The sequence below is a fragment of the Modestobacter muralis genome (assembly GCF_010682105.1).
GTDB classification, from domain to species: Bacteria; Actinomycetota; Actinomycetes; order Mycobacteriales; family Geodermatophilaceae; genus Modestobacter; species Modestobacter muralis.
In genome coordinates this window covers 1-57,671 of record NZ_JAAGWH010000002.1, presented here as the reverse complement: position 1 = coordinate 57,671, position 57,671 = coordinate 1, and the positions used below count along the sequence as shown (strand labels likewise).

The 57,671-nt window shown below is 75.1% G+C and carries 49 protein-coding genes and 1 pseudogene (1 of these 50 running past the window's edge); 18 read left to right on the top strand and 32 right to left on the bottom strand.

All coding sequences use genetic code 11. The features are described 5' to 3' along the window. The 6 genes from GCU67_RS00500 to GCU67_RS00475 all read right to left on the bottom strand — a co-directional run. Positions 1-1,337, bottom strand: partial view of a SpoIIE family protein phosphatase gene (locus GCU67_RS00500; RefSeq protein WP_338104685.1) — the 5' portion only. Its footprint begins 982 nt before the window's first position; 1,337 of the gene's 2,319 nt are visible here — the first part of the coding sequence; the start codon lies at positions 1,335-1,337; the stop codon falls past the left edge of the window. Then, positions 1,334-2,125, bottom strand: coding sequence for an alpha/beta fold hydrolase (locus tag GCU67_RS00495; RefSeq protein WP_338104684.1), 792 nt, complete (start codon positions 2,123-2,125; stop codon positions 1,334-1,336). The genes GCU67_RS00500 and GCU67_RS00495 overlap by 4 nt, the downstream gene beginning before the upstream one ends. 67 nt (positions 2,126-2,192) lie before the next feature. After that, on the bottom strand, positions 2,193-3,440 hold the full coding sequence (locus GCU67_RS00490; RefSeq protein WP_163608973.1) for a cytochrome P450: 1,248 nt from the start codon (positions 3,438-3,440) through the stop codon (positions 2,193-2,195). Between the two features lie 33 nt (positions 3,441-3,473). Beyond that, the gene (locus GCU67_RS00485) at positions 3,474-5,036 is read right to left on the bottom strand and encodes an SIR2 family protein (protein WP_163608970.1); all 1,563 of its coding nucleotides are present in this window, start codon (positions 5,034-5,036) and stop codon (positions 3,474-3,476) included. After that, positions 5,033-5,689, bottom strand: coding sequence for a phosphodiesterase (locus GCU67_RS00480; RefSeq protein ID WP_163608969.1), 657 nt, complete (start codon positions 5,687-5,689; stop codon positions 5,033-5,035). The genes GCU67_RS00485 and GCU67_RS00480 overlap by 4 nt, the downstream gene beginning before the upstream one ends. 322 nt (positions 5,690-6,011) lie before the next feature. After that, positions 6,012-6,650 carry a hypothetical protein gene (locus GCU67_RS00475; RefSeq protein ID WP_163608968.1) on the bottom strand — a complete coding sequence of 213 codons (639 nt, stop codon included), beginning with the start codon at positions 6,648-6,650 and terminating at the stop codon, positions 6,012-6,014. 172 nt (positions 6,651-6,822) lie between these two features. Between GCU67_RS00475 and GCU67_RS00470 the strand changes: the two genes are divergently transcribed. Then, positions 6,823-7,653: a DUF1206 domain-containing protein gene (locus GCU67_RS00470; protein ID WP_163608966.1), complete on the top strand. Its 831-nt coding sequence runs from the start codon at positions 6,823-6,825 to the stop codon at positions 7,651-7,653. A gap of 5 nt (positions 7,654-7,658) precedes the next feature. After that, complete coding sequence (locus GCU67_RS00465) at positions 7,659-8,522, top strand: DUF1206 domain-containing protein (protein ID WP_163608964.1); 864 nt, start codon at positions 7,659-7,661, stop codon at positions 8,520-8,522. Positions 8,523-8,540: 18 nt separating this feature from the next. Here GCU67_RS00465 and GCU67_RS00460 read toward each other — a convergent pair whose 3' ends face one another. After that, positions 8,541-8,936 (bottom strand): GNAT family N-acetyltransferase, encoded by a 396-nt coding sequence (locus GCU67_RS00460; RefSeq protein ID WP_163608963.1) that lies wholly within the window; start codon positions 8,934-8,936, stop codon positions 8,541-8,543. A gap of 56 nt (positions 8,937-8,992) precedes the next feature. Beyond that, positions 8,993-9,340 carry an STAS domain-containing protein gene (locus tag GCU67_RS00455; protein ID WP_163608962.1) on the bottom strand — a complete coding sequence of 116 codons (348 nt, stop codon included), beginning with the start codon at positions 9,338-9,340 and terminating at the stop codon, positions 8,993-8,995. 256 nt (positions 9,341-9,596) lie between these two features. Here GCU67_RS00455 and GCU67_RS00450 point away from each other — a divergent pair, with 256 nt between their 5' ends. After that, positions 9,597-9,902: a hypothetical protein gene (locus tag GCU67_RS00450; RefSeq protein WP_163608961.1), complete on the top strand. Its 306-nt coding sequence runs from the start codon at positions 9,597-9,599 to the stop codon at positions 9,900-9,902. A 203-nt stretch (positions 9,903-10,105) separates the two neighbouring features. Further along, complete coding sequence (locus GCU67_RS00445) at positions 10,106-10,471, top strand: hypothetical protein (protein WP_163608960.1); 366 nt, start codon at positions 10,106-10,108, stop codon at positions 10,469-10,471. A gap of 119 nt (positions 10,472-10,590) precedes the next feature. Here GCU67_RS00445 and GCU67_RS00440 read toward each other — a convergent pair whose 3' ends face one another. Together GCU67_RS00440 and GCU67_RS00435 are read right to left on the bottom strand one after the other, a co-directional pair. Then, complete coding sequence (locus GCU67_RS00440) at positions 10,591-13,539, bottom strand: sacsin N-terminal ATP-binding-like domain-containing protein (protein WP_338104682.1); 2,949 nt, start codon at positions 13,537-13,539, stop codon at positions 10,591-10,593. A 32-nt stretch (positions 13,540-13,571) separates the two neighbouring features. Further along, positions 13,572-15,941, bottom strand: coding sequence for a SpoIIE family protein phosphatase (locus GCU67_RS00435; RefSeq protein ID WP_211660516.1), 2,370 nt, complete (start codon positions 15,939-15,941; stop codon positions 13,572-13,574). Positions 15,942-16,237: 296 nt separating this feature from the next. Here GCU67_RS00435 and GCU67_RS00430 point away from each other — a divergent pair, with 296 nt between their 5' ends. Both GCU67_RS00430 and GCU67_RS00425 read left to right on the top strand, forming a co-directional pair. Continuing rightward, complete coding sequence (locus tag GCU67_RS00430; protein WP_163608958.1) at positions 16,238-17,776, top strand: aldehyde dehydrogenase family protein; 1,539 nt, start codon at positions 16,238-16,240, stop codon at positions 17,774-17,776. Further along, positions 17,773-19,407: a GMC family oxidoreductase gene (locus GCU67_RS00425; protein ID WP_163608957.1), complete on the top strand. Its 1,635-nt coding sequence runs from the start codon at positions 17,773-17,775 to the stop codon at positions 19,405-19,407. Before GCU67_RS00430 ends, GCU67_RS00425 begins: the two co-directional genes overlap by 4 nt. Before the next feature lie 51 nt (positions 19,408-19,458). Here GCU67_RS00425 and GCU67_RS00420 read toward each other — a convergent pair whose 3' ends face one another. Then, on the bottom strand, positions 19,459-20,775 hold the full coding sequence (locus GCU67_RS00420; RefSeq protein WP_163608956.1) for an MFS transporter: 1,317 nt from the start codon (positions 20,773-20,775) through the stop codon (positions 19,459-19,461). Between the two features lie 71 nt (positions 20,776-20,846). Between GCU67_RS00420 and GCU67_RS00415 the strand changes: the two genes are divergently transcribed. From GCU67_RS00415 to GCU67_RS00405, 3 genes are all read left to right on the top strand, one after another. Continuing rightward, positions 20,847-21,851, top strand: coding sequence for a GlxA family transcriptional regulator (locus tag GCU67_RS00415; RefSeq protein WP_163608955.1), 1,005 nt, complete (start codon positions 20,847-20,849; stop codon positions 21,849-21,851). Between the two features lie 226 nt (positions 21,852-22,077). Further along, positions 22,078-23,790, top strand: a complete 1,713-nt coding sequence (locus GCU67_RS00410; RefSeq protein ID WP_163608954.1) for a DEAD/DEAH box helicase — start codon at positions 22,078-22,080, stop codon at positions 23,788-23,790. Between the two features lie 220 nt (positions 23,791-24,010). Continuing rightward, positions 24,011-24,475 (top strand): hypothetical protein, encoded by a 465-nt coding sequence (locus tag GCU67_RS00405; protein ID WP_163608953.1) that lies wholly within the window; start codon positions 24,011-24,013, stop codon positions 24,473-24,475. A 48-nt stretch (positions 24,476-24,523) separates the two neighbouring features. Here the strand turns inward: GCU67_RS00405 and GCU67_RS00400 are convergent, their stop codons facing one another. Beyond that, on the bottom strand, positions 24,524-25,186 hold the full coding sequence (locus tag GCU67_RS00400) for an alpha/beta fold hydrolase (RefSeq protein WP_163608952.1): 663 nt from the start codon (positions 25,184-25,186) through the stop codon (positions 24,524-24,526). Positions 25,187-25,294: 108 nt separating this feature from the next. Between GCU67_RS00400 and GCU67_RS00395 the strand changes: the two genes are divergently transcribed. Beyond that, entirely contained in the window at positions 25,295-26,698 is a 1,404-nt protein-coding gene (locus GCU67_RS00395; protein WP_338104680.1) for an NAD(P)/FAD-dependent oxidoreductase, read from the top strand. A gap of 60 nt (positions 26,699-26,758) precedes the next feature. On the opposite strand, the gene GCU67_RS00390 is transcribed toward GCU67_RS00395, so the two are convergent. The 10 genes from GCU67_RS00390 to GCU67_RS00340 all read right to left on the bottom strand — a co-directional run bounded on the left by GCU67_RS00390 (position 26,759) and on the right by GCU67_RS00340 (position 38,914). Then, on the bottom strand, positions 26,759-27,445 hold the full coding sequence (locus GCU67_RS00390; protein WP_163608950.1) for a hypothetical protein: 687 nt from the start codon (positions 27,443-27,445) through the stop codon (positions 26,759-26,761). Positions 27,446-27,907: 462 nt separating this feature from the next. Next, on the bottom strand, positions 27,908-28,705 hold the full coding sequence (locus GCU67_RS00380; RefSeq protein ID WP_163608949.1) for a PrsW family glutamic-type intramembrane protease: 798 nt from the start codon (positions 28,703-28,705) through the stop codon (positions 27,908-27,910). 159 nt (positions 28,706-28,864) lie between these two features. Next, the gene (locus GCU67_RS00375) at positions 28,865-30,349 is read right to left on the bottom strand and encodes a rhamnulokinase (protein ID WP_163608948.1); all 1,485 of its coding nucleotides are present in this window, start codon (positions 30,347-30,349) and stop codon (positions 28,865-28,867) included. A 19-nt stretch (positions 30,350-30,368) separates the two neighbouring features. After that, complete coding sequence (locus GCU67_RS00370) at positions 30,369-32,405, bottom strand: bifunctional aldolase/short-chain dehydrogenase (RefSeq protein ID WP_163608947.1); 2,037 nt, start codon at positions 32,403-32,405, stop codon at positions 30,369-30,371. A gap of 92 nt (positions 32,406-32,497) precedes the next feature. Then, a complete protein-coding gene (gene rhaI, locus GCU67_RS00365; RefSeq protein WP_163608946.1) occupies positions 32,498-33,667 on the bottom strand; it encodes an L-rhamnose isomerase in 1,170 nt (389 codons plus the stop codon). Further along, entirely contained in the window at positions 33,664-34,035 is a 372-nt protein-coding gene (locus tag GCU67_RS00360; RefSeq protein WP_163608945.1) for an L-rhamnose mutarotase, read from the bottom strand. The genes rhaI and GCU67_RS00360 overlap by 4 nt, the downstream gene beginning before the upstream one ends. 71 nt (positions 34,036-34,106) lie before the next feature. Next, positions 34,107-35,201, bottom strand: a complete 1,095-nt coding sequence (gene rhaS / locus GCU67_RS00355) for a rhamnose ABC transporter substrate-binding protein (protein ID WP_163608944.1) — start codon at positions 35,199-35,201, stop codon at positions 34,107-34,109. A gap of 86 nt (positions 35,202-35,287) precedes the next feature. Continuing rightward, on the bottom strand, positions 35,288-36,310 hold the full coding sequence (locus GCU67_RS00350) for an ABC transporter permease subunit (protein ID WP_163608943.1): 1,023 nt from the start codon (positions 36,308-36,310) through the stop codon (positions 35,288-35,290). Next, positions 36,300-37,376 (bottom strand): ABC transporter permease, encoded by a 1,077-nt coding sequence (locus tag GCU67_RS00345; RefSeq protein ID WP_163608942.1) that lies wholly within the window; start codon positions 37,374-37,376, stop codon positions 36,300-36,302. The genes GCU67_RS00350 and GCU67_RS00345 overlap by 11 nt, the downstream gene beginning before the upstream one ends. After that, on the bottom strand, positions 37,373-38,914 hold the full coding sequence (locus tag GCU67_RS00340; RefSeq protein ID WP_211660515.1) for a sugar ABC transporter ATP-binding protein: 1,542 nt from the start codon (positions 38,912-38,914) through the stop codon (positions 37,373-37,375). The genes GCU67_RS00345 and GCU67_RS00340 overlap by 4 nt, the downstream gene beginning before the upstream one ends. Positions 38,915-39,088: 174 nt before the next feature. On the opposite strand from GCU67_RS00340, the gene GCU67_RS00335 reads away from it, so the two are divergent. The 5 genes from GCU67_RS00335 to GCU67_RS00315 all read left to right on the top strand — a co-directional run bounded on the left by GCU67_RS00335 (position 39,089) and on the right by GCU67_RS00315 (position 44,168). Further along, a complete protein-coding gene (locus GCU67_RS00335; RefSeq protein ID WP_338104679.1) occupies positions 39,089-40,162 on the top strand; it encodes a LacI family DNA-binding transcriptional regulator in 1,074 nt (357 codons plus the stop codon). 8 nt (positions 40,163-40,170) lie between these two features. Next, a complete protein-coding gene (locus GCU67_RS00330; RefSeq protein ID WP_163608941.1) occupies positions 40,171-40,971 on the top strand; it encodes a (Fe-S)-binding protein in 801 nt (266 codons plus the stop codon). Beyond that, on the top strand, positions 40,968-42,437 hold the full coding sequence (locus GCU67_RS00325; RefSeq protein WP_163608940.1) for a LutB/LldF family L-lactate oxidation iron-sulfur protein: 1,470 nt from the start codon (positions 40,968-40,970) through the stop codon (positions 42,435-42,437). Before GCU67_RS00330 ends, GCU67_RS00325 begins: the two co-directional genes overlap by 4 nt. Positions 42,438-42,510: 73 nt before the next feature. Next, positions 42,511-43,140, top strand: coding sequence for an LUD domain-containing protein (locus GCU67_RS00320; protein WP_163608939.1), 630 nt, complete (start codon positions 42,511-42,513; stop codon positions 43,138-43,140). A gap of 137 nt (positions 43,141-43,277) precedes the next feature. Further along, positions 43,278-44,168 carry a metallophosphoesterase gene (locus GCU67_RS00315; protein ID WP_211660514.1) on the top strand — a complete coding sequence of 297 codons (891 nt, stop codon included), beginning with the start codon at positions 43,278-43,280 and terminating at the stop codon, positions 44,166-44,168. 203 nt (positions 44,169-44,371) lie between these two features. On the opposite strand, the gene GCU67_RS00310 is transcribed toward GCU67_RS00315, so the two are convergent. From GCU67_RS00310 to GCU67_RS21225, 3 genes are all read right to left on the bottom strand, one after another. After that, positions 44,372-47,281 (bottom strand): vitamin B12-dependent ribonucleotide reductase, encoded by a 2,910-nt coding sequence (locus GCU67_RS00310; protein ID WP_163608938.1) that lies wholly within the window; start codon positions 47,279-47,281, stop codon positions 44,372-44,374. Positions 47,282-47,425: 144 nt separating this feature from the next. Further along, on the bottom strand, positions 47,426-47,926 hold the full coding sequence (nrdR, locus tag GCU67_RS00305; protein ID WP_163608937.1) for a transcriptional regulator NrdR: 501 nt from the start codon (positions 47,924-47,926) through the stop codon (positions 47,426-47,428). Between the two features lie 266 nt (positions 47,927-48,192). Beyond that, positions 48,193-48,780, bottom strand: a complete 588-nt coding sequence (locus tag GCU67_RS21225; RefSeq protein ID WP_211660513.1) for a LysM peptidoglycan-binding domain-containing protein — start codon at positions 48,778-48,780, stop codon at positions 48,193-48,195. Between the two features lie 269 nt (positions 48,781-49,049). Here GCU67_RS21225 and lexA point away from each other — a divergent pair, with 269 nt between their 5' ends. Next, complete coding sequence (gene lexA / locus GCU67_RS00295) at positions 49,050-49,910, top strand: transcriptional repressor LexA (RefSeq protein WP_338104678.1); 861 nt, start codon at positions 49,050-49,052, stop codon at positions 49,908-49,910. An 89-nt stretch (positions 49,911-49,999) separates the two neighbouring features. On the opposite strand, the gene GCU67_RS00290 is transcribed toward lexA, so the two are convergent. The 4 genes from GCU67_RS00290 to GCU67_RS00275 all read right to left on the bottom strand — a co-directional run bounded on the left by GCU67_RS00290 (position 50,000) and on the right by GCU67_RS00275 (position 53,957). Next, positions 50,000-51,073 carry a flagellar basal-body rod protein FlgG gene (locus GCU67_RS00290; RefSeq protein WP_338104677.1) on the bottom strand — a complete coding sequence of 358 codons (1,074 nt, stop codon included), beginning with the start codon at positions 51,071-51,073 and terminating at the stop codon, positions 50,000-50,002. After that, positions 51,045-51,773 carry a phosphatase PAP2 family protein gene (locus GCU67_RS00285; protein ID WP_338104676.1) on the bottom strand — a complete coding sequence of 243 codons (729 nt, stop codon included), beginning with the start codon at positions 51,771-51,773 and terminating at the stop codon, positions 51,045-51,047. The genes GCU67_RS00290 and GCU67_RS00285 overlap by 29 nt, the downstream gene beginning before the upstream one ends. Positions 51,774-51,878: 105 nt before the next feature. Continuing rightward, the gene (gene hflX / locus GCU67_RS00280) at positions 51,879-53,366 is read right to left on the bottom strand and encodes a GTPase HflX (RefSeq protein ID WP_163608936.1); all 1,488 of its coding nucleotides are present in this window, start codon (positions 53,364-53,366) and stop codon (positions 51,879-51,881) included. A gap of 69 nt (positions 53,367-53,435) precedes the next feature. Continuing rightward, positions 53,436-53,957, bottom strand: a complete 522-nt coding sequence (locus GCU67_RS00275) for a helix-turn-helix domain-containing protein (protein WP_163608935.1) — start codon at positions 53,955-53,957, stop codon at positions 53,436-53,438. 69 nt (positions 53,958-54,026) lie between these two features. On the opposite strand from GCU67_RS00275, the gene GCU67_RS00270 reads away from it, so the two are divergent. Together GCU67_RS00270 and GCU67_RS00265 are read left to right on the top strand one after the other, a co-directional pair. Then, entirely contained in the window at positions 54,027-55,301 is a 1,275-nt protein-coding gene (locus GCU67_RS00270; protein ID WP_163608934.1) for an MFS transporter, read from the top strand. Between the two features lie 36 nt (positions 55,302-55,337). Next, positions 55,338-55,526 carry a hypothetical protein gene (locus GCU67_RS00265; protein ID WP_163608933.1) on the top strand — a complete coding sequence of 63 codons (189 nt, stop codon included), beginning with the start codon at positions 55,338-55,340 and terminating at the stop codon, positions 55,524-55,526. Between the two features lie 63 nt (positions 55,527-55,589). Here the strand turns inward: GCU67_RS00265 and dapF are convergent, their stop codons facing one another. The 3 genes and pseudogenes from dapF to GCU67_RS00250 form a co-directional block, all read right to left on the bottom strand. After that, the gene (dapF, locus tag GCU67_RS00260) at positions 55,590-56,486 is read right to left on the bottom strand and encodes a diaminopimelate epimerase (protein WP_163608932.1); all 897 of its coding nucleotides are present in this window, start codon (positions 56,484-56,486) and stop codon (positions 55,590-55,592) included. After that, positions 56,483-57,430, bottom strand: a complete 948-nt coding sequence (miaA, locus tag GCU67_RS00255) for a tRNA (adenosine(37)-N6)-dimethylallyltransferase MiaA (RefSeq protein ID WP_338104675.1) — start codon at positions 57,428-57,430, stop codon at positions 56,483-56,485. Before miaA ends, dapF begins: the two co-directional genes overlap by 4 nt. Then, positions 57,427-57,671, bottom strand: a pseudogene (locus GCU67_RS00250) (hypothetical protein); the annotation flags it as partial. The gene miaA and the pseudogene GCU67_RS00250, both read right to left, overlap by 4 nt.

The window sequence follows — 57,671 nt, the reverse complement described above, 5'->3', positions numbered from 1 at the left end:
GTCCGGGCCGGTGCCGGCAGGTCCCGGTGCGGTGGCGCCCAGGCGCGCAGCGCGTCGACGAACTGCTGGCGCGCGGGGTCGCCGTGCCGGGCGACCACCCGCTCCATGCCGTGCTCACCGATCAGGTCCAGCACGCACAGGTCGGCCAGCCGCGGCACGACCATCTCCGCCAGCCGCTCGACGGTCTCGGTCACCCCCGCCGCCCGGGCCAGCATCCGCGCAGCGTCGAGCAGGAACCCCGAACGCTCCGCCTGCCGGGCGGTCTCCTCGTGCAACCGGGCCCGCTCCAGCGCCTGCCCGGCCTGCCGGCCCAGCGTGCACAGCAGGTCGACGTCCGCCGTCGGCAGGGACCGGTGGGCGGCAGGCTCGGCCAGGCTGATCAGGTCACCGTCGGCCTCGTCGCCGAGGGTGAGCAGCAGGGCGCCGAGGTGGGTGTCGTCGGCGGTGACGGGGACGACGACGAGGTCGGTGACGCCGGTCTCCGCCGCGGCGGCCGCCAGCGCCGGCCACGCCTCGCCGAGCCGCTCGGTCACCGGCACCGTGCGCACCCCCGCGCTGAGCACCAGGTCGACCCGGCCCGGCGCGGTCCCGTCCAACGCGTCCAGCAGGGCGGGCGACATGTTCTCGGAGGCAGTGAGCACCGCGACCGGCTCGGTGGTGTCCGGGCGGGCGGCGTCCACGGCCACCAGCCACAACGCGGCCCCGGTGGCCTGCACCGCCTGCCGGCTGCGGTGCACCACCACCTCCGCGGCGTCCTCGGTCGCCACCGCCGCAGCCAGGTCGGAGACGAACCGCTGCAGCGTGCGGGACCGCACCTCCGACGCCTCGGCCGCCCGCTGCGCCGCGAGGAGGTCCAGCTCGTAGCGGCGGCGCGCGCTCGCCTCGAACAGCGTGGCGCGGACGATCAGCGGCCGGTCGTGGGCGTCCCGCACCTCCACCGCGTTCACCAGGCACGGCAGCAACGAGCCGTCGGCCCGGACGATGTCGAGCGCGACCTCGCGCGCCGCGCCCTGCATGCGCAGCAGCGGCGTGAGGTGCGCGTCGTGGAAGACCTGGCCGCCGATGCTCAGCAGGTCGCGCAGCCGGGTGCGCAGCACCTGCTCGACCGGCATCCCCAGCCAGCTGCACAGGGTCTGGTTGACCTTCACGATCGTGCCGTCGGCGAGCATGGACAGGTACCCGCAGGGGGCGTTCTCGTAGAGGTCGGCGGGGTCGTCGTCCAGCAGTTGGTCCAGCGCCTCACGCACCCCGTCCACCAGCCGGCGTTCCCGGGCGACGGGAGGGGCTGCGGCCTCGCGGGCGCCGGGAGGAGCTGCGGCCTCGCGGGCGTCGGTCACAACCAGGCCCGGATGGCGGCGGAGGTCTCCTCAGGTGCGCTGAGGTGCGGGCAGTGCCCGGTGGCGGCCAGCTGGACGAACGTGGACCCGGCGACGTGCTCGTGGACGTAGCGGCCGGCGGTGACCGGGGCGATGACGTCCTCGGAGCACTGCAGGACGAGGGTCGGCACGTCGAGACCGGCCAGGTCGGCCCGGTTGTCGGACAGGAACGAGATCCGGGCGAAGCGCCGGGCCACGTCGGGGTCGGTGCGGCAGAAGGACGCCGTCAGCTCGGCAGCCAGCTCGGGGCGGTCGGGGTTCGCGATGATCTGCGGGGCCATCAGGGTCGACCAGGCCAGGTGGTTGGCGTCCAGGCTCTCCAGCAGCTCGCGGAGCTGGGCGCGGGTGAAGCCACCGACGTACTCGCCGTCGTCGACGTAGCGGGCGCTCGGGCCGACCATCACCATCGCGCCGATGCGCTCGGGCGCCATCGCGTGGGCGAGCACGCCGATCATGGCGCTGACGGAGTGGCCGACGAAGACGGCGTCGGTCAGGTCCAGCTCGGTGAGGACCTCGACGACGTCGGCGGCGTAGCCGCGCAGCGACCCGTGCCGCACCGGGTCGTGGGCGGACAGGTCGGAGTTGCCGAAGCCCACGTGGTCGAAGGTGACCACCTGGTGGTCGACCTCGAAGTCCGGCGCCACGTACCGCCACATGGCCTGGTCGCAGCCGTAGCCGTGCGCGAACACCATCGGCCGCGCCCCGGGCGCACCACTGACACGGACGTCGTTCCGCGCGCGGACGCTCACCTCGGTCACCGTACTCACCCGCCCTCCCCCGGCCCAGCCCCGCCGCGCCACCGGCGCCTGATCCGGCTCAGCCGGCCCGGACCCCGCTGAGCACCACACCGCTGGCCGGGCGGGCCGGGATGCGGGACAGCGAGATGCGGAGGTCCTGCGGCGGCAGCCGGTACTCCAGCCGGGCCAGCCGGACCGCGAGGGCCGACAGCAGCGACACCGTGACGTCCTCGCCCGGGCAGCGGTGTCCGGTGCGCGGGTCGCCGGCCCCCTGCGGCACGAGCTCCCAGGCGCCGATCTCCCGCACCTCGTCGCCGGCGAGGAACCGCTCGGGCCGGAAGGTCCAGGGCTCGGGGAACAGCTCGGGGTCGTGGTCGGTGCCCCACAGGTCCAGCAGCACCATCGACCCGGCCGGCACGCGCTCGCCGTCCCACTCGACCTCGCGCGGGGAGCGGCCGCCGATGAAGGGCGCGAACGGGTAGAAGCGGCGCACCTCGTGGGCGAAGGCCTCGGCGAACGCCGCGTCCCCGCTGCGCAGCCGCTCGCGGTGGGCGGGCCAGCGGTGCAGGGCGTGGGCGGCGAAGGCCACGAACCAGGAGACCGCGACGGTGGGCCGGACGACGTTGAGCACCTCGACCGCGGCCACCCGCGGCTCCAGCAGCTCGCCGTCGGAGTCCCGGTGCGCGGCGACCGTGGCCAGCACCGAGCCCGCCGGCACGGCCCGGGCGCCGGAGCGCACCTCCTCGACGATTCCGGCCAGCCAGGCCTCCCGCCGCTGCCGTACGCGGCGGGCCCGCCAGTGCCGGGGCGCGCCGGTGGCGAAGCCGTCGACGAGGGTCGTGAGGTCGCGGGCCAGCGCCGGCAGCTCGTCCTCGGTCAGCGGGACGGCGGCCCAGTCGCACACCCCGCGGGCGAGGACCCGGGCCACCTCGTCCATGAGCACGACCTGCTCCTGCTGCGCCCAGCGGTACGCGGCGTCGTCCCAGGCAGTGGTGACCCGGTCGACCAGCGCGGCGACCCCCTCGCCCATCAGCAGGTGCACGAACATCGCCTTGCGCACCCGGTGGGCCTCGCCGTCGAGGGTGTGCACGGCACCGTGGCCGAACAGCGTGCTGACCACCGGCTCGGGCAGCGCACCGCTGCGGCGCACGTGGTCCTCGTCGTAGACGAACCGCGCCCCGGCCGGGCCCTCGACGGCCAGCGCCTGCCGCAGCGCCACCCGGGTCCGCACGGTGTCGCGCCCGGCCGCGCGGCGCCGGTCGGGCAGCCAGGCGTACCCCTGGGCGAGCATCGCGATCGACTGGTCCAGCCGGGGCCTGCGGGTCATGGCGCTCCCCTGCCCAGCCCGCCCGCGCCGTAATCAGCCCTCCTGGTGACCCAGCTCCTCCAGCAGCCGGTGCACCTCCTGGCCGGCCCAGCTGCGCCCCGACCCCCCGGCCAGCGCGGTGGCGACCTCGCCGAGCGCGGCGGACAGGGTCCGCTCCCCGGCGTCGAGCAGCCCGCGGTAGGCCGGGTCGAGCAGGTAGCCGGTCGGCCGGCTGGACAGGCACCCGAGCAGGTCCAGCAGCACCTCCAGCCGGCGGGCCGCCTCCGGGCCCGGGACGTCGGCGCCGCCCATCGCCACCGTGTCGACGTCGCGCTCCCACAGCCGGGCGCGCACCGCGTCCTCCTGCAGCGCCAGCACGGTGCCGTTGCGCCGGCCGGTCGCCGTCCCCGGGGCGGCGAGCACGCTGCGCACCTGGTGGGCGATCCGGATGAGGTCGTCGTCGAGCATCGAGGTGCCCACGAAGAGCACGTGCCGGGTCAGCAGCAGGGTCTGCAGCACCCCGGCCAGCGCCGTCCGGTGGTCGCCGAACTCCAGGTACTGCTCGCGGGTGAGGACGACGCTGTCGGGGTGGGCGGCGTCGCCGTGCAGCTTCAGCAGCCACGGCTCGCCCGGTGCGGCCTCCTCGAACGGCAGCACCCGCAGCGGCCGGCCCACGTCGGCGGCGGCCAGCTCGACCAGCGGGTCGTAGTTGGTGGTCACGTACTCACGCACTGGCAGCCCGGCGACCAGGGCGTGCGCCAGCGCGTAGGGGCCGGGGCCGAAGCGCTGCTGCACGTAGGCGGTGAGCTCGTCCCGGCCGAGCTCGCGGGCCAGCAGCGCGGCGGCGTCCTGCGGCGGCAGCCCGGTCAACCCGGCGGTGAGCTCTGCGCCGAGGCCGGCCCGTTCGGCCAGCTCGTCGAGCAGCGCCTCCCAGGTCGGGCGGCCGGCGGCCGCGCTCACCCCGGCGCCCAGGAAGACGGCGAGCTCGCCGCCCCGGGCGCGGGCACCGAGGTCCTCGGCCACCGCGCGCAGCGACGCCGGCAGCGCCCAGCCACCGCCCTCGCCGCGGCGCACCCGCTGCGCCGCGGCCAGGTCGCTGGGCCGGCGCAGCACCAGGGCGACGTCGTAGCCGTGCTCGGTCGCGGCCTCTCGCAGCACCGGCAGCAGCTGCTGGAGCAGCGCCCCGCGCCGGCCCGCCGCACCGCCCCAGCCGGTGCCCAGCGCGGGCAGGCCGACCAGCCGGCGGGCGCGGCCGTGCGCGGGGCGCTCGACCGGACGCCGGGCGACCGCGGCCAGCGCCTCCCGCGCGCCCTCCAGCAGCCAGCTCAGCCCGCGCCCGTCGTCGTCCTCGTGCTCCACGGTGTCGACCAGCCAGGCGCGCCGGTCGCCGCAACCGGGCACCTCGCGCACCCGGGCACCGGCGTCCCAGGAGCCGGCGACGGTGGCGCCCTCGTCGTCGGCGCAGTCCAGGGCGTCGGCCGGCAGCAGCGGGACCCAGCTGGCGCCCACCCGCATCGCCCGGTCGGTGGGCACCAGCACGTCGTCGCAGGACAGCCGGGTCAGGTCCGCGCCGACCACGAAGACATGGCCGCCGACGACGGGGACGTGGCCGCTCACGGGTGCCCGGGCCGCACGGCGTCCAGCGGCTCACCCAGCGCCGCGCGGGCCGCCGCGTAGGCCGGTCGCCGGAACCGGGCCATCGGGCCGTCGGCGACCAGGCCGGGCGGGGCGTGCAGCACGGCGTCGAGGTGCAGCAGCGCCTCCGACGGCTCGGCCTCCGGCCCCAGGACCACCCGGGCGAAACGCTGCTCCGGCGCACGGCCCACGATCGCGGCGAGGGCGAACACCCCGGCGGACACCGGGGTCACCGACAGCAGCACCGGCCCTGCCGGGCTCCGGAAGCCCATGATCGACCCGTAGGTGATGGCCGGGTCCCGGCGCAGCACCGGCACCCGGCGGGTCCACCGGTGCCGGCCGGCCGAGGACAGCAACAGGTCCACCGGGGTCTCCCCCGGGGCGCGCAGCGCGAAGCCGAGCAGGTCGGGCAGGCGGGGCGGCAGCCCGGCTCCGCGGGACAGCCGGACCAGGACGTCGTCGGTGCCGGCTCCGTCCAGCCAGTCGGCGCCGCTGGGTCGCGGCAGCCCGGTGCGGACCAGCCGGGCGGTGAGCACCACGCCGCGCGCGTGCATCGGCCTGCCGCCGCGGGCCCGGGCCAGCAGCGCCAGCGGGACGGCGGCCACCCGGCCGGCGGCGTCGAGGAGGTCGGCCATGCCCCTGCCGTTCACCAGCGGGAGCCCGGCTCAACCCCTCGGCCGGGGTGTCGCGACCCTCAGTGGCGGGTGGTGCCGCAGTCGGTGCAGCGCTTGCGCGCGGTGTCGTTCGGGTGCCTGCAGTTCTCGCAGGTCCAGGTGGTCCGCTCGATGGTGTCGCTCATGGTCGTGCCTCCCAGCCCGCCGGCGGTGTGCCGGCGTAAACGTGGAGACGGGCCAGGGACACGTGACGGCCCGCCGCGGCCTCGAGGCTAGGCAGCCCGCGTGACGGGAGCGTGACGTGCGGGGAACGACTGGACGGCGGCGCGTGGCCGCCGCCGGGTCAGCGGAGGGCGGCTGCGCCGCACCCGCCGCCACCGGCACTGCACGCGCAGCCACCGCAGCCGGCCGCGGGGGCGGGGGCGGCGGCCTCGCGCGCCGTGCGCACCGCGGAGACGAGGTAGGCGACCCCGGCCAGGGCGATGACGGCCACCGCCACGACGCGGCCGGCGGTCAGCAGCCCGTCGACGCCGGACACGACCGCGACGACCACGGCAGCGACAACCAGGGCCGCAGCACCGGCTGCGGCGACGGACCGGCGGACGGCGGACAGCGCGGCGAGGGCGGGCAGCGCGAGCACCGCGGCGACGACGAAGACCCAGCCGGTGGCGGTGGCCGAGAGCAGGGCGAACGCGACGGCCACCGCGCCCAGCCAGGCGGCGCCGGCGCCGGCGACGGCGGTGGTGCGGTCGGCGGCGCCGGTGCGGGCCGCCCGGAGCACGGTGACCCCGTGGGCGACGGCGGCGACGCCGAGCAGGCCCAGCAGCAGGCGCGGACCGCCACCGGACCAGGTGGCCGCCAGGGCGGCGAGGGCGAGGAGCGCGACCCCAAGCGCGGCCGGGCGCAGCCAGGCGGGGCGGGCCCGGGCGGAGGTCGACGGGGAGGTCCCGGCCAGCCGGCCGGCGGTCACGGCGTTCGTCACGCTGCCAGTCTCCCCCATCCGGCGCCGACGGTGGCGAGCACGCCGGTCGATCGTCGTCCGGCGGACGGCGCGTCGCCGTGCGAGGCTGTCCGGCGCCACCGCGGGTGCTCGCCGAGCACCCGCGTGCGTGGCGGGACGATCGTCGAGCACGCGGCGGCGGGAGGAGACGGTCATGGACACCCCGGGGAACACGGCGGCACGCGCCGGCGACAGCCAGGCCCTCGAGCGGCTGGCCCGTGTCGGCCTGATCGCCTACGGCATCGTGCACCTGCTCATCGCCTGGCTGTCCCTGCAGCTGGCCTGGGGCGGGGGCGGCGGCTCCGCCGACCAGTCCGGGGCCATGTCCACCCTGGCCGAGAAGCCGCTGGGCAAGGCGCTGCTGTGGGTGCTCGTCGTCGGGCTGGCCGCGCTGGCCGTCTGGCAGCTGGCCGAGGTGCTGCGCCACCGGGCCGGGCTGCAGGCCTCCGGCGACGCCCGGAAGAAGGCGGCCGGGAAGGTCGTCAAGGCGGTCGCGAAGACGGTCGTCTACCTCTTCCTCGCGGTCACCGCGCTGCGGTTCGCCACCGGCGGCGGCCAGTCCAGCTCCGGCCAGCAGCAGTCGACGGTCGCCGGGGTGTTCGGCTGGCCGGGTGGCCGGTTCCTCGTCGGCATCGCTGCCCTCGTGGTCATCGGCGTCGGCGTCTACCACGTGCGCAAGGGCCTCACCGGGCACTTCATGAAGGAGATCGACACCGCGCAGGCCAGCACCGGGCAGCGCCGCGCGATCGAGCGGCTGGGCCAGGTCGGCTACCCGGCCAAGGGCGTGGCGCTGGCCCTGGTGGGCGGCCTGCTCGGCTGGGCGGCGGTCACCTTCGACCCGGAGAAGGCCAGTGGGCTCGACGGCGCCATGCGCACCCTGCTCGACGCCCCCTTCGGCAAGGTCCTGCTCACCCTGGTGGCCCTCGGCATCGCCGCCTTCGGCGCCTTCTGCTTCGCCCGGGCCCGCTTCCCCCAGCGCACCTGACCGTCGTGAACGCCGTCCTCCGGCGGGTGCACGACGCGGTCACCCGCACCCGCGGGGTGACCGACCACCCGGTGCTCACCCACCTGGCCCGGGTCGGGCTGACCGCCTACGGCGTCCTGCACCTGCTGATCGGCTGGCTGGCGTTCCGGATCGCCTGGTCCGCGCAGCCCGGCACCGAGGACGCCGACCAGACCGGCGCACTGCAGACCGTCGCCGGCTCCCCCGGTGGCCGGGTGCTGCTGTGGGTCATCGGGCTGGGCATGCTCGCGCTGTCGGTGTGGCAGGCCGGTGAGGTGCTGCGCTGGTGGACCGGGCTGCTGCGGCCCGGGCACCGGCGGCACGTGGCGGTCGTCTGCGCCAAGTGCGGGGCCAAGGCGGTGGTCTACGCGGTCCTCGGGGTCACCGCGCTGTTCTTCGCCGTCGGGGCGGAGTACGACGCCGCCGCACGCTTCCGGGAGCTGACCGACGACGCGCTGCACATCCCCGGGGGAGCCGCCCTCGTCGTCGCGGTGGGCGTCGGCGTCGTGGCGGTCGGGCTGTACACCCTGGTCCGCGGGTTCACCGGCGGGTTCATGAAGGACATCGACCTCGATGCCGCACCCGACCGGGTCGAGCCGTTCATCCAGCACGTCGGCGCGGTCGGCTACGTGGCCAAGGGGATCGCCTTCGCCGTCTCCGGTGGGCTGCTGGTCTACGCCGCAGCGACCTCCGACGTGTCGACGGCGACCGGGCTGGACGGCGCGATGAACGCCATCGGCGCCGTGCCGACCGGGCAGTGGCTGCTCACGGCGGTGGCGCTGGGCTTCGCCGGCTTCGGGGTGTACGCGCTGGCCCGGGCCCGCTACCCCGACCGGGACCCCTCCACCTGACCAGGCAGGCGGCGGCGGTCAGGCGAGCGCGATGAGCCCGGCGCCGGTGGGGGTGAAGCCGCAGCCGGTCTCGTAGAAGCCGCGCAGGTGGTCCTCGAAGTCGACGTGCAGCCACTCGCAGCCCGTGCCGCGGGCGCCGGCGACCGCAGCCTGCACGAGGGCGGTGCCGATCCCCTCCCGCCGTCGGTCGCCGCGGACCAGGGTGTCGAGCAGGAAGGCGTGCACCCCACCGTCCCAGGCGACGTTGACGAAGCCGACCAGCTCGCCGCCGTCGACGGCCGTCACCCAGCCGAGGCTGAACCGTTCGACCTGGGCGTTCCAGCCGTCGTCCAGGAGGCGGTGGCCGAAGCCCTCGGCGTGCAGGGCGTTGACGTCGGCGTCGGTGAACGCACCGCGCCAGCTGTACTGGACCATCCGGGCACCGTAGGTCGCGCGACGGGACGGCGCCTCCGAGTTGCCGGCGGCGCGGTTCAGCCGATGACGGTGAAGACGTCCCAGAGGCCGGTGATCTGCAGCGGGCGGACGACGGCGCGGGTGCCACCGACCCGCATCTGGAGCGTGCGGCCGCCGGCCTCGGCGGCGCGGTGGGCGGTGGCCAGGGCCGACAGCCCGGCCGAGTCCAGGAACGTGACGCCGGTCAGGTCGACCTCGACGGTCACGGTGCCGGGACGCTCGAGGACCTCGAGCAGGCAGCTGCGCAGCCCCGGGGCGGTGGTGGAGTCGATCTCGCCGTTGACCGAGATCGTGCAGCCGTCGGCCGAGGTGGCGGAGCGGACGTCGATGCGGGTCGGGTCGAGGTCGATGGGGAGTGCGGTCATGAGGACCTCCGGCTGGCCAGGGTCGGCGGGGAGACCGACCGGGTGCGCCGAGCAGACGAGCACTCGGTCGCGGCTGGTGGTTGAACCGCGAGGACGACGCTAGGCACCGGATCGGTCGTGCACAAGGGGTCTCCGGCGTGGCGGACGCCGCCACGCCGTGCAGACCAGCCCGGACGTCGGGCGTGTCCACCGCTCTCCGGCGTCCGCGCCGATCACCGGCACCGGCCGCACAGCCTCGGGGCGGATACTGGTGTCCATGTCGAAGTGGACGTTGCTCGCCGGGGTCGTGTGGGTGGGCCTGACCGTGCTCGCCTTCGCGGTCGACCCGATCCTGGGCGCCCTCGTGCTGATCTTCGGCGGCGCCGGCATGGTCGTCGTCCAGCTGGCCAGCAGCTGGGACCAGCACCCCGACTTCGAGGCCCGCGAACTGGCCCGGTCGCGGCGGCGCAAGGTCAAGTGGGAGCGCACCGCCCCGGCCCGGGAGAAGGACGCCGCGCGGTACGCCGCCCACCAGGCCCGGCAGGCCGCCAAGCGCCGGACCGAGGCCGACACCCCCTCCTGACCGCCCACCGGGAAACCCCTGGACGGCGGCACGACGCCGTCCGTACCGTCCCCGCCATGGGCTCCTGACACGGCCGCACCACCGATGAGCTGACCCGCGAGGCTGCCGAGCAGCTCCGCCGTCCGCCGGTCCCCCGGCCGACCACCTCCCCCGCTCGTCCCGGCGTGCCCCTCGGCCGCCGGCCACCCTTCCTGGAGGCCCCCGTGTCACGACCCACCCCTGCCCTCGACGGCGCCGTCGAGGCCCGCGCCCAGCTGCCCGAGGACGCCCAGGTCGACTTCGACCGGCTCGTCCACGGCGTGCTCGCCGGCCGGCAGTCCGCCCTCGGTCCCGCGCTGCGCAGCCAGCTGCCCGGCACCGGCGGCGTGCGCTGGCTGCACGCCGAGGGCGTCTCCCCCACGGCCCGCCCGTCGGTGCTGACCGCCGCCCAGTGGTCGTCGCTGTACGAGACGTGGCAGGCCACCCAGCGGGCACCGCGGGCCGGTGGCCGCAGCGAGGGTCACGGCCCGCGGGCCGACAGCCGGCACGGCCACGCCCCCGGCGCCCAGGCCGCCCCCCGCTGGTTCTGAGAGGACCCCCTTGCCCCCCACCGCTCGCAAGCTCGCGGCGGGGCCCTGCAAGGGGGCCGTCATGACGTCGCTCGCCGGTGGGTGGTGCGGCCGCTGGCCACCCGCCGGTGGTCGGCGCTTCAGCTGATGCTGTCCTCGGCGGCGAGCTCGGTGGCGCGCTGGGGGTGGGCAAAGGCCTCGGCGAGTGCCTGCCGCAGCGGCCACGCACCGGCCCGCCAGGCCAGGGCGCGGCCCAGTGCGGCCGGGGTGCCGTCGACGGCGTCCGTGTCGGTGCCGGGCCACCAGGCGACGCTGCGGCCGCCGCTGACGGTGAGCGTGGGGTGGACCGCCACCTGCCCGGTCAGCTCGGCCAGCCCGAGCCGGGTGGCGGCCAGCCGCGCGCCCGGCACCTCCGACCAGGCCACCGTGCGCGCGGCCCGGCTGGTCACCCGCGCCTGCTCCTGCTCGCTGGCCAGCGGCAGGTCGAGCAGGTCCGCGACCGCCTCGGGGGCACCACCGGCGGGCACGAGCGGCGCGTCGACCAGTGGCAGCGACCACGGTGCGTCCAGCACGACGGCCTCGGCGCTGACCCGCTCGGGGGCCACCCGCACCCGCGCCGGCGGCTCGACGTCCACGCCGTCCAGGACGGCGGCGAGCCGGGCGTAGACGGTGCGCAACACGGCCGGGCCGACCGTGCGTGCCGGGTCGCCCAGCCGGTCCAGCAGTTCGAGGGCGTCGTCGACGTCGACCAGCAGCTCGGCCACGGTCGAGGCCGGCCGCAGCAGCTCCCGCACGGCCGGTGGCAGCTCGGGCACGGCGTCGTACAGCCCCTGCAGCTCCCCCTCACCGGCGGCCCGGAGCTGGTCGGGGCGGGTGCCGGACAGCACCGGCGAGGTCCGCAGCCACCAGCGCAGGTACCCCGGGACCACGGTGCCCCCGAGGTCGACGTCGGCGCGCGCGGCGTCGGGCAGGGCGGCCAGCAGCGGCAGCGCGCGGTCCCAGTCGCGGACGAGCTCCAGGTCGCGGACGACGGTGAGCGCGGGCCAGTCCGGCGGCGGCGCGTCCGCGGGCAGCCGGTCCAGGACGGCGTCGAGCCACTCCTCGGCCCGGTCGACGTCGAGCTCTTCGGGGTCGGCTGCGGTGAGCAGCGAGAACGTGTCCAGCACCCCGACCGCCCGCAGCGCCCCGGCGTCCTGTCCGGCGGCGAACTCCGGGTCCAGGACGCCCAGCGCACCGGGCTCGAGGACGTCGGCCAGCGGGGAGCCCGGGCGCACCAGCTCCCCGGCCGGTGCCCAGCCGCCGTCGTCGTCGGGCAGCGCCAGCTCCCCCAGCCAGGGCAGCTCCCCCGGCGCCGGTGCCGCCGCGGCGACCAGCGCGAGGACGGCGTCCGCCAGCGGTTCGACGTCCTCGTCGTCGTCGGCCCGGTCCAGCGAGCTCTCCACCGCGGCCCGCACCTCGGGGGCGGCGAGCACGGTGGCCGCGGTGGCCGGCTGCGCGCCGAGCCGTTCCAGCACCCGCCGGGCGGCGCCGGTGACCGCGGCCGGGTCGGCGGTCCGCAGCCCCAGCGGGGCGAGCCGGTCGGCCGGCAGGGCGGCGTCGGCGAGCAGCACCCCGGCCGGGGACTGCGCGGTGCGCCCGTCGGCGAGCGGCACCGGCAGGGCGGCCAGCTCCTCGCGGTCGGCGCCCTCGAGGGCGGTGTACAGGTCGGCCCACCACTCCCCCGGCCGCTGTACGCCGCGGACGGCCTCGACCACGTCGGCCAGTCCGGCCCGGCGCACGCCGAGCGCCGTCCGCACCCGGGCGTCGCCGCGTCGCGACCAGCCGGCCGGCAGCAGCCCGGGGAGGACACCGACCAGCGCGGCCACCCGCTCGTCGGAGGCGTCGTCCAGGGCGACGGCGCGGTCGGGCCGCAGCGGAGGCTCCTCCGGGTCCGCGGCCGGCAGCCAGGCGGTCGCGGTGAGCCGGTCGAGCACGGCGCGGCACAGGGCGGCGTCCAGCTCGGCGGCGGCCAGGCCCACGCCGGGCACCAGCTGCAGCAGCACCGGGTCGGCGGGCAGGCCGGCGAGCAGCTCGGCGTAACCGTCGGCGGCGGCCCGGACCAGCGCGTCGGTGACCGGCCCGGGGGCCACGTGCCGCCGGTCGGGGCCGAGCGGGAACGGCGCGACCAGCCGGGCGGGCAGGGACAGCGGCTCGTCGCTGGGCGTCGGGGCGTGCAGCACCTGACGGCCGGGCAGCGGGGCGGGGACGCCGTCGTCGTCCAGCGGCACCGCCCAGGTCAGGGTGGACGCGCGGCGCCCGCGCTCCTCGACCGGGCGGTCGGCGAGCAGCTCCGCGGGCAGCTCGACGGTGCGCTGCACCAGCTGCCACGTCCGGGTCGTCGGGCCGTCACCGAGCACGACCCGGCTCCCGTCCTGGTCACGGGTGAGCGTGCGGGTCACCCCGTCGAGCACGACGTCGACCTGGGCCAGCGCGGGCAGGGCCAGCAGCAGCTCGGCGTCCAGCGCCTGCAGCGCAGCGCGGACGGCGGCGGCGCTGCCCGCGAGCAGCGGCAGCACGACCTCGGTGGCGAACTCGGCCGGCGGGGCGCCCTCGGCGTCGAACGGCAGCCGCAGCACCGGGACCGCGCCGTCCCGGCGGGCCAGCTCCTCGGCCAGCGCGGGGACGGCGGCGACGGCGTCCCGGGTGGCGGCCGCGCTGAACCGCACCGACCGGCCGGTGGAGTGGACGGCGGGTGCGTCGGTCACGGCCAGCACGGCGGCGAACCCGACGCCGAAGCGGCCGACGCTGTCGGCGGCGTCCCGCTTGGCCGACGCCCGCAGGGTGGCCAGCGCCTGCACGCCGTCGTCGTCGAGCGGGGCGCCGGTGTTCGCCGCCCGCAGCTCGTCGCCGGCGAGCTCCAGGCGGAGGTGCCCCGGCCCACCGGTGCGGGCGGCGGCGTCGGCGGCGTTCTGCGCGAGCTCGACCAGCAGCCGGTCGCGGTAGCCGCCGCGGACCAGGTCCTCCTCGGCGTTGGCGTCCTCGCGGAAGCGCGCCGGGGAGTCGGCCCAGGCGGCGAGCACCCGGCGGCGCAGTTCGGTCGGCTCGGGCACCCGCGCAGCATGCCGCAGACCGGACGGGCCCGTCAGCCGCGGGACAGGGCGCTGTGCCCCTCGGGCAGCGGCACGGCGGGGGCGTCGGGCGGGCGGGGCCGGTCCTGGGGGTGGGCGCGGATCGCCAGCAGGGCGACGTCGTCCTCGACCTGGCCGTCGAGCTCGTCCAGCACCCGGTCGCACAGCTCCTCCAGCGGGAGGTGCCGCAGCCGCTGCACCAGCCCGGCCAGCCAGGCCACGCCGTCGTCCAGCGGGACGCCGCGGCGCTCGATCAGCCCGTCGGTGTAGAGCAGCACGGTCGAGCCGGGCGCGAGCTCGTGGGCGTGGTCGGACCGGGGCCGCTCCGGGTCGACACCCAGCAGCAGGTCGGCGGGCCGCTCCAGCACCTCCACCGTCCCGTCGGGGAGCACGAGCAGCGGCGCGGGGTGCCCGGCGTTGGACCAGCGCAGCACCCGCGCTCCCCGGGCGGCGTCCGCGGGGGTCTGCTCGACGCTGGCCAGCACCGCGGTCGCCAGCGTGCCGATGGCCAGGTCGCGCATCGCGCAGTCCAGTCCGGTGAGCACCTCGGCCGGCCGGCCGCCGCTGTGATGCGCCACCCCGCGCAGCACGTTGCGCACCTGCGCCATCGCGGCGGCGGAGTGGCTGTCGTGGCCGGCCACGTCACCGATGACCAGCACGGTGCGACCGTCGGCCAGCACGAAGCTGTCGTACCAGTCGCCGCCGACCTGGGCCAGGCGGGCGGCGGGCAGGTAGCGGACGGCGACCTGCAGGTGGTCCGGGGCCGGCGGCTCGGAGAGCAGGCTGCGCTGCAGCGCCTCGACCGTGCCGGCCAGCGCGGTGAGCGCCGTCCGCTCGGCGACCCGGGTCTGCAACCGGTCCAGCGCCTGGGCGGCCTGGGCGGCGAAGGCGACCACGACCTCCATCTCCGTCGGTGTGAACGCCTGCGGCTCGGCCCAGCCGATGGTCAGCGAGCCGACCAGCCGGCCACCGGTCTCCAGCGGGAGCGCGACCCAGGCCTCACAGCCGGTGTCGCTGACGACCGGCGTCATGTCCGGGGTCATCGCCGCGCACTCCGCGGCGTCGTGCAGGACGACGGGACGACGTGTGCGGGCGGCGACGCAGGCAGGCAGCGGGCCGGCCAGCGGCAGCTGCCCGTAGATGTCCGGGGTGTCCGTGCCGAGCCCGTCGGTGATCACCAGCCGCAGCGTCGCCGGGTCGTCGGGGTCGGTGACCGCGACCGCGCCGCCCCGGGCGCCGAGCACCGTCAGCCCACGGTCGACGAGGTCGCGGGTCAGGGCGTGGACGGTCTCCGCGCGGCCCAGCGTCAGGGCGAGCTCGGCCAGGGCGGCCAGCTGCCGCGCGCTGCGCAGCTCCGCCTCCCGGGTCTGGATCCGGTCGACGGACTGGCTGCACTGCGCCGCGAAGGCGGTCAGCAGCTCCACCTCGGCGGGACCGAACTCGTGCGGGGCGTCCCAGGCGATGGTGAGGACGCCGACGTCCCGGTCGGCGGTGCGCAGCGGGAGGCTGGCGAAGGCCACCGCGCCGGTGGCCTCGACCACGTCGGCCATCTCCGGGGCGAAGGCGAGGCAGGCGGCCCGGTCGGGGAGGAAGACCGGGCGGCCGGTGCGGCTGGCCACGCTCACCGGCAGCGGCCCGGACACCGGCACCGCCCCGTAGGCCGCCTGGGTGCGCTCACCACCCAGGCCGTCGGACACCACGGAGGCCAGGACGTCGCCCTGCCGGACCGCCACCGCCCCGCCCGGTGAGCCGACCAGCGCCAGGCCGCCCTCGGTGACGACGGAGACGAGCTCGGCCACCGTCTGGGCACCGGCCAGCCGCAGGGCGATCCCGGCCAGCGCGGCGAGGCGGCCGGCGCTGACGGCCTCCGCGGCGCGGGCGTCGGCCAGCTCGACGCTGCGGGCGAAGAGGTCGGACTCGACCTCCAGGACCCGGCGCTGCAGGGCCGAGGAGTCGATCCCGGCGCGCTCCTGCTCCCGCACGAAGTCGGTGACGTCCTCGGCGCGCTGCAGGAGGTAGGCGCAGCGCCCCTCGGTGTCCAGGACCGGTGTGCTGATGAGGCTCCAGAAGCGCTTGCTGAACCCGCCCGCACCGTCGGGGATGTCGTACTCGTGCAGCGGCATGGTGTCCGGCTGCAGGGTGTCGCGGGCGCGCACGAACGAGTCGTGGATCGCGCTGGCGCCGCCGTCGGCCTGGGTCTCCGACGGGTTGCCGGGGAACGCCTCGAAGACCGGCTGGCCCACGATCTCGGAGCGGGTGCGCCCGGTCGTGGCCAGGTAGGCGTCGTTGGCCTCGGCGATGACCAGGTCCGGCGTCATCAGCAGGTACGGCGTCGGCATGGCGCCGAACACCGCGGCGAAGTCCACCACCGCGCCTCCCGACACGCCCGATCCAGACCCGCCCGATCCCACGTCCCCGCCCGTCCCCACCCGAGGGGCGGTCCAGCAGCCAGGGTAACGGCCACCGACGGCATCCCCGGGATGCGTCGCCGACCAGGTCCCGGCGGTGGAAACCCCACGGCGCAGCCCGGTCGGAGCGGGCATCGGCGTCCCCGGGTCACCTCAGGGGGCCGCTCACCGCAGGTGCTCTACGGAGCCGCGGACCCGGGCACCGCGGGCGCCCGGACCGCCCGGTCCGCTGGCGGGGCGGAGCGACCTACCGGCGGGTAACCTCCGGCGGCATGTCGCTCAACGAGGAGTTGCACAGCGTCTCCCGCACCACCGCCGGGACGGTGGCGCGTCATGACACCCAGGAGACCTTCCGGTCCACGAACCCGGCCACGGGGGCCGTCGTCGGGGTCTTCCCGGTGCACGACGCCGACGCCGTCGCCGAGACCGTCGCCCGGGCACGGGTCGCCGCGCAGACGTGGGCTGCTCTCGGCTTCGCCGGGCGGCGCGTGCGGCTGGCCGCCTACCGCGGCTACCTGGCGCGGCGGATGCACGAGCTGGCCGAGCTGGTGCACCGGGAGAACGGCAAGCCGCACGCCGACGCGATCCTGGAGATCACCCTGGCGATCGACCACCTTGCCTGGGCGAGCACGCACGCGAGCAAGACGCTCGGACCGCGCAGGGTCCGTGCCGGGATGCTCGCCGCCAACCACGCCGCCGTCCTGGAGTACCAGCCGCTGGGCGTCGTCGGCGTGATCGGCCCGTGGAACTACCCGGTCTTCACGCCGATGGGCTCGATCGCCTACGCGCTGTCCGCCGGCAACGCCGTGGTCTTCAAGCCCAGCGAGTTCACCCCGGCGATCGGCGCCTGGCTGGCCGCGGCCTGGCGGGCCGCCGTCCCCGACGTCGCCGACGCCTTCCAGGTCGTCACCGGCTCCGGTGGGACCGGCGCCGCGCTGTGCCGGGCCGGGGTCGGCAAGCTGGCCTTCACCGGCTCGGCCGCGACCGGCCGCACGGTGATGGCCACGTGCGCGGAGACCCTCACCCCGGTCCTCATGGAGCTCGGCGGCAAGGACGCGATGATCGTCGACGACGACGCCGACGTGGCCGCCGCGGCCGGCGCCGCCGTGTGGGGCGCGATGAGCAACGGCGGGCAGACCTGCATCGGCATCGAGCGGGTCTACGCGACCAGCGCCGTCTACGACCGGTTCGTCGCCGAGGTCACCAGCCAGGTGGCCGGGCTCCGCCCGGGCTCCGACGACGACGCGGCCTACGGCCCGATGACCATGGCCGGCCAGACCGACGTCGTCCGCCGGCACCTGGACGACGCGCGTTCCGCCGGTGGGCGGGTGGCCACCGGCGGCACCGTGGACGGCGGCTTCATCGCCCCCACCGTGCTGCTCGACGTGCCGGAGTCCTCCTCCGCCGTGCGGGAGGAGACGTTCGGTCCGACCCTCACGATCGCCCGAGTCCGCGACGCCGAGGAAGCGCTGCAGCGGGCCAACGCGTCGACGATGGGCCTGGGCGGCTCGGTGTTCAGCGGCTCGAGGGCCAAGGCGATGGACCTCGCCCGCCGGATGCGCAGCGGCATGACGTCGATCAACTCGGTGATCACCTTCGCCTCCGTCCCCGCGCTGCCCTTCGGCGGCGTCGGCGAGAGCGGCTTCGGCCGGATCCACGGTGAGGACGGACTGCGCGAGTTCTCCCGGGCGAAGGCGATCACCCGTCTGCGGTTCGCGCTGCCCGTGGACCTGATGAGCTTCCGGCGACCTCCCTCCGCCACCGACACCCTCGCCCGCGTGATGGGCATCGTCCACGGCAGTCACCGATGACCGGCGCCGTCGGCCGGGACGACGGGTTCGACGTCGTGGTCGTCGGGGCCGGCTCCGCGGGCTGCACGCTCGCGGGCCGGCTGACCGAGGACCCGTCGCTGCGGGTGCTGCTGCTGGAGGCGGGCGGGAGCGACGACGTCCTCGAGGTGCAGGTCCCGGCCGCCATGTACAAGACGTGGCGCACCCGCCTCGACTGGGGTTACGTCACCGAACCGCAACCAGGTCTGGGTGGCCGCGGGCTGTTCTGGCCGCGGGGCAGGCTCCTGGGCGGCTCGTCGTCGATCAACGCGATGATCTACATGCGTGGCGCGGCCGCCGACTACGACGAGTGGGCCCAGCTCACCGGCGACGACGGCTGGTCCTACGCCGACGTGCTGCCGCTGTTCCGCCGTGCCGAGGACAACTCCCGGGGCGCCGACGCCTTCCACGGCACGGGCGGACCGCTGCGCGTGGAGGACCTCCGCTCCCCCCATGCCTGGACAAGGGCCGTCGTGGAGTCCGCCGTGGCCGCCGGGTACGTCCGCAACGACGACTTCAACGGGGCACGCCAGGAGGGCGTGGGCACCTACCAGGTGACCCAGAAGCGGGGACGGCGGTGGTCGGCCGCCGACGCCTACCTCAAGCCTGCGCTGGACCGGCCGAACCTCACCGTCCGCACCGGCGCGCAGGCGACCCGTGTGCTCCTCACGGACGGCCGGGCCACCGGGGTCGAGTACCGGCGGGGCGGGCAGCTGCACACGGTGCGCGCCGAGGCGGAGGTGGTGCTCGCCGGCGGCGCGATCAACTCCCCGCAGCTGCTGATGCTCTCCGGGATCGGGCCGGCCGCCCATCTGCGCGAGGTCGGCGTCGACGTCCTCCACGACCTCCCCGGGGTCGGCGCCGGGCTGCAGGACCACCCCCTGGTGCCCACGATCTGGCACGTCCGGTCGGGGAGGTCGCTGTTCCGTGCGGAGTCGCCCTCGGGCTACGCGCAGTGGTTCGGCGCCCGCCGGGGGCCGTTGACCTCCAACCTCGCCGAGGCCGGTCTGTTCACCCGCAGTGACGCGGCACTGGCGGAGCCCGACCTGCAGTACCACTTCCTCCCGGTCAAGTTCTGGCGTCAGGCCGAGGTCGACCCCGACGTCGACGCGTTCACCGCGGCGACGGTGCTGGTGCACGTGGAGTCGCGCGGTTCGGTGCGGCTGCGCTCGGCGGACCCGTCCTGGGCGCCCGCGATCGACGCCGGCTACCTGACCGACGACCGGGACCTCGAGGCCATGGTGACCGGCATGGAGCGGGCCCGGGACATCGCCTCGGTGGGTCCGCTGGCCGGCGTGCTGGCCGACGAGTGGTCACCCGGTGGCGCGGTCCGGGGCCGGGAGGCGCTGAGGGTCAAGGCCCGGGAGACGCTGGAGTCCCTCTACCACCCGGTCGGCTCGTGCCGGATGGGCACCGACGATCAGGCGGTCGTCGACGCCCACCTGCGGGTCCACGGCGTCGACGGCCTACGGGTGGTGGACGCCTCGGTCATGCCGACGCTCGTCCGGGGCAACACCAACGCCCCCACGATCATGATCGCCGAGCGCGCCAGCGACCTGATCAAGCAGTCACTGGGCGCCGCGTCCTCCCCCGCCCAGCCCGACCACCGATGACCCTCCTGCGGGGCCCGTCCCGAGGCGGGTGAGGGGCGGGAGGGCCCTTCTTCAGCCGTGGGCCTCCATGGCCGCGGCGGGGACCGGGGTGACCGGCAAGGCCGTGTCCGGGTCGGCCGGACGGCGCCGCACCGAGACCGAGAGCGCGGCCGCGAGCACGCACAGGGCCGCGGCGCCGTACCAGGCGGCGTCGTAGGAACCGGTCGCCTCCCGGATCACGCCCGCGCCGAGGGCGGCCAGCGCTGCACCGACCTGGTGGGAGGCGAAGACCCAGCCGAACACGACCGGCGCCCGGGCACCGAAGTACTGCCGGCACAGCGCCAGCGTCGGGGGCACGGTGGCCACCCAGTCCAGCCCGTAGAACACGATGAAGGCCAGCATCGAGGCCTGGACGTCGGTGCCGAACAGCTGCGGCAGGAGCACCAGCGACATCCCGCGCAGCGCGTAGTAGGTCAGCAGCAGCAGCCGTGGGTCCACCCGGTCGGTCAGCCAGCCGGAGAAGACGGTGCCCACCACGTCGAAGACGCCGACCAGCGCCAGCAGCCCGGCCGCGGTGGTCACCGGCATGCCGTGGTCGTGCGCGGCGGGGATGAAGTGCGGCTGCACCAGCCCGTTGGTCGACGCCCCGCAGATCATGAAACCGCCGGCCAGCAGCCAGAACGCCCGGGTGCGGACGGCCTCGCTGAGCCCACGCAGCGCGGTGCGCCCGGGGTTGCCGCGCACCGGGTCGACGTCGTCGGCCGCCGTCCCGCCGTACGGGGCCACCCCCAGGTCCCGGGGCCGGTCGCGCAGCAACCAGGCGACGAACGGGGTGACGGCCAGCGCCGCGGCCGCCGTCCCGAGCGCCGCCGGGCGCCACCCCCACCGCGCGTCCACCAGGGCGACGACGGGCAGGAACACCAGCTGACCGGTGGCACCGGCCGCGGTCAGCACGCCGGAGACCAGCCCGCGCCGGGCGACGAACCAGCGGCCGGTCACCGTCGCGACCAGCGACATCGCCATCGAGCCGGTGCCCAGCCCGACGAGCACGCCCCAGCAGAGCATCAGCTGCCAGCTCGCCGTCATGAAGACGGTCAGCCCGCTGCCCAGGGCGGTCACCAGCAGCGCCGAGACGACCACCCGGCGGATGCCGAACCGCTCCATCAGCGCCGCGGCGAAGGGTGCGGTGAGCCCGTACAGCGCCAGGTTGACCGCGACGGCGGCGGAGATCGTCGACAGCGACCAGCCGAACTCCTCGTGCAGCGGGTCGATGAGCACCCCGGGCACCGAGCGGAAGGCGGCCGCGCCGACCAGCGCAAGGAAGGTCACCGCGGCCACCCACCAGGCGGGGTGGACCCGGTACGTGCGGAGCGCGGGCGCGGTGGTCACGACGGTGATCCTGCTGTCTAAATCCACGCGGGACCAGTGGCCCGACGGCCACTGTCTGCAAGGATCGGGCCATGCCACTGCACGAGGTCGCCGTCCTGGCCCTGGACACCGCCGTCGCCTTCGAGCTGGGGCTGCCGCACTCCTTCCTGGGCGGCGCGGTCGACGCCGCGGGTGACCCGCTGTACCGGGTGCGGGTCGCCTCGGTCGACGGCGGCCCGGTGGCCACGAGCGCCGGCTACGCCGTCCTGCCCGACCACGACCTGTCGCTGCTGGAGACCGCGGACACCGTCGTCGTCGCCGGGGTGTACGGCGGGCCGCAGATGGACGGCGTGCTCGCCCCCGAGGTGGCCGACGCGCTCACCCGGGCCGCGGGGCACGCGCGCATCGTGTCGATCTGCACCGGCGCGTTCGTGCTCGCCGCTGCCGGGCTGCTCGACGACCGGCCGGCGACCACCCACTGGTGGCACGCCCCCCGCTTCGCCGAGCTCTTCCCGCAGGTGCGGCTGGACCCCGACGTCCTGTTCGTCGACGACGGCGACGTGCTGACCTCCGCGGGCAACGCCGCCGGGATCGACCTGCTGCTGCACGTCGTGCGCCGCGACCACGGCAGCGAGGTCGCGAACAGCCTGGCCCGGCGGCGGGTGGTGTCCCCGTGGCGGGACGGCGGCCAGTCGCAGTTCATCCAGCGGCCGCTGCCCGAGTCCGACGACGCCGGTACCTCGGCGACCCGGGCGTGGGCGCTCGACCGGCTCAGCGAGCCGCTGGCCCTGGAGCAGCTGGCCGCCCATGCCGCGATGAGCGTGCGCACCTTCACCCGGCGGTTCCGGCAGGAGACCGGGCTCAGCCCCCAGCGCTGGCTGACCCAGCAGCGGGTGGAGCTGGCCCGCCGGCTGCTGGAGACCACCGACTCCCCCGTCGAGCGGGTCGCCGCCGACGCCGGGTTCGGCACCACGGCGTCGCTGCGCCAGCACCTGCACGCCGCCATCGGCGTCGCCCCGCTGGCCTACCGCCGCACCTTCCGCGGTGCGCTGCCCACGGACGCGACGTCGGGTGACCGGCTACCCACCCCGGTGTGACCAGTCCCTCTCCCGCTTCGGCCCGCTGGATGATCACGTCTGGCAGAGTGGTGGGCACCGGCGCCGCCCCCCGCTCATCCGAGAGCAGGTGGACTCGACGTCGGCGCGAGGCTGCGCCACGGAGGCGCGCCGGCGACCCGACGTCCGACCCGGAGCGACGCGGCCCCTGCGTGGTGGCCCCGCCTGGTGGACGAACGGTGGCCACCGGACCGTTGAGGACCACCAGATGACCAGCACACCGATCACCCCTGCCACCGACGGCGCCGACCGCCCGCGCCGTCGCGCCACCTCCCCCGCCTCGGCGCCGTCCGCCGACGCCGGCTCTCGCACCCCCCGCCCCGTCGCACCGGCCGGCCCCGAGGGCCGTCCCGGCGCCGAGGGTGACGCCGCGCGCCGCCGCCGTGGTGGCCGTGGCCGCGGCACCGGCCCCCGCCCCGAGGGTCAGGCCGCTCCCCGCACCGACGAGCGCGTGCCGGAGGCGCCGATCGTGCCCGTGGGCGCCGACGCCACCGTGCTGCCGACCGACACCACCTTCGCCCAGCTCGGCGTCCCGGCCCCGCTGGTCGAGGTCCTGACCGCCAGCGGGATCACCGCGCCGTTCCCGATCCAGGTCGCGACCCTGCCCGACACCCTCGCCGGCCGCGACGTGCTCGGCCGCGGCCGCACCGGCTCGGGCAAGACGCTGGCCTTCTCCATCCCGCTGGTCGCCCGGCTCGCCACCTCGACCAGCAAGCGCCAGCCCAAGCGGCCTCGCTCGCTGATCCTCGTGCCGACCCGTGAGCTGGCCAACCAGGTCGCCGCGGTCGTCGACCCGATGGCCCGCGCGCTGGGCATGAAGACCACCGTCGTCTTCGGCGGTGTCGGGCAGAACCCGCAGGTGCAGGCGCTCGCCGCCGGCGTCGACGTGCTCATCGCCTGCCCCGGCCGGCTCGAGGACCTCATCCAGCAGGGCCACTGCGACCTCGGTGCCGTCGAGGTCACCATCCTCGACGAGGCCGACCACATGGCCGACCTGGGCTTCCTGCCCGGCGTCAAGCGGCTGCTCGACCGCACCCCCAAGGTCGGCCAGCGGCTGCTGTTCTCCGCCACCCTGGACAACGGCGTCGACGTGCTGATCAAGCGCTACCTCGACCGGCCGACCACGCACTCGGTCGACCCGGCCGTCGCCCCGGTCTCCACGATGACCCACCACGTGTTCCGGGTCGACGCCGCCGACAAGGGCCAGATCGTCCAGGAGCTCGCCTCCGGCCTGGGCCGCACCGTGATGTTCACCCGCACCAAGCACCAGGCGAAGAAGCTGGCCAAGCAGCTCACCGCCGCCGGCGTGCCCGCGGTCGACCTGCACGGCAACCTCAGCCAGAACGCCCGCGAGCGCAACCTCGAGGCGTTCAGCAACGGCGAGACCCGGGTGCTGTGCGCCACCGACATCGCCGCCCGCGGCATCCACGTCGACGACGTCGCGATCGTCGTCCACGTCGACCCGCCGGCCGAGCACAAGGCCTACCTGCACCGCTCGGGCCGCACCGCCCGGGCCGGTGCCGGCGGCATCGTGGTCACCATCGCCACGCCCGACCAGGCCGGTGAGGTCCGCACGCTGGCCCGCCAGGCCGGGATCACCCCTGACGTCTCGGCGATCAAGCCCGGCGCCCGGGAGATCACCGCGCTGACCGGCCCGGCCGCGCCCTACGTCGAGCCGGCCCCCGTGGCCGAGCCGCAGCCGCAGGGCACCGGTGGCGGCGGCAACGGCGGTCGTCGTCGTCGCAGCGGTGGCGCCGGCAGCGGGTCCGGCACGGCGTCGGCCGGTTCGTCGTCCGCCGGTGGCGGCCGCGGCGGGCAGGCCCGCTCCGGCGGCCCGGCCCGCACCCGGGCCGAGCTCGCCGCGCGGGCCGGCCAGGCGCCGTCGGGTGCCGGCCGCGGCCGCGGTCGCACCGGCCGCTGACCCAGTAGCGACCACACCGGGCCGGTGGTGGCCGTCCCCGCGGACGGCCAGCACCGGCCCGTGCTCGTCCTGGCTCACCGCGCGTGCTCCTGGCTCACCGTCGGACGTGAGCCAGGAGCAGGCACGATCAGGTGACCTGATCCCGGACGCCCCGGTCGCGAGGGTCCTGGGGCGGCGACGATGATGTTGGGCCAGCATCCCCGTCGCCAGTGAGGTCCCCATGCGTCTGCCCATCACCCCCAGCGAGATCGCGCCCCGGCTCGCCACCGGTGCCTTCATCCTGAACTCCGGCCTCGGCAAGCGGGGCGCCGACGAGGGCACTGCCGCGGGCCTGCACGGTTTCGCCGCCGGCACCTACCCGTTCCTGGGCAAGGTCGAGCCGAAGACCTTCGCGAAGGTCCTGTCGACCTCCGAGATCGTCATCGGCGCCGCCCTGCTGACCCCGTTCGTGCCCGCCGCCGTCGCCGGTGCCGCCCTGACCGGCCTGTCCGCCGGCCTGCTGGGTCTCTACCTGCGCACCCCGGGCATGACGAAGCCGGGCCGGAGCCTCGCTCCCACCCAGGAGGGGCTGACCATCGCCAAGGACGTCTGGATGCTCGGCATCGGCCTGGGCCTCATCACCCAGGGCCTGACCGGCCGCGAGGCCAAGGTCACCGTCGGCGGCCGCACGGCCAAGCGGAAGTAACAGAAGGACCCCCTCGCCCCCCACCGCTCGCACGCTCGCGGCGGGACCCTACGAGGGGGCCTGGAGCTCGCGGACCAGGGCGGCGAGCTCGGCCGGCCGGGTGTGGGGCAGCATGTGCCCCGCACCCGGCAGCTCGACCAGCCGGCCGCGCGGCGCGCAGCCGGCCAGGTGGACCGCCCAGTCGTGCGGGCACAGCGCGTCCCGGGACCCGCGGACGACGACGACCGGCACCCGCACCCGGCGCAGCCGCTCGTCGACCGGGTCCGCGGCGATCCGGTGCCACAGCGCGGTCATCGCCGGCGGGCCGGTCTGCAGCCACTGCGACAGCAGCAGCGGGACCTGCCACCACGGCTCACCCAGCGCCGTGCGCAGCCACCGGCCGGCCAGCACCCGCCGGCGCAGCATCCGCGGGTCGGTGGTCGGCCCGAGGAGCAGGACGGCGGCGACCCGCGGATCGCGCTCGGCGACCGCCGCGACCACCTGGCAGCTCTGCGAGTGCCCGACGAGCACCACCGGCCCCGGACCCAGCCCGGCCTGCAGCTGCGCGGTCAGCTCCGCCAGCGGGCCGACCGGCCCCCGCCGTCCCGTCCCGGGCAGCAGCACGACGCGGCCGCCGACCAGGTCACGGACGCGCGCCGAGGACCGCGCGTCGAGACCGAGACCGGGGACCCACACGGGTGTGGGAACACCGTTCACCTCCAGGCTGCTCATGTAGATGCCGACTCTGTGAGGGACGACGCCACCCCGCAGCGGAGGGTGGCCGCAGGATCGGACGCAGTAGTGGGAGGATGAGTCATCATGACGACATCAGGAGGCAGCGTGACCACCGCAACCCAGTCCACCGGACGGCGGCCCCGGGTGGTCATCGTCGGCTCCGGCTTCGGTGGCCTCTTCGCAGCCAAGCAGCTGCGGAAGGCCCCGGTCGACATCACCCTCGTGGCCAAGACCACCCACCACCTCTTCCAGCCGCTGCTCTACCAGGTCGCGACCGGCATCCTCTCCGAGGGCGAGATCGCCCCGGCCACCCGGGAGATCCTGCGCGACCAGGACAACGCCCGCGTGGTGCTCGGTGAGGTCACCGACATCGACACCACCGCCCGCACCGTCACCTCGGTGGTGCTGGGCCGCACCAGCGTCCACGAGTACGACGAGCTGATCGTCGCTGCCGGTGCCGGCCAGTCCTACTTCGGCAACGACCAGTTCGCCGAGTTCGCCCCGGGCATGAAGAGCATCGACGACGCCCTCGAGCTGCGCGGCCGCATCTTCGGCGCCTTCGAGCTGGCCGAGCTGGCCACCGCGCCGGAGGAGATCGACCGGCTGCTCACCTTCGTCGTCGTCGGCGCCGGCCCGACCGGTGTGGAGATGGCCGGGCAGATCGCCGAGCTGGCCCGCCGCACGCTGCGCAAGGACTTCCGGCACATCGACCCGACCAGCGCCCGGGTGATCCTGCTCGACGCCGCCCCGAAGGTGCTCCCCCCGTTCGTCGACAAGCTGGGCGAGGCCGCGGCCAAGAAGCTCAAGTCGATCGGCGTGGAGATCCAGCTCGGTGCGATGGTCACCGACGTCGACGCCGACGGCATCGTGGTCAAGGACAAGGACGGCCACGAGCGCCGCATCCACGCCGCCACCAAGATCTGGGCGGCCGGCGTGCAGGCCAGCCCGCTGGGCAAGCTGCTCGGTGAGCAGACAGGGGCCGAGGTCGACCGAGCCGGGCGCATCTCCGTCCAGCCCGACCTGACCCTGCCCGGCCACCCCGAGATCCAGGTGGTCGGCGACATGATGTCGCTCAACCGCCTCCCCGGTGTCGCCCAGGTCGCCATCCAGGGTGGCCGGTTCGCGGCCTCCGCCATCCAGGCCCGGATCGCCGGCCGGCCCACCAAGCCCGAGTTCGTCTACCACGACAAGGGCAGCATGGCGACCATCTCGCGCTTCGACGCGGTCGCCGACCTGGGCAAGATCAAGTTCAGCGGCTTCTTCGCGTGGGTGATGTGGCTGCTCGTGCACATCGTCTACGTGGTCGGCTTCAAGAGCCGGTTCACGACGGTGGTCGGCTGGGCCGTCAGCTTCCTGGGCCGTGGCCGCGGGCAGCGCACCGCCACCCAGCAGCAGGTCTACGGCCGGCTCGCCCTGGAGCAGCTCGGCTCGGACTTCGAGGTCTCGAAGACCGGCGGCCGGCACCACTACGGCGAGAAGGTCGACGTCACCGGGCGCGAGTCCGCCTGACGCACCGCACCACCTCGACGGCCCGGTCCCCGCACCCGCGGGGGCCGGGCCGTCGGCGCATCAGGCGCCCGTCCCGTCCCCGGCCGCCGCGGCCAGCTGCCGCACCCGGGCCTCGGCCCGGTCTCGGATCGCCACGGCCGTCTCCGCCCGTCGGACGGCGGCGTCCCGCCGACGCTCGGCCGCCGACACCGCGGCGGTGGACTCCTCGGCCTCCCGCCGGGCGCGACGCAGCTCCCGCTCCAGCCGGTCGACCCGCTGCTGCAGCTCGTCCCGCCGTTCGCCGGCCGCGGTGACCTCCGCCCCGGCGGTCTGCGCGGCCGCCTCGGCGTCCCGGGCCATGGCGGTGGCCTCCTCGGCGTCCCGGCGGGCCTGCTCGAGCTCCCGCCGGGCCTGCTCGGCCGCCTCCCGGCGGCGCTGCTCCTCGGCCTCCCGGCGGTCCGCGGTCCGCGGCCTGCGCGCCGGTGCCGGGGCGGCGGCACGCACCGGCGTGGCCACCGCGCCGTCGAGGTCGACCGGTCCCATGCCGCTGTAGGACAGCGCCGCGGTGAGCCGGCCGGCCCGCAGCGCCTCCCCCGCGCCCGGGTCGGCGACGGCGGCCCGCAGCGTGGCCTCCACCTGCTCGGCCACCGCGGTGCTCACGTCGTGTCCCTCGGCGTGGGCCAGCCCGCGCGCCTGCCGGGTGAGGGCGGCGACCAGCAGGTTCCGCTGCCGGCCCAGCTCGCGCAGCTGGTCACCGGAGAGGTTCACCTGGGCCGCGCGCAGCAGCTCGGCCAGCTCGGCGAGCTGGGCGACCTCCTCGGGCTGCCGGCGGACGAGCAGGTTGCAGACCCAGGCCGCCGTCGTCGGCTTGGGCAGCGCGGCGACCGCGGTGGCCAGCGGCTTGTCCCCCGCCGCGCGGGCGCGGTCCCGGGCGGCGGTGCGGGCGGTCGTGAACTCCTCGGGCGGGACGCCGTAGAGCTCCTCGGCGACGGCGTCCAGGTCGCCGGCCGGGTCGCCGCTCAGGGGGTGCGCCAGTCGTCGAGCCCAGCCTCTGCGAGGGCGACGGCGGAGACACGGCCGATGCCGGACTCCGACCCGGTGAGGACGGCGACGCGCGGCGGCTGGCTGCTCTGGCTCATGGCCGCAGCGCTACCCACCCGCGCACCGGGCGATGCGGGGGGGTCTGCCGCCGGCCGGCAGCGCCGGGGTCGCGGCGTCGCCGGCCGGGGCTCAGACGGACGCGAGCCGCCGGCCGGCCACGGGCTCCCGGCGGTGCGGCGCGGCCAGCCGGTGGCTGACGACCGCCAGCAGCGTCAGGCTGACCACCGACAGGACGGCGTAGGCGACCGTGCTGCCCGACAGGTCCCAGGCGGTGTGCAGCGCGACCACGACGACGAAGGCGAGCACGAAGCGGCCCACCTCCGCGGCGTGCCAGTGTTGGGCAGCGGCCCGCCAGAGAGCGGCGGCGGCCAGCGCCGTCCAGGCCATGTGCGCCGCGGGGCTGAGGACGCCCCGCAAGAACAGCACGCTGTCGACCACCTCGAGGTCGCCCCGGGACTGGACCAGGACGACGAACGCGTAGCCCATCGTCTCCAGGACGGCGAAGCCCGCACCGCAGGCGACGCCGAGCAGCAGGCCGTCGGCGGGATGCCGGTCGCGCCGGACGAACAGCAGCACCGCGGCGGGGAGGATCAGCTTCGCGGCCTCCTCGATCAGCCCGACCGAGAGCATGGGCAGGGCGCCGAGGCGCTGCAGGGTGTTGTACTCCAGCACCCCCGCGGTGACCACGCCGATCACCCCGCCGACCAGAGCCGTGAGCAGCACCGTCCCGGCGCCGACCGCAAAGACCAGACGCCGCCCGGCGATGAAGGTGACGAAGGCGGTCGGCACCACTGCCGCACCCAGCAGGAGCAGCGCGGGCAGCAGGTTGGGGTTGCCGGTCTCCGCGATCGCGCGCTGGATCAGCTCGTACAGCGCCAGGCCGCCGAGCAGCACCAGCAGCCAGGACCACCGTCGCGCATGCCCCATGGTGGGAGGACCTCTCGTCGGGTTCCGGCGGGCGCTGCTCACCCGCGCCCAGGGCCGGCGCGCGTCGCACGCGGCACCGGTGGCCGCGGACGTCGTCGTCCCGGCGGGGCCTCTCAGCCTCCGCCACCGGACCGGAGGCGGCCACCGGAGGCGCCGCCCTCAACGCCGCGGCAACCGCCCCTCGGCCGCGTCCCACGCCGCGGACGACGAGGACGGGCGGTAGCGCACGACCTCCTGGGTCGCCCGCAGCAGCTGCCGCAGCTCGGACAGCCCGCCCGCGACGGCTCCCCCGGCCCGGGCCTGGACGAGCACGTTGCCCAGCGCGGCGGCCTCCACGGGACCGGCCACCACCGGCAGACCGCAGGCGTCCGCGGTCAGCTGGCACAGCAGCGCGTTGCGGGCCCCGCCGCCGACCAGGTGGACGACGTCGACGTCCTGCCCGGACAGCTGTGCGGCCTGCCGGACCGCGCGCCGGTAGGCCAGCGCCAGGCTGTCGAGGATGCAGCGCACGGTCTCGGCCTGGCTCTGCGGTGGGGTCTGCCCGGTCTCGGCGCACAACGCGGCGATCCGGGCCGGCATGTCGCCCGGCGGCAGGAACCGCGGGTCGTTGCAGTCGACCACCGCGCTGAACGCCGGCACGCGGGCGGCGGCGTGCAGCAGCTCGGTGAGCCCGGCCGGCAGCCCCGCCGCCCGCCAGGTGCGCTGGGACTCCTGCAGGAGCCACAGCCCCATCACGTTGCGCAGGTAGCGGACGGTGCCGTCGACGCCGGCCTCGTTGGTGAACCCGGCCCGCCGGCTGGCCTCGGTGAGCACCGGCGCCGCCAGCTCGACGCCGGCCAGCGACCAGGTGCCGCAGGAGACGTAGGCGAACCGCTCCGACTCCGCGGGCACCCCGACCACCGCCGAGGCCGTGTCGTGCGAGCCGACGGCGGTCACCGGCACCGGACCGGTCAGCCCGGTGTCGGCGAGCACGTCGGCGGTCAGCTCACCGAGCCGGTCACCGGGCCGGGTGAGCGGCGGGAAGAGCCCGCGCGGGAGACCGAGCGCGTCGATCAGCTCGTGCGACCACTCCCCCGTCGCGGCGTCCAGCAGCCCGGTGGTCGAGGCGTTGGTGACCTCGGCCCCCACCGCCCCGGTGAGCCAGTGGGCCAGCAGGTCCGGGACGAGCAGCGCCGTCCGGGCGGCGGCCAGCCGGGCCGTGCCGCGCTGGGCGGCGAGCTGGAACACCGTGTTGAACGGCAGGTGCTGCAGCCCGGTCACCGCGTACAGCCGCTCCGGCGGCACGACGGCGTGCACGGCGGGGACGGCGGTGGCGTGCCGGGCGTCCCGGTAGTGCACCGGGTTGCCCAGCAGCTCCCCGTCGGCGTCGAGCAGCCCGACGTCGACCGCCCAGCTGTCGATGCCCACGCCGTCCAGCCGCCCGACGTCGCGGCCGGCGGCCCGCAGCCCGTCGAGCACGCCGCCGTAGAGGGCCAGCACGTCCCAGTACAGGGTGCCGGCCACCCGCACCGGGCGGTTGGTGAACCGGTTGACCTCGTGCAGGTCCAGCCGGGCCGGGCCGACCCGCGCCGTCATCACCCGGCCACTGGAGGCACCGAGGTCGACGGCGGCGAGGGTCAGCTCCCGGCCACCCTGGGGGGCCATGTTCGCCACCATGGCCCCGTCAGCGGAGGAAGGCGGCGGCGACGCCGGAGTCGACCGGCACGTGCAGCCCCGTCGTCCGGGTGAGCTCGCCACCGGTGAGGGCGAAGACGGCGTCGGCCACGTGCTCGGGCAGCACCTCGCGCTTGAGCAGGGTGCGCTGGGCGTAGTAGGCGCCGAGCTCCTCCTCCGGCACCCCGTAGACCGCCGCCCGCTTGGCACCCCAACCGCCGGCGAAGATCCCCGAGCCCCGGACGACGCCGTCGGGGTTGATGCCGTTGACCCGGATCTGGTGCTCGCCGAGCTCGGCGGCCAGCAGCCGCACCTGGTGCGCCTGGTCGGCCTTCACCGCGGAGTAGGCGATGTTGTTCGGCCCCGCGAAGACGGAGTTCTTGCTGGAGATGTAGACGACGTCGCCGCCCATCCCCTGCTCGATCATGATCCGGGCCGCCTCGCGGGAGACCAGGAAGCTGCCCTTGGCCATCACGTCGTGCTGCAGGTCCCAGTCGCGCTCGGTGGTCTCCAGCAGCGGCTTGGAGATCGACAGCCCGGCGTTGTTGACCACCAGGTCGACCCCGCCGAAGGCGAGCACCGCCGCGCGGAACGCAGCGGCCACGGCCTCACCGTCGCTGACGTCGGCGGCCACGCCCACGGCCACGTCGGCCGAGCCGATCTCCGCCGCGGCGTCGCTGGCCTTGGCCAGGTCCAGGTCGGCGATGACCACGCAGGCGCCCTCGGCGGCGAGCCGCTGCGCGATCGCCTTGCCGATCCCGCTGGCGGCACCGGTGACGAGAGCGACCCGGGTGGCCAGCGGCTTGGGCTTGGGCATCCGGGCGAGCTTGGCCTCCTCGAGCGCCCAGTACTCGATGCGGAACTTCTCCCGCTCGTCGATCGGCGCGTAGGTCGACACCGACTCCGCGCCCCGCATCACGTTGATCGCGTTGACGTAGAACTCACCGGCGACCCGGGCGGTCTGCTTGTTGGCACCGAAGCTGAACATGCCGACGCCGGGCACCAGCACGATCGCCGGGTCCGCCCCGCGCATCGCCGGGGAGTCCGGCTCGGCGTTGCGGTCGTAGTAGGCGGCGTAGTCGGCGCGGTAGGCCTCGTGCAGCTCGCGCAGCCGGGCCACGACGTCCTCGACCGGTGCGCTCGCCGGCAGGTCGACGACCATCGGGCGCACCTTGGTGCGCAGGAAGTGGTCCGGGCAGGAGGTGCCCAGCGCGGCCAGCCGCGGGTGCTCTTCGCTGCTGAGGAAGTCCAGCACGACGTCGGAGTCGGTGAAGTGCCCGACCTGCGGCTTGTCGGTCGAGGCCAGGCCGCGGACGACGGGGAACAGCGCGGCGGCCCGCGCCCGGCGCTCCGTCTCCGGCAACGGCTCCATCTCGGGCACGCGGCTGCCGAAGGGCTGGGGACGGCCGCGCTCGGCGAGGAACCGCTCGGCCGTCGCGATGATCTCCCGCGAGTTGGCCTCGCACTGCTCGCTCGTGTCGGCCCAGGCCGTGATCCCGTGACCGCCGAGAACGGCGCCGATGGCCTGCGGGTTCTTCTCCGCGATCTCGGCGATGTCCAGGCCCAGCTGAAAGCCGGGACGGCGCCAGGGCACCCAGACGACGCGGTCGCCGAAGCACTCGGTGGTGAGCGCCTCGCCGTCCGCGGCGGTGGCCAGCGCGATCCCGGAGTCGGGGTGCAGGTGGTCGACGTGCGCTGCGCGGACCAGCCCGTGCATGGCGGTGTCGATGCTCGGTGCGGCTCCTCCGCGGCCGAAGGCGCAGTGGTCGAAGGCGGCGACCATCTCGTCCTCGCGGTCAACGCCGGGGTAGACGTCGACCAGCGAGCGGAGCCGGTCCAGCCGGAGCACGGCCAGGCCCTCCTCCCGCAGGGTGCCGAGGTCCCCACCGGAGCCCTTCACCCAGAGCAGCTCGACCGGCTGCCCGGTGACCGGGTCGGTCGCGGTGCCGGCGGCGGAGGTGTTCCCGCCGGCGTAGTTGGTGTTCCGCGGGTCCGCGCCGAGGCGGTTGCTGCGGGCGATCAGGTCACTGACCACGGGGTTGGTCACGTTCAGGTCCTCTCGATGGTGACGTGCTGGAACGGCCCGGCCGCAGGGCCCCGCGGCGCGCGGAGCGTGTCGTGGGGGGCGGTCGGGTCCTTTCAGGCGCCCCAGCCGGCCTGCTGGCCGCCGATGCGCTCGGTGGCGATCTGCTCGGCGTGGCCGGACGCGGCGTAGGCCCGGTACGGGTCGGCGGGCAGGCCCTGGGACTCCCGCAGCTCGGCCAGCAGCGGACGGACGTCGGTGTTGTAGGCGTCCATCAGCGCGGCGTTGGCACCGAGGACGTCACCGGAGCGCTGGGCGGTGCGCAGCGCGTCGCGGTCGACCAGCAGCGCCTTGGCGGTGGCCTCCTGGACGTTCATCACCGAGCGGATCTGGCCGGGGATCTTCGGCTCGATGTTGTGGCACTGGTCGAGCATGAAGTTGACGCCGGACTCCGGGCGGAGCGCGTCGGCCCGGACGATCTCGTTCATGATCCGGAACAGCTGGAAGGGGTCGGCCGCGCCGACGATGAGGTCGTCGTCGCCGTAGAACCGGGAGTTGAAGTCGAAGGCGCCGAGCCGGCCGATGCGCAGCAGCTGGGCGACGATGAACTCGATGTTGGTGTTCGGCGCGTGGTGCCCGGTGTCCAGCACGACCATCGCCTGCTCGCCCAGGGCCAGGCAGTGCAGCAGCGAGGTGCCCCAGTCGGGGATGTCCATCGTGTAGAAGTACGGCTCGTAAAACTTGTACTCCAGGATCAGCCGGTGCCCGGGGTCCAGCTCGGCGTAGACCTGCTGCAGCGACTCGGCCAGCCGCTCCTGCCGGTCGCGGATGTCGTCCTGGCCCGGGTAGTTGGTGCCGTCGGGCAGCCAGATCTTCAGGTCGGTGGAGCCGGTGGCCCGCATGACGTCGATGCACTGCACGTGGTGGGCGACGGCCTTGGCCCGCACGGCCGGGTCGGCGTTGGTGAGCGACCCGAACTTGTAGTCGTCGTCCTGGAACAGGTTCGAGTTGATCGCGCCGATGGAGACGCCCTCGTCGGCAGCGTGCTGGGCGAGCTTGCCGAAGTCGTCGACCAGGTCCCACGGGACGTGCAGCGAGACCCGCGGCGCGGCGCCGGTGAAGCGGTGCACCACGGCGGCGTCGCTGATCTTCTCGAACGGGTCGCGCGGCACCCCGGGTGAGCTGAAGACCTTGAACCGGGTGCCGGCGTTGCCGAACGCCCACGACGGCAGCTCGATGGTCTGGGTGGCGAGGGCGGCGAGGGCCTGCCCGCGGAGGTCGGTCACTGGGTCGCTCCGATGGTGGTGGTGGGCTCGTCCCCGGCGGCGGCCAGCTGGTCGCCGAGGTCGAAGATCAGGTCGAGGGGCCGGGCGCTGCGGTCGGGCCGCCCGTCGGGGAGCTCGAAGAAGGGCGCCATGTCGGCCTGCCAGCGCGCGTTGGCAGCGGTCTCCTCCATGGCGGCCTGCGCGGCGGCGAGGTCGTCGGTCACCAGCGTGCCGACGACGAGGCCGTCGTCACGGAGGAAGAGCTGGTAGTCCGACCAGCCGGTGTCCCGCAGGGCGCGCAGCATGTCCGGCCACACCTGGGCGTGGCGGGTGCGGTACTCGTCGAGCCGGTCGGGGCGGACCTGCAGGGTGAAGCAGACGCGGGGCACGTCGTTCCTCTCCGGAGTGGTGCCCCGTGGCCGCCGGCGGGGAGCCGGCGGCCACGGGCGGACGCGGGACCTCAGAAGTCGAACTCGTCGACGTTGTCGGCGGTGAACTCCGTCGGGTCGCCGAGCACGATCTCGCCGTCGGCGCCGATCGTGTACTCGCCGAGCTCACCGGCCTCGAAGGTCTCGCCCTCGGCCCCGGTGATCTGGCCGGCGGACAGCGCGGCGCCGGCGTAGGCGGCCAGGTAGCCCAGGTCGGCCGGGTCCCACAGCGCGAAGGCGGTCACGGTGCCGTCCTTCACGAACTCGCGCATCTGGTTCGGGGTGCCCAGGCCGGTCAGCGCGACCTTGCCCTTGTACTCCGAGCCCGACAGGTACCGCGCCGCAGCGGAGATGCCCACGGTGGTCGGCGAGATGATGCCCTTGAGGTCGGGGGTGCTCTGCAGCAGGCCCTGGGTCTCCTGGAAGGACTTCTCGTCCTCGTCGTCGCCGTAGACGGTGGTGACGATCTCCATCTCCGGGTACTTCTCGGCCGCGTAGGTCTTCATGAGCTCGATCCAGGCGTTCTGGTTCGTCGCGTTGGCCGTCGCCGAGAGGATCGCGACCTTGCCGGCGCCGCCGATCTGCTCGGCCATCAGGTCGATCTGGGTCTCGGCGATGCCGTCGGGGGTCGCCTGGTTGATGAAGACGTCGCGGCACTCGGGGTCGGTGTCGGAGTCGAAGGTGACCACCTTGGCGCCACCGGCGCGGGCCTGGTCGAGTGCGGAGCAGATGGCGTTGGGGTCGTTGGCCGAGGTGACGATGACGTCGGCGCCCTGCTGGGTCAGCGTGTTGATGTAGCTGACCTGGGAGGAGGCGCTGGCCTCCGACGGCCCGACCTCGCTGTACTCGGCCTTCAGCTCTCCGGCGGCCTTCTCCCCGCCGCCGTCGGCGACGGCGAAGTAGGGGTTGTTGAGCTGCTTGGGCAGGAAGGCGATGGCCAGGCCCTCGGGGATCGCGGCGTCCGGGTCGGCCGAGGCGCTGGCCTCGCTGCCCCCACCGCTGGCGGGGGCAGCCGCCTCGGACTCCCGGGTGGTGCCGCCACAGGCGGCGGTGGTGAGCACCAGCGCGGCCACCGCGGAGCCGGTGATCACGCCCTGCAGACGGCGGGCGGTCAGGAAGCTGGTCATGGGTTCCCTCTCTGGACGCCGGCACGTCGATGTGCCGGAGGCTTGGGTGTGCTGGGGGCTGGGTGCTGGGGCGGGTCGGACAGGGGTCAGCGGGGCCTGGCACGGGTGCGGGTGCGCACCCCGGCGGCCACCTGGGGGGCGACGACGGCGACGATGAGCAGGACGCCGGTGACGATGTTGAGGACGTCGGAGGGGACGTTCACCAACTGCAGGGCGTTGCGCACCGAGGCCAGCAGGAGCGCGCCGGCCAGGACGCCGAGCAGACCGCCGCTGCCGCCGAAGATCGACACCCCGCCGAGCAGGATCGCGGCGATGACCTGCAGCTCCAGGCCGCTGGCGTTGTCGGCCCGGGCGCTGCCGTAGCGCAGCGTCCAGAACACCCCGCCCAGCGCGCTGACCACCCCGGCAGCGACGAAGAGCCACAGCTTGGTGCGACCGACGTCGATGCCGCTGAAGCGGGCGGCGTCCTCGCTGTTGCCCATGGCGTACAGCGACCGGCCGATCGGGGTGGCGTGCAGCAGCACGGCGGTCACCGCGATGAGCACGAGCAGCGGCAGGACGGCGTTCGGGATGCCCGTCCCGCCGATCGACCCGATCGCCCACCGGGTCCACTCGCGCGGGAAGTCCGCGACCGCCTGGTCACCGAGGACGACGAAGGCCAGCCCGCGGTAGAGCGCCAGGGTGCCGATGGTGACCGCCAGCGAGGGCAGCCCGAGCCGGGTCACCAGCAGGCCGTTGACCGCCCCGAGGACGGCGCCGAGCACCAGGCACAGCGGGATGATCGTCTGCAGGGACAGCCCGGCGAACCAGAGCTTGCCCATGACGGCGCTGCTCAGCCCGACGACGCTGGCCACGGACAGGTCGATCTCGCCGGTCACCACGATCAGCGTGAGCGGCAGCGCGATCAGCGCGACGGCCACGACGTCCAGCAGCAGGAACCCGGCGTTGCGGGTGCTGGCGAACCCCTCGACGGAGAACGAGGCGATGACCAGGAACAGCACCAGGAAGGTGCTGATGACGCTGCCGCCCGGCAGGGTGAACTGCCGGCGGGGCGCCCGGGCCTGCGGCGGGGCCGCGTTGCCGGCCACGGGGGCGGTGTCAACTGCCACGGAGGTTCCTCCCTCGGAGGCGGGCGGCCAGGCGCAGGGTCAGCGTCCGGTCCAGGGCGATGGCGGCGAGGATCAGGGCGCCGACGGCGGCGTCCCGCCAGAACGGGTTCAGGCCCAGCTGGGGCAGCGCGGTGCCGATCGTGGTGAGCAGCAGCGCGCCGAGGGCGGCGCCCCACGCGCTGCCGGTGCCCCCGGCGATGGCCACCCCGCCGACGACGGCGGCAGCGACGACGTTGAGCTCCAGGCCGGTGCCGGCGGTGGTGTCCAGGGTCTGGAACCGGGCCGCGTAGAGCACCCCGGCGAGGCCGGCGAGCGCGCCGTTGACGACGAAGGCGGTGAGCACCCGTCGGCCGACCGGGATGCCGGACAGCCGCGCGGCCTCGGGGGCCGAGCCGATGCCGTAGAGCTCGCGGCCGCTGCGGTAGGAGCGCAGGTGCACCCCGACCAGTGCGACGACGACGATCGCGAGCAGGAAGAGCACCGGGACGCCGAGCAGCCGGGCACCGCCGAAGGACTTGAAGCCGGCGGGCAGGTCCGAGGCGTTGATCTGCAGCCGGTCGCTGCTGCTGGCCCACAGCGAGTCCAGGCCCCGGATGGCGTAGAGCATGCCCAGGGTGACCACCAGGGAGGGCACCTTCGCCACCGCCACGACCGCCCCGGTGACCAGGCCGCAGAGCGCGCCGACCGCCGTCCCGGCGAGCAGCGCCACCACCACCGGGGTGCCCGGGTGGGCGACCAGCAGCGTGCCGGTGGCGTAGGCGGACAGCCCGAGCACCGAGCCGACCGAGAGGTCGACGTTGCGGGTGATGATCACCATCGTCTGGCCGGCGGCGAGGACCACGAGGACGGCGGCCGACAGCATCAGGTCGCGGACGTTCTGCCCGGACAGGAACCGTGGGTTGGCGATCAGCGTGACGCCGATGAGCAGCACCAGCGCAGCCAGGATGCCCAGCTCGCGGACGACGACCAGCCGCTGGGCGAGCGCGGCACCGCGGCGTGAGCGCGCCGTCGTCCCCTCGGTGGCGCTCGCCCCGGCCGGGGGCCGCTGGGCGGTCGGCGCGGTCATGACGCCACCTGCGCCGGCCGGGCGGTCTGGCCGGTCGCGGCGAGCATGACGCTGCTCTCGTCGGCCCGGGCGCGCGGGATGTCGGCGGCCAGCCGGCCCTCGTGCATCACCAGGACCCGGTCGGCCATGCCCAGCACCTCGGGGAGCTCGCTGGAGACCATCACGACGGCGAGCCCGTCGGCGGCCAGCTGGGACAGCAGGCGGTGCACCTCGGCCTTGGTGCCGACGTCGATGCCGCGGGTGGGCTCGTCGACGACCAGCACGGTCGGCCGGGTCGACAGCCACTTGGCCAGCACGACCTTCTGCTGGTTCCCGCCGGACAGCGTCGACACCGGGTCGCTCATCCGCCCGGCCTTGACCTGGAGCTTCGTCGACCACTCGGCGGCGGCGTCGCGCTCGCGGCGGGCGGAGAGCCAGCCCAGGCGGGACAGCTCCCACCGCCGGGTCAGCGTCGCGTTGCGCTCCACCGACAGCTCCATGACCAGCCCCTGCTGACGGCGGTCCTCGGGCACGAGCGCCATGCCGGCGGCCATCGCCGCGGCCGGGCTGCCGCCCTTGAGCCGCTTCCCCTCGACCTGGACGGTCCCGGCGTCGTAGCGGTCGACGCCGAAGACCGCGCGCATCACCTCGCTGCGGCCGGCGCCGACCAGCCCGGCCAGGGCCACGATCTCCCCGGCCCGCACGTCGAAGGAGACGTCGGTGAACACCCCGCGGCGGGTCAGTCCGCGGACCTCGAGGACGACGTCGCCGGCGGTGACGTCCTGCTTGGGGAACAGCTCGGCGACGTCCCGGCCGACCATGCGGCGCACCACCTGCTCGACGGTGAGGTCGACGGTGGCGTCGGTGGAGACCCACTGACCGTCGCGCATGACGGTGATCCGGTCGCAGAGGCCGAACACCTCGTCGAAGCGGTGGGAGATGAACAGCACGGCGGCACCGGAGGCGCGCAGCGCCCGGGCGACGGTGAACAGCCGCTCGACCTCGACGCCGGAGAGCGCGGCGGTGGGCTCGTCCATGACCAGGACCCGGGCGTCGAAGGACAGCGCCTTGGCGATCTCGACCATCTGCTGGTCGGCGATGGACAGGCCGCGGGCGGGCCGCTCGGGGTCCATCCGGACGCCGAGGCGCTCGAACAGCGCCTGGCAGCGGGCGGCGAGCTCCTTGCGGTCGATCCGCCGGCCGCCGGTGAGCGGCTGGCGGCCCATGAAGATGTTCTCCGCGACCGAGAGGTCGGGGAACAGGGTGGGCTCCTGGTAGATCACCGCGATGCCGGCGGCCCGGGCGGCTGCCGGGCTGTCCAGCGTGACCGGCCGGCCGTCGAGCAGCACCCGGCCGCTGTCGGGCCCGTGCACCCCGGCCAGGATCTTCACCAGGGTCGACTTGCCGGCGCCGTTCTCACCCACCAGCGCATGCGCCTCGCCCGCTCGGAGCTCCAGCCGCGCACCGCGCAGGGCGGCGATCGCACCGAAGGACTTCGAGACGTTCTCCAGGGCGAGCACGACGCTCCCCGGCTCCGTCGTCGGCATCCCGTTCGCCACGTGACCTCCTCGTCGAGTGGCAGCGCTGAAACGTTTCAGCTGGCTGTGGCGCACACCATAGGAGAGGTGCTAGAAATGTGTCAACCGTCACCGGCACGGCAATCCCGAGCCCGTCTCACCGCCCGCAACGACGGTTGAGACGTTTCAGTGATCCCCGTTCCCGACCGCGTTACCGTGAGCCCACGCCCAGCCGAGGAGGACCCCCTGACCGCCAGCATCCGCGACGTCGCCGGCCACGCCGGGGTCTCGGTGGGCACGGTCAGCAACGTCCTCAACCGACCCGAGGCCGTCAGCCCGGCCACCCGGGAACGCGTGCAGGCCGCCATCGCTGCGCTCGGCTTCGTCCGCAACGAGTCGGCCCGGCACCTGCGCGCCGGGCGCAGCCGCGTCATCGGGCTGATCGTGCTCGACATCGCCAACCCCTTCTTCACCGACCTCGCCCGCGGCGTGGAGGAGGTGGCCAACGCGGCGGGCCTGGCGGTGATCCTGTGCAACTCCGACGGGCAGCCGGCCAAGGAGGCCGCCCACCTGGAGGTGCTGACCGAGCAGCGGGTGCAGGGGGTGCTCATCACCCCGACCCCGGAGCTGTCCGCCGAGATCGACACGCTGCGCACCCGGGGGACGCCGGTGGTGCTGGTCGACCGCCGGGCCAACGGTCCCGACCAGTGCGCCCTGGCCGTCGACGACGTCCTGGGCGGCCGGCTGGCCGCGGACCACCTGCTCGAGGCCGGGCACGAGCGGATCGCCTTCATCGGCGGCACCGGCGGTCTGCCGCAGCTGCGCGAGCGGTACGAGGGGGTCGTCGCCGCCGTGCGCGACCACACCGCCGACCAGGACGCGCTCACGGTGCTCACCCCGGCGGGGCTCACGGTGGCCGGTGGCCGGGAGGCCGCCTCCCGGCTGCTGGGACTGCCCGCCGGCCGCCGTCCCACCGCGGCGATCTGCGCCAACGACCTGCTGGCCCTGGGCGTGCTGCAGGAGATGGTCCGGCAGGGCGTCCGCGTCCCGGAGGAGTTCGCCATCGTCGGCTACGACGACATCGACTACGCCGCCGCGGCCGCCGTCCCGCTCACGTCGGTGCGCAAGCCCCGGCACGAGCTGGGCCGGCGGGCGGCCGAGCTGCTGCTCGACGAGGCCGCCGGTGGCGACGGCGAGCACCCGCACGTGCACCAGCAGCTCGTCTTCTCCCCCGAGCTCGTCGTCCGCGAGTCCAGCACGGTCCGGCACCGCCGGGCCGCCACGACCTGAGAGGCGCCATGAAGGTCTCGCTCTTCGCCACCTGCCTGGTGGACACCATGACGCCGTCGGTCGGGATGGCCACCGGCCGGCTCCTGCAGCGGCTCGGGCAGGACGTCGTCGTCCCGCCGACGCAGGCCTGCTGCGGTCAGATGCACGTCAACACCGGCTACCGGCGCGAGGCGTTGGGCATCGTGGCCAACCACGTACGCGCCTTCGCCGGTGCCGAGGCGATCGTCGCGCCGTCCGGCTCGTGCGTGGCCTCGATCCACCACCAGCAGGCCGCGGTGGCCCGGCGGGCCGGTGACGAGGCGCTCGCCCAGGCCGCCGAGGAGCTCGCCGGTCGCACCTACGAGCTGTCGCAGTTCCTGGTCGACGTGCTGGGCGTGACCGACGTCGGGGCGTACTACCCGCACCGGGTCACCTACCACCCGACCTGCCACTCGCTGCGGCTGCTGGAGGTCGGCGACCGTCCGCAGCGGCTGCTGCGCGCGGTGCGCGGACTGGAACTGGTCGAGCTGCCCGGCGCCGAGCAGTGCTGCGGCTTCGGCGGCACCTTCGCGGTGAAGAACGCCGACACCTCCACCGCGATGCTCACCGACAAGATGGCCGCCGTGCTGTCCACGCACGCCGAGGTGTGCACCGCCGGCGACGCGTCCTGCCTGATGCACATCGGTGGCGGGCTGTCCCGGCTCCGCGCCGGCACCCGCACCGTCCACCTGGCCGAGATCCTCGCCTCGACGGAGCAGTCCACCCACCCCACCACCCCGACGGACGCCGTGACGCCGCACCAGACCACCCACCCCTCGGTGCCGGCATGACCGCCGTCCACCTCGGCATGCCCGGCCTGCCGACCGCGCCCCGGGGCGTGGGCCACCTGCGCGGCACCGAGTCCTTCCCGGACGCCGCCCGACACGAGCTGCGCAACGGGCAGCTGCGGGCCAACCTCGGCCACGCGACGGCGACCATCCGCGGCAAGCGGGCCGGGGTGGTCGCCGAGGTGCCCGACTGGGAGCAGCTGCGGGCCGCCGGCAAGGCCATCAAGGCCGCCACGATGGCCCGGCTCGACGAGCACCTGGTCGAGCTCGAGCGCCAGGTGACCGCCCGCGGGGGCACCGTGCACTGGGCCCGCGACGCGAACGAGGCCAACGCGATCGTCACCGCGCTGGTGCAGGCCACCGGGACGACCGAGGTGGTCAAGGTGAAGTCGATGGCCACCCAGGAGATCGGCCTCAACGAGGCGCTGGAGGCCGTGGGCCTGGACGTGTTCGAGACCGATCTGGCCGAGCTGATCGTGCAGCTGGGCGAGGACAAGCCGTCGCACATCCTGGTGCCGGCGATCCACAAGAACCGGGCCGAGATCAAGGAGATCTTCGCCCGCACCATCCCCGGCGTGGACCCCGAGCTGACCGACGACCCCCGGCAGCTGGCGATGGCCGCGCGCACCCACCTGCGGGAGCGGTTCCTGCGCGCCCGGGTCGCCGTCAGCGGGGCCAACTTCGCCGTCGCCGAGACCGGCACGCTCTCGGTGGTGGAGAGCGAGGGCAACGGGCGGATGTGCCTGACCCTCCCCGACACGCTGATCACCGTCATGGGCATCGAGAAGGTGGTGCCCACCTGGACCGACCTCGAGGTGTTCCTGCAGCTGCTCCCCCGCTCCTCCACCGGCGAGCGGATGAACCCCTACACCTCGACCTGGGCGGGGGTGACCCCCGGCGACGGTCCGCAGGAGTTCCACCTGGTGCTGCTGGACAACGGCCGGACGGCGGTCCTGGCCGACGAGGTGGGCCGCGAGGCGCTGCACTGCATCCGCTGCTCGGCGTGCCTGAACGTCTGCCCGGTGTACGAGCGCACCGGCGGGCACGCCTACGGCTCGGTCTACCCCGGGCCGATCGGGGCGATCCTGTCCCCGCAGCTCACCGGGGTGGAGGACAACGCCTCGCTGCCGTACGCCTCCTCGCTCTGCGGGGCCTGCTACGAGGTCTGCCCGGTGGCGATCGACATCCCCTCGATCCTGGTGCACCTGCGTGCCGAGCACGTCGAGGCGCAGGAGCACCCGACCGCCGAGGCGCTCGCCTTCCGCGGGCTGGCGAAGGCCATGTCGCACCCCCGGTTGTGGCACCTGGCCCAGCGCGGCGCCCGGCTGGGCCGGCTGATCGCGCGGGGGAAGCCCACGCTGCCCAACGTCTTCCCGCCGCCGATCTCGGGCTGGACCCGCAGCCGCGACCTGCCCACCCCGCCGACGCGGACGTTCGTGCAGCAGTGGACCGAGGAGCACGGCCAGTGAGCACCCACCCCTGTACACGGTCGTGCTCTGCTCACCCTGGTGCGCAGAGCCCGAGCTCAGCGAGGAGCACCCGGTGAGCGCCCGCGAGGAGGTGCTGGCCCGCATCCGGACGGCGCTCGGTGAGACCCGCGCCCCGGTGCCCGAGGTGGTCCGCGACTACCGGCAGGCCGGGAACGCCCCGGCCGACGCCGCGCTGCTGGCCCTGCTGGTCGACCGGGTCGAGGACTACCGCGCCGACGTGCTGCGCTGCGGCCCCGAGGAGGTCGGCGCCACCGTGCGCGCGGCGCTGACCCGGGGCCTGGGCGAGGGCTGGGCAGCGGCCGACGTCGTCGTCGCCCCGGGCCTGGACGCCGCCTGGCGACCGGACGGCTGCGACGTCGACGACGACCGTCCCGCGGTGCAGCTGGCCGACCGGGCCGCCGCCGTCACCGCAGTGGCCGTGGCGATCGCCGAGACCGGCACGCTGGTGCTCGACGGCTCCCCCGCCTGCGGGCGCCGGGCCCTGTCGCTGCTGCCCGACTGCCTGGTCTGCGTGGTGACCGTCGACCAGGTGGTGGCCGGGGTGCCCGAGGGCCTCGCGCGGCTGGACCCGGTGCGGCCGCTGACGATGATCAGCGGCCCGTCGGCCACCAGCGACATCGAGCTGCAGCGGGTCGAGGGCGTGCACGGCCCGAGGCAGCTGTTCGTGGTGCTGGCCGGCTGACCGGTGTCGCGGCGGCTCCCCGGCCGCCGCGACACCACCACCTGCCCGCTGCCACGGGGTGCAGCGGGCGTGAGCCCGCTCCCTGCCGGCTGCCACGGGGTGCGGCGGGGGTGAGGCGCTCACGATCGAGGGTGCCGGTGGCCGCCCCACCGGGTGCCCACTCCCCCGCGCCGGTCACCATGGACGGCGTGGGACGGGTCGCGGTCATCGGGGACGTCGGCGGGCACCGGGCGCAGCTGGCCCAGGCACTGGTCCGGCTGGGCGCCGACCCGGGCACGTACCGGCTGCCGCCCGACCTGCAGGTCGTGCAGGTCGGTGACCTGGTGCACCGCGGTCCGGACTCCCCCGGCGTGATCGCGCTCGTCGACCGGCTGCTGAGCGACCAGCCCGGGCAGTGGCACCAGCTGGCCGGCAACCACGAGGGCCAGTACGTGGACACCCCGGCGTTCGACTGGCCCGAGGTGCTGCCCGTCGCGGTGCAGGACACGCTGCGCGACTGGTGGAGCTCCGGCCGGATGCGCGTCGCCGCCGCGGTCACCCTGGCCGACGGGGAGCAGGTGCTCGTCACGCACGCCGGGCTGACGTCCGGGCTGCACCACCGCCTGGGCCGTCCCCGTACCGCGGACGACGCCGCCGCTGCGCTGGAGGCGCTGCGCGAGACGGACCCGGCGGCGCTGTGGCGGGCAGGCGCGATGCTCGGCGGTGGCGCCCCGGACCTCGCCGCCGGGCCGATGTGGGCCGAGGCCGGTGCGGAGCTGGCCGCGTCGTGGGTGGCCGACGAGGCGCTGGGCGTGCAGATGCCCTTCACCCAGGTGCACGGCCACTCCAGCGTCCTCGGGTGGGAGCGCGGCGAGCCGGTGCTGCGCGCCCCCGAGCTGCGGGACCGGATCCAGGTGCAGCAGGCCGACCGCCACGTCGCGGTCACCGCCGCCGACGGGCTGCTGCTCGGCATCGACCCGGGCTTCGGCCGCACCGCGCACTATCGATGGGCACCCCTGCTGTTCCCCGACGCGACCGTCACCGCCTGACTGCGGTCACGACCCCACCTTCGGTCGGACGACCTCGGGCAGCCCGCCGGCATCGGCCCGGACAGACCTCCGGCCCGGGCACCCTGCGAGCAGGGAGCCGGGCCGGAGGACGGGGTGTCGCAGGACGGAGCGCCCGCCGCCCGCTCCCGGTCCGAGGTCAGGGGACCTGAGGCGGGCTCAACGGGGGCGCCGAGCCGACGACGTCAGCTGCAGCCGCTGGTGGAGCCGCAGCCCTCGCAGACGTAGCAGCTGCCGGCGGGGCGCATCTTCGTGCCGCAGGTCATGCACAGCGGCGCGTCGGTGGCGGTGCCGGTGACCAGCTCGAGCAGCTCGGCCGAGGAGTGGGCCTCCTTGATCGCCTTCTTCGGGGACTCCTTCACCACCGGCGCCTCCGCCTTGGCCGGGGCCTCGGCGTGGGTCTCGGTCGGTGCGGAACCCCGCAGGGCCTCCAGGTCGACGTCGTCCTCGGTCACCGTGGAGGTGGCCGCGGAGGTGCCGTAGGAGCCGGCGACCTGCTCAGCCCGCTCCTCGGCGGAGAAGATCCCCAGGCCGGCGCGGGTCTCGGCCGGCAGGTGGTCCAGCGCCAGGCGACGGAAGATGTAGTCCATCACCGACTGGGCGATCCGGATGTCCGGGTCGTCGGTCATGCCGGCGGGCTCGAAGCGCATGTTGGTGAACTTCTGGATGTAGGTCTCGAGCGGCACACCGTGCTGCAGGGCCAGGGAGATCCCGATCGAGAAGGCGTCCATCACGCCGGCCAGGGTCGAGCCCTGCTTGCCCAGCTTGAGGAAGACCTCACCGAGGCTGCCGTCCTCGTACATGCCGGCGGTCATGTAGCCCTCGGCGCCGGCGACGCTGAAGGACGTGGTGACGCTGGTGCGCTTCTTCGGCAGGCGCTTGCGCACCGGGTGGGCCAGGGCGGTGGCCGCTGGGGCGACCTCGGCGACGGCGACCTCGTCCTTGGTGCCGTCGTTCTTGCCCTTGCCACCGGACAGCGGCTGGCCGACCTTGCAGTTGTCGCGGTAGATGGCCAGCGCCTTGATGCCCATCTTCCAGCCCTGGAAGTAGATGTCGGCGACCTCTTCGACCGTGGCCGACTCGGGCATGTTGACCGTCTTGCTGATCGCGCCGGAGATGAACGGCTGGACCGCGGCCATCATGCGGACGTGGCCCATCGGGGAGATGGCGCGCTCGCCCATCGCGCAGTCGAAGACCGCGTAGTGCTCCGGGCGCAGGCTCGGGGCGTCGACGACGTGGCCGTTCTCGGCGATGTACTCGACGATCGCCTCGACCTGCTCGTCCTGGTAGCCCAGGCTCGTCAGCGCCCGCGGCACCGTCTGGTTGACGATCTGCATGGAGCCGCCGCCGACGAGCTTCTTGAACTTGACCAGCGAGAAGTCCGGCTCGATGCCGGTCGTGTCGCAGTCCATCATGAAGCCGATGGTGCCGGTGGGGGCCAGCACGGAGGCCTGCGCGTTGCGCCAGCCGTTCTCCGCGCCGATGGCCAGACCCTCCTGCCACTGGGCCGTGGCGACCTTGAGCACGTCGGCGTCGTCCGCGCCGACCGGGCGGATGGCGTCGTTGGCCGCGGCGTGCTTGCGCATGACCCGGGTGTGGGCGTCGGCGTTGCGGGCGAAGCCGTCGTAGGCACCGACGATGCCGGCCAGCTCGGCCGAGCGGCGGTAGGCGGTGCCGGTCATCAGCGACGTGATCGCCGCGGCGAGCGACTGGCCACCGCGGGAGTCGTAGGCGTGGCCGGTGGCCATCAGCATCGCGCCGAGGTTGGCGTAGCCGATGCCCAGCTGGCGGTAGGCCCGCGTGGTCTCACCGATCGGGGCGGTCGGGAAGTCGGCGAAGCAGATCGAGATGTCCATCGCGGTGATGATCAGCTCGACGGACTTCACGAAGTTCTTGGAGTCGAAGGTGCCGTCGTCCTTGAGGAACTTCATGAGGTTCAGCGACGCCAGGTTGCACGAGCTGTTGTCCAGGCTCATGTACTCCGAGCACGGGTTCGAGGCGTTGATCCGCCCCGTCTCGGGGTTGGTGTGCCAGTCGTTGATCGTGTCGTCGTACTGGATGCCCGGGTCGGCGCACTCCCAGGCGGCCTGGGTGACCTTGCCGAACAGCTCACGGGCGTCGACGGTCTCGATGACCCGGTTGTCCTCACGGGCCCGCAGCCCGAACTCGGTGCCGCTCTCGACCGCGCGCATGAACTCGTCGTTGACGCGGACGGAGTTGTTGGCGTTCTGGTACTGGACGCTGGTGATGTCCCGGCCGCCGAGGTCCATGTCGTACCCGGCGTCCCGCAGCGCGCGGATCTTGTCCTCCTCGCGCGCCTTGGTCTCGATGAACTCCTCGATGTCGGGGTGGTCGATGTCGAGGACGACCATCTTCGCCGCGCGACGGGTCGCGCCACCGGACTTGATGGTGCCGGCGGAGGCGTCGGCGCCGCGCATGAAGGAGACCGGGCCCGACGCGGTGCCACCGGAGGACAGCAGCTCCTTGGAGGAGCGGATGCGGGAGAGGTTCAGGCCGGCACCGGAGCCGCCCTTGAAGATCAGGCCCTCCTCGCGGTACCAGTTGAGGATCGAGTCCATCGTGTCGTCGACGGCCAGGATGAAGCAGGCGCTGACCTGCTGCGGCGAGGCGGTGCCGACGTTGAACCAGACCGGGGAGTTGAAGCTGAACACCTGGTGCATGAGCATCCAGGTCAGCTCGTGCTCGAAGACCTCGGCGTCCTCATCGGTGGCGAAGTACCCGTGCTCGCGGCCGGCCGCACCGTAGGTCAGCACGACGCGGTCGATGAGCTGGCGCAGGCTGGTCTCGCGCTGCGGGCTGCCGACAGCACCACGGAAGTACTTCGTGGTGACGATGTTGGTGGCGTTGATGCTCCACTCGGAGGGGAACTCGACCCCGCGCTGCTCGAAGTTGATCGAGCCGTCCCGCCAGTTGGTCATGACGACGTCGCGGCGCTCCCACACGACCTCGTCGTAGGGGTGCACCCCAGCGGTGGTGAAGACCCGCTTGACCTTCAGGCCCTTCCCCCGGGTGGGGGTCTTGCCCGCGGTGCGGCGGTTCCGGCTGGGAGAGAGGCGGTCGGCGGTCTCGGTCAAAGCGTGCTCCCGTGGTGAGGCGTGCTGAACTGGATGGCTGCTGAGCCGGCGGTTGCCGGGAGCCTGTGGTGTGTGTCCCGCGGTGCGGGAGGCCCGGACGACGGGCGGTGCGTGGCGCGCGGGCGTGGGGGCCGGGGCGAGAGGTCAGCCGGCCGGCGACCCGGCGACGACGCCGGGCGGGCCGTTGTCGGCGACCTCTGGCCGGAGCCGCTTGAGCTCGGCGATCTCCTTCTCGAAGTCCGCCGCCGAGGAGAACGACCGGTAGACGCTGGCGAACCGGAGGTAGGCGACCTCGTCGAGGTAGCGCAGCGGCCCGAGGATGGCCAGGCCGACCTCGTTGCTGGGGACCTCGGCGGCCCCGGTGGCGCGCACGGCGTCCTCGACCTTGGCGGCGAGGACGGCGAGCTGCCCCTCGTCGACCGGGCGCCCCTGGCACGCCCGGCGCACCCCGGCGATGACCTTGTTCCGGTCGAAGGGCTCGCTGACGCCGCTGCGCTTGACGACGGCGAGCACCGGCTCCTCCACGGTCGTGAAGCGGCGACCGCACACCGGGCACGACCGGCGGCGGCGCGTGCTGGCGCCCTCGTCGGTCTCCCGCGAGTCGACGACCCGGCTGTCAGGGCTGTGGCAGAACGGACAGCGCACCGGGCACCTCCTCGATCGGCGGGCCGCCGGAGCGACCGTGGAGCACCTCCTGTGGACCGCCCGGGGGACATCCGGTGGATGTCCTGGGGCTGACCTGGGGACGTGCCTGTGGAGAAGAACAACATCTCTGTCACACAAGATGTTGGGGTGAGGTTAGCCCCGCACCACTACCCGTACAACCCCCGGGCCCCGGCGCGTCTTCCTCCGTCGCACCGGCCCCGCCCGTACCAGGCACTTTCCCGCGCCACGCCCGGGAACCCGCCGGCTCAGGGCAGCTGGAGCTCCGCACCGGGCAGCAGGTCGACGCTGTCGAGCCCGTTGAGCTCCACGATCGCGTCGACCACGGCCCGCCGGTCCTGGTCGGGGGCGACGTCGCCGGCGATGGACCACAAGGTGTCCCCCGACCGCACGACGACGGTGTCCGAGCCGGCCAGCTGCAGGCCGCTCCCCCGGTTCAGCTCCACGGTCACGACGGTGCCTGCGGCGATCGACAGGCCGATCGCGATCGACAGGCCGGCCACCACCCGGCGGCCGCGCGCGGTGAGCTGCAGCGGGGCCGGCGGGTGCGCCTCGACCGGCTGGCGGCGCACGCGCACCACGGGGCGGGCCTCACCGGCGCACACCCCGCGGACCGACCGTGCGGCCGCACCGTCGAGACGGGCCGGCCGGGCCCCGGGGCGGGCCGCGTCGCGCCGCGCGGGGACCTGGCCGACCTGCTGCGCCCCCCGGCCGGGGACGCCCTGACCGCACGCGGCGGCCGGGCGGGTGGGGGACGCGGCCGGCCGCCGCACGCGCGGCACCAGGGTCAGGGGTGCCGCGGACGTGGCGGGGGCGTCGAGCTGTGGGCTGACCATCGGGGGGCTCCTGGAGGTCTGGCGGTGGGTCGTCGTCGGACGCCCGGCCGGCCCAGGCGGTCCCCCCGAGGCAGTGGCACCGGGTGCCGGGCCGCCTCGAACGCCTGTTCGATTCGAACGTCTGTGCGAATGTCTACCGCATCCCACCGACAAGTCCAGACCCGGACGCGCGACTCGTTCGAACAGGTGTTTGAACAACACCGGTGTAACCCGCTACCGTGCTACCGAGATCGCTGACCGGACCGCTCTCCCCGGCCCCCGTGCCGGGTGTGAGCGACTGGGAACTGCTGCCCCGGCAGCCGGACGAGGAGGACACCATGGCGGCCGACGGCCCCACGGCAGGCGGGACCGGCCCCACGCGGCGAGCCCGCGGCACGGCCGAGACCCCCGGGACCGACGCCACGACGGGGAGCGGGACGGTCGCCGCCGTCCGCGAGTTCCCCGAGCGCGGGGAGGCCGGCGACGGCCTCACCCAGCGCCAGCGCCGGGTGCTCGAGGTCATCCGCGACTCGATCGACCGCCGCGGCTACCCGCCGTCGGTGCGCGAGATCGGCGAGGCCGTCGGCCTGTCGTCGGCCTCCTCGGTGGCCCACCAGCTGTCGGTGCTGCAGCGGAAGGGCTGGCTGCGGCGCGACCCCAACCGCCCGCGCGCCCTCGACGTCCGGATGCCCGGCGAGACGACCGTGATGACCGAGTCGCCGGGTGAGCCGACCGCGTCCGCCGCCGCCGGCGCCGTCGACGAGGCCAGCACGCCGCGCCCGACGTACGTGCCGCTCGTCGGCCGGATCGCCGCCGGTGGCCCCGTGCTGGCCGAGCAGGCGGTCGAGGACGTGTTCCCGCTCCCCCGCGAGCTGGTCGGCGAGGGCACGCTGTTCATGCTCAAGGTCGCCGGTGACTCGATGGTCGAGGCGGCCATCTGCGACGGCGACTGGGTCGTCGTCCGGCAGCAGCCGACCGCGGAGAACGGCGAGATCGTGGCCGCGATGATCGACGGCGAGGCGACGGTCAAGACCTACAAGCGCCGCGACGGGCACGTCTGGCTGATGCCGCACAACCCCGCGTACGAGCCCATCCCGGGTGACGACGCGACGGTCCTGGGCCGGGTCGTCACCGTCCTGCGGCGCGTCTGACGACCCGACCGGCCGCTCCCCCACCGGGAGCGGCGGGTCCCGTCATGACTCCCAGGCCCCTGGCGCGCGCAGCGCGCCGGGGGCCTTCGTCATCCCTCGCGACGGCGGCGGAGCCGCCCGCCGACCCAGACCAGCACGGTGGCCACCCCGGCTGCGACCAGTCCCGCGGTGACCGGGTTGACGCCGCCGGACAGGTCCGTCGCGGCGGCGGCGGCGCCGTCGTCGCCGTCCGGGGCGTCCGCAGCCGGCGCCGGGGCGAGGTCGGCGACCGGCACGAGCGTGAGCGCGGCCGGCAGCCCCTCACTGCTGACGAGCAGGTCGCGGTCGTTGCCGGCGAACGCGATCGCCTCACCCTGCGGTGAGTCCGGCAGCGGGACCCGCACCGGCGGCCCGCTCAGCGCACCGGCCACGTCGGAGTCGGTCAGCGGCCACACGTAGGCGTCGGTGTAGGTGCGCAGGGCCACGCGCTGCCCGTCGCGGGAGACCGCTCCCCCGGTGACCAGCAGCTGTCCGGCGCGGCCGACCGGGCCACCGGGGGTGCCGGTGAGGGTGAACCCCATGCCCAGGACCCGGGTCATCGGCAGCGTCACGCCGTCGGCGAGCGGCTCGTCCGGCCGGTACACCGAGCTCGCGCCGAGCACCTCCTTGGTCACCAGGTACGGCGTGCCGTCCGGGGCCATCAGGACCGCCTCGGCGTCGTGCGGGCCGTCGGGGTAGGTCAGCCGGGTGAGCGTGCTGCTGCCGTCGGGGCGGAACCCGATCAGCGCGACCGTCTCCCGGTCCTGCTCGTTGTCCCCGATGTCGGCCAGCCACACGGTGCCGTCAGGGCCGAGCGCCAGGTCCTCGGGGTCGTAGGGGTCGACCGCCGCGGTCCGCACCTCACCGACCGCGCACGCGCCGTCCAGCGCGAAGACCTCGGCCTGGTCGCCGCCGTCGTTCATCGCCAGCACGCCGTCCCCGATGCCGACGAGCCCGGAGAGCTCCGGCAGCCGCTCGTCGGTGATCTCGCACCGCGTGGCGGGCGCACCGTAGGCGTCGGCCGCGGTCGCCGGGGACGCCGACAGGAGCACGGCCAGCACGACCAGGGGTGCGCTCAGCGCCGCACCGGCCACCCGGTGGTGGCGGCGGGCGCGGTCAACCCTGCTGTCGGCCCGCTCTGGCACGCGCCCAGCGTGACACCGGCAGCGCGTCGAGTGCATGAACCACGCCCAAGAGCAGCACGCCGACGGCCAGCCCGACCACCACGTCGGTGACCCAGTGGAAGTTCAGCGCGACCATCGCAGCACCCGTGACGAACGGCCCCAGGACGGCGAGTGCCCAGAAGGCACGCTGGGCGCGGGCGGGCAGCCCGAACTCCACGGCCTGCCAGCGGGCCACCCCCCACATCAGCACGGCGTTGGCCACGTGCCCGGAGGGGTAGCTGCCGCCCCCACGGTGGAAGAACGAGCCCGGGTACTCCGGCGCGGTGCGCCCGGTGCCCCACTTGAAGGCGTAGACCACGGCGGTGAGCAGGACCAGGGCCAGGAGGATCCGCAGCGCGGGGACGTAGCTGCGCCGCCGGACCGCCGTCCAGGCCACGAGCCCGGCCAGCACGATCAGCACCGTGCCCCGGCCCCCGGCCTGGGTGAGGACCCAGACCGGCCAGTGGAGGGCGGAGTCGCGCAGGTCCCAGGCGTCGACGACGGCGGACACCCGCAGGTCCAGCGCCTCCAGCACGCCACCGGTGAGCAGGTCGACGGTCACGGCCAGGGTGACCACGGCGGAGAGGGCCAGCAGCCACCAGGGCGGCCGACCGGTGCTGGTCACCGGCGCGGCGACGTCCTGCGGCGCGGTCGCCGGCCGCAGCGCTCCGCCCCTGGCCACCGGGTCACCGTACCGGGCCGGGCCGGCTCTCCCGGACGTGCGACAGGGCCGCGCCGGGGTGCGGCACGGCCCTGTCGGTCCGCTGCGAGGGCAGCGGGTCCTGCGTCAGCTCTCGGGAACGGGCGCGGGGAACGGCTCCAGGAGGGACGCGAGGCCCGCGTCGACCTGGGCGACCAGCCGGGTGCCCTCGGGCTCGTGGGTCTCCTCGAGCACCTCGCCGTCGCGGTGCACCCGGGCGACCAGGTCGCCCCGGTCGTAGGGCACGAGCACCTCGACGTGGACGGCGGGGTGCGGGAGCCGCGCGGCGATGACGTCGCGGAGCGCCTCGATGCCCTCGCCGGTGCGAGCCGAGATCCAGACCGCGCCCGGCAGCGCCTGGCGGAGCAGGAGCACGTCCTCCTCGCTCATCGCGTCCACCTTGTTGACCACGATCAGCTCGGGGACCGAGGAGGCGTCGATGTCGTTGAGGACGACGTGCACCGCATTGATCTGGCCCAGCGGGTCGGGGTCGGACCCGTCGACGATGTGCAGCAGCAGGTCGCTGGCCGCGACCTCCTCCAGGGTCGACCGGAAGGCGTCGACGAGCTGGTGCGGCAGGTGCCGCACGAAGCCGACGGTGTCGGTGAGCGTGTACTCCCGGCCGTCGACCGTCTCCGCCCGCCGGACCGTCGGGTCCAGGGTGGCGAACAGCGCGTCCTGCACCAGCACACCGGCGTCGGTGAGCTGGTTGAGCAGGCTGGACTTGCCGGCGTTGGTGTAGCCGGCGATCGCCACGCTCGGCGTCGCGTTGCGGTCGCGGGAGTTGCGCTGCGTCGTACGGGCGGTCGCCATGCCGGCGATCTCGCGGCGCAGCTTGCTCACCCGTGACCGGATGCGCCGACGGTCGGTCTCGATCTTGGTCTCACCCGGTCCACGGGTACCGATGCCGCCACCGCCGGCGACACGGCCACCGGCCTGCCGGCTCAGCGACTCACCCCAACCACGCAGGCGCGGCAGCATGTACTGCATCTGGGCGAGCTCGACCTGGGCCTTGCCCTCCCGGCTGGTGGCGTGCTGGGCGAAGATGTCCAGGATCAGCGCGGTCCGGTCGACCACCTTGACCTTGAGCACCTTCTCCAGCTGGTTCAGCTGGCCGGGGGTCAGCTCACCGTCGCAGATCACGGTGTCGGCGCCGGTCGCGGCGACGATGTCGCGGATCTCGTTGGCCTTGCCCGAACCCACGTAGGTGGCGGCGTCGGGCTTGTCGCGGCGCTGCACGAACGCCTCGAGCACCTCGGAGCCCGCGGTCTCGGCCAGGGCGGCGAGCTCGGCCAGCGAGCGCTGGGCGTCGACGGCCGTCCCCTCGGTCCAGACGCCGACCAGCACGACGCGCTCCAGGCGCAGCTGCCGGTACTCGACCTCGGTGACGTCGGCGAGCTCGGTGGACAGCCCGCCCACGCGACGGAGCGCGCTGCGCTCCTCCAGGGCGTAGGACCCGGGGGTCTCACCGGGGAGGTCCCACTGGGTGGGTGTGGTCGTGTCGCGCGACCGGGCGGCCTTGTCTGCCCGGACCTCGGCGTCCTCGAGGATCGCGCGGTTCTGCGGTGTCGTCATCGTCTCCAGCGTGGCATGCCCCTGCGTCTGGGGCGAGCGAGTTGTCTGCATCGTGCCCGGTACAACACCTCAGAACTCCGGGTGCATCCCGAGGTAGAGGGACCACTTCTGCCCGTCCGGATCGGCCGGCCGGCGGACGAACTCGTCGAGCAGGCCCTGCACCCGCTCCTCCAGCTCGGCCTTCTCCGCCGGGGTCAGCCGGAGCGCCAGCCGGGTGCTCTCCAGGCGCCGCTCCCCCACCTCGGCGACCTCCTCCAAGAAGGCGCCGAGCGCGGGGTCGCGCCGCGGCCCCGGGCCACCGGCGTTGTCCATCTGCCAGCTCTTGCCGGTCGCCCGGTACGGCACCTCGCGGGCCCCGCGCGGCCCGCGCCGCTCCGGCTCGGCGGCCAGGAAGCCGGTCTCGCGCAGGGTGCGCACGTGGTGCAGCACGGTCGCCGGGTTCCGGCCGAGCCGGGCGGCGAGCTCCTTGTTGGTCAGCGCGGTGTCCCGGCACAGCCGCAGGATCCGCAGCCGGACGGCGGAGGCCAGCGCCCGCGCCTCGGCGTCGCTGGCCGGCCGGCGCTCGTCCTCTGCGGGTCCCGGTCCGCTCACGCCGCCAGTCTAGGGCGACGCGCCGGAATCCGATTGACACTTCCCAATCGCACCGGTCAGGCTCGCCTCGTGACCACCGACCGGAGCCTGCTGCGGCACCGCGACTTCCGCCACCTCTGGGCCGCCGAGACCGTCAGCCAGGTCGGGACCCAGGTGACGATGCTGGCCCTGCCGGTCATCGCGGTCACCCTGCTCGACGCGACGCCGCTGCAGATGGGCGTGCTCACCGCCCTGGAGACCGCCGCCTTCCTGCTCATCGGCCTGCCCGCCGGCGCGTGGGTGGACCGCTGGCGGCGCAAGCGGGTGCTGGTGACCGCCGACCTGGTCCGCGCGGCCGTGCTGGTCACGCTGCCCGTGGCGTACCTGGCCGACCTGCTGACGCTGGGCCAGCTCTTCGTGGTCGCGGCGGTCACCGGTACCGCGACGGTCTTCTTCGACGTGGCCTACCAGAGCTACCTGCCCACGCTGGTCGACCCCGACCAGCTCGTCGACGGCAACGGCAAGCTCGAGGCCAGCCGGGCGGTGGCGCACGTCGCCGGACCGGGGGTCACCGGCGTGCTGCTGCGGCTGTTGGGTGCTCCCCTGCTCGTCGCGGTGGACGCGGTGTCGTTCCTGCTCTCGGCACTGTTCATCGGCCGCATCCTCCGGCCCGACGTGGTCCCCGACCGGGCGGCGCGGCGACCACTGCGCACCGAGATCGCCGAGGGCTTGTCCTTCGTCGTCCGGCACCCGCTGCTGCGCCGCATCGTGGCCTGCACCGGCACGGCCAACCTGTTCGGGGCGATGACCAGCGCCCTGCTCGTGCTCTACGTGATCCGCTCGCTGGGGCTGTCCGAGGCGACCCTCGGGCTGGTCTTCTCCCTCGGCGCGGTCGGGGGGCTGCTGGGCGCGGCCACCGCCGCCCGCTTCGCCCGCCGGGTCGGTGAGGGCCGGTCGATCCCGCTGTCGGCGGTCGCCTTCGCCGCCGCCGGGGCGTTCGTGCCGCTGGCCGCCGTGGGCGCCCCGGTGGTGCTGCTGACGACCGGCTGGTTCATGCTCAGCTGGTCCACCGTCGTCTACAACGTCACCCAGGTCAGCTTCCGGCAGCGGCTGTGCCCGCCCGGGCTGCTGGGCAGGATGAACGCCTCGGTGCGCTTCATCGTCTACGGCACCATGCCGGTGGGCGGGCTGCTCGGCGGCGTCCTCGGCGAGTGGCTCGGCGTCCTGCCCGCCCTGTGGACGGCCACCGCGGGCGGCTTCGTGGCGTGCCTGCCCGTGCTGCTCAGCCCGCTGCTGACGATGCGCGACCTGCCCCGCGAGCTCGACGTCACCGCCGCACCGGTTGGCACCGGCAGCGCCGGGTAGGTCGCGCAGGACGCATCCAGCACAGGGAGGACGACGATGACCCAGCCCACGACCAACTCCGACGGCGAGCTCGACGACCCGGGCCGCGACCCGGTCGGGCTCGAGGTGCCGCGCAACCCGCTCGGTGGCGCGGACCAGGACACCGGCCGCGGCACCCCGCGCGGTGACGACGGCGACGCCCCCGGCGACAACGACGCGGCCGCGGGCGGCGCAGCACAGCCCTGAGCCGCGCAACGCGGACAGCACGACCCGGGGCTGCGGAGCCCGGACGACGCAGCCCTGCGCAGGTCAGCCGGCGAGCCACTCCTCGGTGAGCACGCCGGTGGCGACGACGACGGCGGGGCCGGAGAGCACCGTCGTCGTCCCGTCGAAGGCGACGGTGAGCCGGCCGCCCGGGACGTCGACCACGACGGTCCCGGCGGTCCGGCCGCCGGCCTCGAGCGTCGCGTAGGCCGCGGCACAGGCGCCGGTCCCGCAGGACCGGGTCTCGCCCACCCCGCGCTCGTGGACCCGCAGCCGGACGTGGGCCTCGGCGCCGCCGGGGGCGTCCTCGGCGGCGAGCACGTTGACCATCTCGACGTTGACCCCGTCGGGGAACATCGCCGGGTCGACACCGGGCAGCGCGGTGAGGTCGAGGGTGTCGACCTCGACGTCGGTCAGGCAGACCAGGTGCGGGTTGCCCATCGAGACGCCCAGCCCCGGGTACGTGACCCCCGCGATCCAGGCATCGCCGCGGCCCAGCGGGACAGCGGGGCCCATGTCGACCCAGTAGCCGCCGTCGGGGCGGGCACCGACCCGGCGGGGTCCGCCGCGGGTGCCGACCAGCACCCCGGCCTCGGCGGCCGCGCGGTCCAGCAGCCCCTCGGTGAGCAGCACGTGCAGGTACAGCCGGATCCCGTTGCCGCACATCTCGGCGTGCGAGCCGTCGGCGTTGCGGTGGTCCATGAACCACTCGCAGTCGCCCAGCGCCGCACCGAGGACGGCCGGGGCGTCGGGCACGTGCGCGCTGCGGACGACCCGGAGGACGCCGTCCCCGCCCAGGCCCGCGCGCCGGTCGCAGAGCCGGCGGACCAGCGCGCCGTCCAGCCGCTGCTCCGGCCACACGATGCCGTCGGGGTCGGGCAGGACGACGAAGTCGTTCTCCGTGCCGTGGCCCAGGAGCACCCGCGGGTCGCTGTCGATCACGCCCCGATCGTACGGGCGCCGACCAGCGCCTCCACCGCGTCGACCAGGTCGGGGCGGGCGGCGTCGAACCAGCTGGTGGAGGTGTCCCGGCGGAACCAGGACCGCTGCCGGCGGACGAACCGGCGGGTGGTGACCACCGTGCGCTCGACCGCCTCGGCCGCGGTGAGCAGCCCGTCGAACTGCTGCAGGACCTGCGCGTAGCCCAGCGCCCGGGACGCCGTCGGCCCCTCGCGCAGCCCCTCGGCGGACAGCTGCTCGACCTCGGCGACGAACCCGGCGGCCCACATCGCGTCGACCCGCCGGGCCAGCCGGTCGTCGAGCTCGGCGGTCTCCCGGTCCAGGCCGACGGTGACCGCCGGGTAGTGCGCCCGCGGTTCCGGCAGCCGCGCGGAGAAGGGCTGCCCCGTGAGCTCGATGACCTCCAGCGCCCGCACCACCCGCCGTCCGTCGCTGGGCATGATCGCCGTGGCCGCCGCCGGGTCGAGGGCGGCCAGCCGGTCGTGCATCGCCGCTGCACCCTCCACCGCCAGCTCCTCACCCAGCCGGGACCGGACGGCGGCGTCGGTGCCGGGGAAGTCCAGCTCGTCGAGGACGGCGCGGACGTAGAGACCCGAGCCGCCGACCAGCAGCGGGACGACGCCGGCGGCGCGCAGCCGGTCGACCCCCGCGCGGGCCCGCTGCCGGTACTCCAGGACCGAGGCCGGCTCGCGCACGTGCCACAGGTCCAGCAGGTGGTGCGGCACACCGTCCTGCTCGGCGACGGTGGGCTTGGCCGTGCCGATGTCCATGCCGCGGTAGAGCTGCATCGAGTCGGCGTTGACCACCTCCCCGCCCAGCCGGTGGGCCAGCGCGACGGCCAGCGCGGTCTTGCCGGTGGCGGTCGGGCCGACGACCGCGACGACCGGCGGCCCGGCGGCTGCCCCGCCCGACGGCGGCCCGCTCACCGCGGCGTCCAGGTGGCGACCAGGTACCCGACCCCGAACGGTGCGTCGTCGTAGCCGACCTCGGCGGAGAAGGTCCGCCCGGCCAGCGCCGCCCCGACCGACCGCCACACGGGGACGCCGGCGGCCAGCAGCCGCTCCCCCGCGACCGGGTCCAGGCCGGCGAGCGCAGCCGGGTCGCCGGCGGCCAGGGCGGCGGCGACCGCGGCGTCGAAGGGCCCGGCGTCCGGGTCGAGGGCGCCCG

Bases quoted from the DNA above. Each gene is read 5' to 3' on its own strand.
- GCU67_RS00490 (WP_163608973.1), bottom strand. From the start codon at position 3,440: ATGACCCGCAGGCCCCGGCTGGACCAGTCGATCGCGATGCTCGCCCAG.
- GCU67_RS00480 (WP_163608969.1), bottom strand. From the start codon at position 5,689: ATGGCCGACCTCCTCGACGCCGCCGGCCGGGTGGCCGCCGTCCCGCTG.
- GCU67_RS00470 (WP_163608966.1), top strand. From the start codon at position 6,823: ATGGACACCCCGGGGAACACGGCGGCACGCGCCGGCGACAGCCAGGCC.
- GCU67_RS00460 (WP_163608963.1), bottom strand. From the start codon at position 8,936: ATGGTCCAGTACAGCTGGCGCGGTGCGTTCACCGACGCCGACGTCAAC.
- GCU67_RS00455 (WP_163608962.1), bottom strand. From the start codon at position 9,340: ATGACCGCACTCCCCATCGACCTCGACCCGACCCGCATCGACGTCCGC.
- GCU67_RS00450 (WP_163608961.1), top strand. From the start codon at position 9,597: ATGTCGAAGTGGACGTTGCTCGCCGGGGTCGTGTGGGTGGGCCTGACC.
- GCU67_RS00430 (WP_163608958.1), top strand. From the start codon at position 16,238: ATGTCGCTCAACGAGGAGTTGCACAGCGTCTCCCGCACCACCGCCGGG.
- GCU67_RS00425 (WP_163608957.1), top strand. From the start codon at position 17,773: ATGACCGGCGCCGTCGGCCGGGACGACGGGTTCGACGTCGTGGTCGTC.
- GCU67_RS00415 (WP_163608955.1), top strand. From the start codon at position 20,847: ATGCCACTGCACGAGGTCGCCGTCCTGGCCCTGGACACCGCCGTCGCC.
- GCU67_RS00410 (WP_163608954.1), top strand. From the start codon at position 22,078: ATGACCAGCACACCGATCACCCCTGCCACCGACGGCGCCGACCGCCCG.
- GCU67_RS00405 (WP_163608953.1), top strand. From the start codon at position 24,011: ATGCGTCTGCCCATCACCCCCAGCGAGATCGCGCCCCGGCTCGCCACC.
- GCU67_RS00400 (WP_163608952.1), bottom strand. From the start codon at position 25,186: ATGAGCAGCCTGGAGGTGAACGGTGTTCCCACACCCGTGTGGGTCCCC.
- GCU67_RS00380 (WP_163608949.1), bottom strand. From the start codon at position 28,705: ATGGGGCATGCGCGACGGTGGTCCTGGCTGCTGGTGCTGCTCGGCGGC.
- GCU67_RS00375 (WP_163608948.1), bottom strand. From the start codon at position 30,349: ATGGCCCCCCAGGGTGGCCGGGAGCTGACCCTCGCCGCCGTCGACCTC.
- rhaS (WP_163608944.1), bottom strand. From the start codon at position 35,201: ATGACCAGCTTCCTGACCGCCCGCCGTCTGCAGGGCGTGATCACCGGC.
- GCU67_RS00345 (WP_163608942.1), bottom strand. From the start codon at position 37,376: ATGACCGCGCCGACCGCCCAGCGGCCCCCGGCCGGGGCGAGCGCCACC.
- GCU67_RS00330 (WP_163608941.1), top strand. From the start codon at position 40,171: ATGAAGGTCTCGCTCTTCGCCACCTGCCTGGTGGACACCATGACGCCG.
- GCU67_RS00325 (WP_163608940.1), top strand. From the start codon at position 40,968: ATGACCGCCGTCCACCTCGGCATGCCCGGCCTGCCGACCGCGCCCCGG.
- GCU67_RS21225 (WP_211660513.1), bottom strand. From the start codon at position 48,780: ATGGTCAGCCCACAGCTCGACGCCCCCGCCACGTCCGCGGCACCCCTG.
- hflX (WP_163608936.1), bottom strand. From the start codon at position 53,366: ATGACGACACCGCAGAACCGCGCGATCCTCGAGGACGCCGAGGTCCGG.
- GCU67_RS00265 (WP_163608933.1), top strand. From the start codon at position 55,338: ATGACCCAGCCCACGACCAACTCCGACGGCGAGCTCGACGACCCGGGC.